The 56,225-nt window shown below is 52.6% G+C and carries 38 protein-coding genes; 16 read left to right on the top strand and 22 right to left on the bottom strand.

Annotated features, from left to right (window positions below; translation table 11 throughout):
• The 4 genes from AC23NW_RS08995 to AC23NW_RS08980 form a co-directional block, all read left to right on the top strand.
• Window positions 1-277: hypothetical protein (locus AC23NW_RS08995; RefSeq protein ID WP_487448994.1), on the top strand; the 277-nt coding region annotated here is incomplete at its 5' end.
• 120 nt (window positions 278-397) lie between these two features.
• Window positions 398-979 (top strand): sigma-70 family RNA polymerase sigma factor, encoded by a 582-nt coding sequence (locus AC23NW_RS08990; protein WP_310587123.1) that lies wholly within the window; start codon window positions 398-400, stop codon window positions 977-979.
• Between the two features lie 75 nt (window positions 980-1,054).
• Window positions 1,055-2,209 carry a putative sensor domain DACNV-containing protein gene (locus tag AC23NW_RS08985; RefSeq protein ID WP_487448993.1) on the top strand — a complete coding sequence of 385 codons (1,155 nt, stop codon included), beginning with the start codon at window positions 1,055-1,057 and terminating at the stop codon, window positions 2,207-2,209.
• Between the two features lie 167 nt (window positions 2,210-2,376).
• Entirely contained in the window at window positions 2,377-3,243 is an 867-nt protein-coding gene (locus AC23NW_RS08980; protein ID WP_487448991.1) for a TolB family protein, read from the top strand.
• A 97-nt stretch (window positions 3,244-3,340) separates the two neighbouring features.
• On the opposite strand, the gene AC23NW_RS08975 is transcribed toward AC23NW_RS08980, so the two are convergent.
• The 7 genes from AC23NW_RS08975 to AC23NW_RS08945 form a co-directional block, all read right to left on the bottom strand.
• Window positions 3,341-5,887: a carboxylesterase family protein gene (locus AC23NW_RS08975; protein WP_487448990.1), complete on the bottom strand. Its 2,547-nt coding sequence runs from the start codon at window positions 5,885-5,887 to the stop codon at window positions 3,341-3,343.
• Between the two features lie 145 nt (window positions 5,888-6,032).
• Window positions 6,033-6,893 (bottom strand): hypothetical protein, encoded by an 861-nt coding sequence (locus AC23NW_RS08970; protein WP_487448989.1) that lies wholly within the window; start codon window positions 6,891-6,893, stop codon window positions 6,033-6,035.
• A 171-nt stretch (window positions 6,894-7,064) separates the two neighbouring features.
• Window positions 7,065-10,262, bottom strand: a complete 3,198-nt coding sequence (locus tag AC23NW_RS08965; protein ID WP_487448988.1) for a TonB-dependent receptor — start codon at window positions 10,260-10,262, stop codon at window positions 7,065-7,067.
• A gap of 191 nt (window positions 10,263-10,453) precedes the next feature.
• Complete coding sequence (locus tag AC23NW_RS08960; protein WP_487448987.1) at window positions 10,454-12,451, bottom strand: glycoside hydrolase family 127 protein; 1,998 nt, start codon at window positions 12,449-12,451, stop codon at window positions 10,454-10,456.
• A gap of 12 nt (window positions 12,452-12,463) precedes the next feature.
• Window positions 12,464-14,485 (bottom strand): beta-L-arabinofuranosidase domain-containing protein, encoded by a 2,022-nt coding sequence (locus AC23NW_RS08955; RefSeq protein ID WP_487448985.1) that lies wholly within the window; start codon window positions 14,483-14,485, stop codon window positions 12,464-12,466.
• Window positions 14,486-14,582: 97 nt separating this feature from the next.
• The gene (locus tag AC23NW_RS08950) at window positions 14,583-15,665 is read right to left on the bottom strand and encodes a glycoside hydrolase family protein (RefSeq protein WP_487448983.1); all 1,083 of its coding nucleotides are present in this window, start codon (window positions 15,663-15,665) and stop codon (window positions 14,583-14,585) included.
• A gap of 136 nt (window positions 15,666-15,801) precedes the next feature.
• Window positions 15,802-17,445, bottom strand: a complete 1,644-nt coding sequence (locus AC23NW_RS08945) for an arylsulfatase (protein WP_487448982.1) — start codon at window positions 17,443-17,445, stop codon at window positions 15,802-15,804.
• Between the two features lie 333 nt (window positions 17,446-17,778).
• Between AC23NW_RS08945 and AC23NW_RS08940 the strand changes: the two genes are divergently transcribed.
• Entirely contained in the window at window positions 17,779-20,136 is a 2,358-nt protein-coding gene (locus AC23NW_RS08940) for a putative Ig domain-containing protein (RefSeq protein ID WP_487448981.1), read from the top strand.
• A 48-nt stretch (window positions 20,137-20,184) separates the two neighbouring features.
• Here AC23NW_RS08940 and AC23NW_RS08935 read toward each other — a convergent pair whose 3' ends face one another.
• The 10 genes from AC23NW_RS08935 to AC23NW_RS08890 form a co-directional block, all read right to left on the bottom strand.
• Window positions 20,185-25,086 carry a glycoside hydrolase family 9 protein gene (locus AC23NW_RS08935; RefSeq protein WP_487448979.1) on the bottom strand — a complete coding sequence of 1,634 codons (4,902 nt, stop codon included), beginning with the start codon at window positions 25,084-25,086 and terminating at the stop codon, window positions 20,185-20,187.
• 384 nt (window positions 25,087-25,470) lie between these two features.
• On the bottom strand, window positions 25,471-25,947 hold the full coding sequence (locus tag AC23NW_RS08930; protein ID WP_487448977.1) for a nitrate reductase associated protein: 477 nt from the start codon (window positions 25,945-25,947) through the stop codon (window positions 25,471-25,473).
• A gap of 72 nt (window positions 25,948-26,019) precedes the next feature.
• A complete protein-coding gene (locus AC23NW_RS08925; protein ID WP_487448975.1) occupies window positions 26,020-27,474 on the bottom strand; it encodes a rubredoxin in 1,455 nt (484 codons plus the stop codon).
• A gap of 61 nt (window positions 27,475-27,535) precedes the next feature.
• A complete protein-coding gene (locus tag AC23NW_RS08920; protein ID WP_487448974.1) occupies window positions 27,536-27,748 on the bottom strand; it encodes a hypothetical protein in 213 nt (70 codons plus the stop codon).
• A gap of 56 nt (window positions 27,749-27,804) precedes the next feature.
• Window positions 27,805-31,398: a molybdopterin-dependent oxidoreductase gene (locus AC23NW_RS08915; RefSeq protein ID WP_487448972.1), complete on the bottom strand. Its 3,594-nt coding sequence runs from the start codon at window positions 31,396-31,398 to the stop codon at window positions 27,805-27,807.
• Between the two features lie 13 nt (window positions 31,399-31,411).
• A complete protein-coding gene (locus AC23NW_RS08910; RefSeq protein ID WP_487448970.1) occupies window positions 31,412-32,713 on the bottom strand; it encodes a NarK family nitrate/nitrite MFS transporter in 1,302 nt (433 codons plus the stop codon).
• 56 nt (window positions 32,714-32,769) lie between these two features.
• Window positions 32,770-33,642: an ABC transporter ATP-binding protein gene (locus AC23NW_RS08905; RefSeq protein WP_487448968.1), complete on the bottom strand. Its 873-nt coding sequence runs from the start codon at window positions 33,640-33,642 to the stop codon at window positions 32,770-32,772.
• A 27-nt stretch (window positions 33,643-33,669) separates the two neighbouring features.
• Window positions 33,670-34,458 (bottom strand): nitrate ABC transporter permease, encoded by a 789-nt coding sequence (gene ntrB / locus AC23NW_RS08900; RefSeq protein WP_487448967.1) that lies wholly within the window; start codon window positions 34,456-34,458, stop codon window positions 33,670-33,672.
• A 7-nt stretch (window positions 34,459-34,465) separates the two neighbouring features.
• Window positions 34,466-35,665 (bottom strand): CmpA/NrtA family ABC transporter substrate-binding protein, encoded by a 1,200-nt coding sequence (locus AC23NW_RS08895; RefSeq protein ID WP_487448965.1) that lies wholly within the window; start codon window positions 35,663-35,665, stop codon window positions 34,466-34,468.
• Window positions 35,666-35,844: 179 nt separating this feature from the next.
• Window positions 35,845-37,395 carry an alginate export family protein gene (locus tag AC23NW_RS08890; protein WP_487448963.1) on the bottom strand — a complete coding sequence of 517 codons (1,551 nt, stop codon included), beginning with the start codon at window positions 37,393-37,395 and terminating at the stop codon, window positions 35,845-35,847.
• Between the two features lie 88 nt (window positions 37,396-37,483).
• On the opposite strand from AC23NW_RS08890, the gene AC23NW_RS08885 reads away from it, so the two are divergent.
• On the top strand, window positions 37,484-37,669 hold the full coding sequence (locus tag AC23NW_RS08885) for a hypothetical protein (RefSeq protein WP_487448961.1): 186 nt from the start codon (window positions 37,484-37,486) through the stop codon (window positions 37,667-37,669).
• On the opposite strand, the gene cobA is transcribed toward AC23NW_RS08885, so the two are convergent.
• Window positions 37,670-38,431, bottom strand: a complete 762-nt coding sequence (gene cobA / locus AC23NW_RS08880) for a uroporphyrinogen-III C-methyltransferase (protein ID WP_487448960.1) — start codon at window positions 38,429-38,431, stop codon at window positions 37,670-37,672.
• Between the two features lie 278 nt (window positions 38,432-38,709).
• On the opposite strand from cobA, the gene nirB reads away from it, so the two are divergent.
• The 4 genes from nirB (at window position 38,710) to AC23NW_RS08860 (ending at window position 44,054) form a co-directional block, all read left to right on the top strand.
• The gene (gene nirB / locus AC23NW_RS08875) at window positions 38,710-41,235 is read left to right on the top strand and encodes a nitrite reductase large subunit NirB (RefSeq protein ID WP_487448959.1); all 2,526 of its coding nucleotides are present in this window, start codon (window positions 38,710-38,712) and stop codon (window positions 41,233-41,235) included.
• Between the two features lie 97 nt (window positions 41,236-41,332).
• Window positions 41,333-41,677 (top strand): nitrite reductase small subunit NirD, encoded by a 345-nt coding sequence (gene nirD, locus AC23NW_RS08870; protein WP_487448958.1) that lies wholly within the window; start codon window positions 41,333-41,335, stop codon window positions 41,675-41,677.
• Window positions 41,678-41,933: 256 nt separating this feature from the next.
• The gene (locus AC23NW_RS08865) at window positions 41,934-43,367 is read left to right on the top strand and encodes a sensor histidine kinase (protein WP_487448956.1); all 1,434 of its coding nucleotides are present in this window, start codon (window positions 41,934-41,936) and stop codon (window positions 43,365-43,367) included.
• 24 nt (window positions 43,368-43,391) lie between these two features.
• Window positions 43,392-44,054, top strand: a complete 663-nt coding sequence (locus AC23NW_RS08860) for a response regulator transcription factor (RefSeq protein ID WP_293844293.1) — start codon at window positions 43,392-43,394, stop codon at window positions 44,052-44,054.
• Between the two features lie 137 nt (window positions 44,055-44,191).
• Here AC23NW_RS08860 and AC23NW_RS08855 read toward each other — a convergent pair whose 3' ends face one another.
• A complete protein-coding gene (locus tag AC23NW_RS08855) occupies window positions 44,192-44,608 on the bottom strand; it encodes a hypothetical protein (RefSeq protein WP_487448954.1) in 417 nt (138 codons plus the stop codon).
• A gap of 280 nt (window positions 44,609-44,888) precedes the next feature.
• On the opposite strand from AC23NW_RS08855, the gene AC23NW_RS08850 reads away from it, so the two are divergent.
• Window positions 44,889-45,209, top strand: a complete 321-nt coding sequence (locus AC23NW_RS08850; RefSeq protein WP_293844287.1) for a hypothetical protein — start codon at window positions 44,889-44,891, stop codon at window positions 45,207-45,209.
• A 169-nt stretch (window positions 45,210-45,378) separates the two neighbouring features.
• On the opposite strand, the gene AC23NW_RS08845 is transcribed toward AC23NW_RS08850, so the two are convergent.
• A complete protein-coding gene (locus AC23NW_RS08845) occupies window positions 45,379-49,431 on the bottom strand; it encodes a glycosyl hydrolase (protein WP_487448953.1) in 4,053 nt (1,350 codons plus the stop codon).
• Between the two features lie 652 nt (window positions 49,432-50,083).
• Here AC23NW_RS08845 and AC23NW_RS08840 point away from each other — a divergent pair.
• Genes AC23NW_RS08840 through AC23NW_RS08820 form a run of 5 tightly spaced genes read left to right on the top strand, consistent with a single transcriptional unit; the run spans window position 50,084 to window position 53,496 of the window.
• Window positions 50,084-50,683 (top strand): hypothetical protein, encoded by a 600-nt coding sequence (locus tag AC23NW_RS08840; RefSeq protein ID WP_487448952.1) that lies wholly within the window; start codon window positions 50,084-50,086, stop codon window positions 50,681-50,683.
• Between the two features lie 11 nt (window positions 50,684-50,694).
• Window positions 50,695-51,423: a hypothetical protein gene (locus AC23NW_RS08835; RefSeq protein ID WP_487448950.1), complete on the top strand. Its 729-nt coding sequence runs from the start codon at window positions 50,695-50,697 to the stop codon at window positions 51,421-51,423.
• 10 nt (window positions 51,424-51,433) lie between these two features.
• On the top strand, window positions 51,434-51,769 hold the full coding sequence (locus AC23NW_RS08830; protein WP_487448948.1) for a LytTR family transcriptional regulator DNA-binding domain-containing protein: 336 nt from the start codon (window positions 51,434-51,436) through the stop codon (window positions 51,767-51,769).
• A 7-nt stretch (window positions 51,770-51,776) separates the two neighbouring features.
• Entirely contained in the window at window positions 51,777-52,787 is a 1,011-nt protein-coding gene (locus AC23NW_RS08825) for a hypothetical protein (protein ID WP_487448946.1), read from the top strand.
• 1 nt (window position 52,788) lies between these two features.
• A complete protein-coding gene (locus AC23NW_RS08820) occupies window positions 52,789-53,496 on the top strand; it encodes a hypothetical protein (RefSeq protein ID WP_487448944.1) in 708 nt (235 codons plus the stop codon).
• 7 nt (window positions 53,497-53,503) lie between these two features.
• On the opposite strand, the gene AC23NW_RS08815 is transcribed toward AC23NW_RS08820, so the two are convergent.
• Both AC23NW_RS08815 and AC23NW_RS08810 read right to left on the bottom strand, forming a co-directional pair.
• Window positions 53,504-54,268 (bottom strand): response regulator transcription factor, encoded by a 765-nt coding sequence (locus AC23NW_RS08815; protein WP_487448942.1) that lies wholly within the window; start codon window positions 54,266-54,268, stop codon window positions 53,504-53,506.
• The gene (locus tag AC23NW_RS08810; protein WP_487448940.1) at window positions 54,255-55,964 is read right to left on the bottom strand and encodes a sensor histidine kinase; all 1,710 of its coding nucleotides are present in this window, start codon (window positions 55,962-55,964) and stop codon (window positions 54,255-54,257) included. Before AC23NW_RS08810 ends, AC23NW_RS08815 begins: the two co-directional genes overlap by 14 nt.
• Between the last annotated feature and the right edge of the window lie 261 nt (window positions 55,965-56,225).

Raw genomic sequence — 56,225 nt, 5'->3', positions numbered from 1 at the left:
AGAGATGCAAGATGTTGCGTCTCGTTTTTATGCCCGTTTCACGGTTTTTCTACTAATCTACCTGACGGATGAAGAGATGCAAGATGTTGCGTCTCGTTTTTATGCCCGTTTCACGGTTTTTCTACTAATCTACCTGACGGATGAAGAGACGCAAGATGTTGCGTCTCGTTTTTATGCCCGTTTCACGGTTTTTCTACTAATCTACCTGACGGATGAAGAGACGCAAGATGTTGCGTCTCTACGATTTTCCAAATTTTATTTTCGCCTTCGCACGTAAACACAACTGTTTATTTGCAATGTTTGCAATTTTAATTCTGCAATATTTGCAAGAAATCGTTTTATGATTCAGGTATTTTAGTAGATTTGTTTGTCTTATCACTACTAAACGGCAAGTAACCTGAATCGGCGTCAGCAAATAATTGCAGATAATCACTACCTTCTGGAGCTCTGGGCACGGGCGCAGAACGGCGATAAATCAGCGTTTTGTCAGCTGGCCGAGTCTCAGTACCGGGTCCTGTATCGCTACGCAGGCAACTTCACCACCGATGCTGAATTTATTAAGGACAGCATTCAGGATCTGTTCATCAATATCTGGGAAAAGCGTCGATCAATCGCTATTCAATACATTGCCATTTATTTGCTGAAAGCCCTCCGCAACCAGCTCTTTCAGGAGTTGCGGCGAAAAAAGCTGGTCCATGCCCCGATTGACGAAGATGATGTCTTTCAGCTGTCAGACGGATATACCGTAGAAAAAGAAATTGTCCTGAACGAGCATGAATCAGAGAGTCAGAAACGCTTGCAGCAGGCCATTTACTACCTCCCGAAACGGCAGCAGGAGGTTGTTTTTCTGAAGTATTACCAGGGATTTGATAACGAGCAAATAGCTGATTTAATGGCTATTAACCGGCAATCGGTTGCCAATCTTCTCTACAAGGCTTTAACTGCCTTAAAATCACAGCTTACCGTTTGTTCTCACTAGTCCGGTCTCATTTATTTACTTTCCTGAGGAACCATCCGGCGGTTTTAGGGGTATTTTTTGTGTAAGTACAGTCGTATGATTTCACAAACTACCCCAACCACAACGTATCAGGCCGCCCAGGCAGTTGCACGGGCGGTCGAAAACCATTTTGCGCAACATTTTGGCAAAGCCGCCGAAAAGGGAATAACCAGCGAACTCGCGCCGGTCCCCCCGACGCCGGTTATCGAAGTCATGATCGATGCAGCATTCTGGGCAAGTCTGCGCCGTGAGGAAGGCAGTTCTCCGAAAATTTCGCTGGTCTACTTACCCGCTGAGCAAGCCAAAAATCCGCTCCTGTTTCAAAACAAGCTGGCCTTGACACCGGCTATACTGACAAAACTGGCCCCTGCCGTTGAACACCCGGGTATTCATCTCGGTATCTTCGCCGAAGGGGATGAACTATGCATCTGGGGTGCTACGTCGGAAGTCCCCGGCAACTCACTGATCCTTGAAGTAGTTGAGCCCGGCCTGCTGGTGGTGAAACACCGCCGGACCGAGGGCTTCGGTAAGTTTGTGAATGTGGCCATTCTGAAAGGCGATCAAATCAAAGTGGTGGACGAACGGACCGCAGGCCTGCCCGACTGCCCCGCTATCCTGACCTCGATGCTGGGCTTTACGGCACCGTCGACCTGGAATAATTCGATGAATGTGCTGGTGCAGCTGGCGGTGGCGATGCGGGCCCATGGCCGTGGCGGCAGCTTACTGGTGGTGCCCTCGCAGCAGGATATCTGGCGGGAGTCTATCCTTCACATCGGCTATCCGGTGCTGCCTTCGTTTTCCGGCCTGTCTGAACTGATGCGTTCCGAAGATGGCGATCGTAAGCAAAACTGGTGGATGGGTGCTCTCAACCTGGCTGTCGACCGGATTGCGGGCCTGACCGCCGTTGACGGTGCGACGATCATCAATGATCAGTATGAGCTGATTGGGTTCGGGGCCAAAACCGGCCGTGCTTTTAACCGTGAACGGGTAAGCCAGATCATTGTTACCGAGCCGATTATTGACAACGTACCGATGGTAGTGCATCCGACCCAGACCGGAGGGACACGGCATCTCTCGGCGGCCCAGTTTGTGTATGATCAGCGGGATTCAATTGCCCTGGTGGCCTCGCAGGACGGCCGGTTCACGATCTTTGCCTGGTCGCCGTGCGAAGAAATGGTGCACGCTCACCGGGTTGACTCGTTATTGATATAATTTTTTTTCGAACCACGAAGGCTGGAAGACGCAAAGCGGCACGAAGATTTTCTTAACCTTTGTGCCGCTTCGTTTCTTTCCGTCTTCGTGGTTTATAACTCTTTTTGTCCCTTCGTTTCTTCCTGCCTTTGTGGTTCAACTTAAAAAAATTGAGCATCTTTAAGGAGATGAAACCTCTACTTGCTCTCCTTGGCTTGCTTCCGGCGCTGGCCAGCGCTCAGAACGGCACCGATGTGTACCTGATGAACCTTACATCAGCGAAAGGCAAACCGGTATTATCAAAACCGGTAAACATCTCAAATAAAACCGGTTACGACAACCAGCCTTTTTTCCATCCTGCGAAACCGCTGCTGTATTACACCTCGATGATGCCCGACAGCCAGACCGACATCATGGTGTATGACCTCAGCACCGGCCGCACCACACAACTGACCCGAACGCCGGATTCGGAGTACTCTCCAACGGTATTGCCCGCTCAGCGCGAGCTGTCGTGTATTGTCCAGCGTAAGGCAACGGGCGATCAGGATCTGGTGGCGTACTCACTGGCAGACCCTGCCAGCACGCGGATGATTTTTGCATCACAGAAAACCGGCAAAATCGGTTATCAGGCGTGGCTCAACGACAATGAAGCCGTTGCCTTTGTGCTGGGAGAGCCGAACTCGATGCATTATTTTGACCTGAAAGCCGGTAAGGATTCGGTCGTAGCCCCGCAAATTGGCCGCTCCCTGCACAAAATTCCGGGCCGGAATACATTCAGTTTTGTGCAGCAGGTTGGCGACCGCTGGGTGGTACGCGCCTTTGACCCGAAAAACAAAGCCGTCACAGACATTACCGACAGCCATCCCGATTCGGAGCATTACAATGCCTGGCTGCCCGACGGAACTCTGCTCGAAAGCCGTGGCACACAGCTCTGGGCTTTTTCACCGAAAATAAAGGCATGGACACAGCTCACGCTGCCGGCTGATCTGCCGGCCAAAAAAATATCCCGCCTTGCGGTGCGGGATGGTTTTCTGGCTATTGTGCTGGACGAATAGGCTTTTTTACCACATAGTCACAGTAGAAAACATAGTTATCAAAAACCTATGTGTCTTATGTGTCTATGTGGTAAACGTTTATTTACAGCCTGATTTACTATTTCCCTTCACTCAGCGAGCTATTTATAACATAATTCTCCGGCGACAGCTTCCAGTCATTGTCGAAGAACCCAGCCATACGAACGCCCTTACTGCCGGTTTTCACCATGTCGAGGCCAAAGATCATGAAGTCAGGAAACCCGCTGGCACCGGCAAAATACTGGTTTGCATACGCTGCCTGCATGCCTTTGAGGCCCGTACCGCCAATAACCGCTACCGACGCTTTCGACGAACCACGGATCGGCCAGACAAAATACGCCGCCAGATCATCGCCCGACCATTGCTGGTTGCCGGCCCGCACCTGCTGCCGTTCGACCTGAATCGGGCAATCGGCGAGCAATTGTTTCCAGGCTGCGTTATTGTTCGCATTCCCGAACAGGACTACACCCCGATCGGCATAGGCGTTCAGGCTATATTCAGTGTCCGGAATCAGGTCAACGGCGCCGTTCCCGCGATAATACCAGGTTTCGGCGTCGAAACGGGCTTTCTGATAGTTCCAGTCGTTTTCTTCTTTGGTTCCTTTGGTACCGTACACATACACCATCCGGTTGTTAAACGCGTCCTTAAACGTACCGTACCGGTGCGGGCCCTTCTGCGCCAGCGACGGCAGTTGTCCGACCGCCCATTTACCGTCTGATTTCCGGAGCGTCAGGGTGTCGTGCGCACTTTTGGTCGCATAGGCAATCGCGGGCTGACCGTCCAGTACCACGTTTACCGCTGCATTGCCGCCAAACTCGTCCAGCGCGAGCCGCAATACGGCCACGTTGGTTGTTGTGCCCGACACCGACTTTTTGTCGCGGGCCAGTTGCAGGCGGCTGTAGTTCAGCGGCTGTTCCTGCTGCATGATGGTCGCCCAGCGGTAAGTCGCCGAAATGCCCGGACTGGCGGTTGTAAAGTCAACCGTCTGGATCAGCGAATCCGGATTGATCTGGTGCCATTTGAAGAAGTCAAAAATAGGCTTCCAGTCAACGCTGTGGTCACCGAACCAGTGACTGCCGCCCGGATACTCGTAATAGGTCAGGTCGGGTTGGGTTTCACCCAGCAGTTTCCGCATCTGGCGCGCATAAGTAACCGGCACGGTCCGGTCGGCATCGCCGTGGAATACGTAGACACCAAGCGGCTTATAGTTGTTTGTCAGCTTCAGCACATCGCTCTGGTTGCCCGCCCGCAGCAGTATCTGCTCCACCGGGTCCTGACTGTTTGCCGGAATCACCCCATCGGCCGAGCCATATTCCTTCAGCGTCGGATAACCTGCGCAGGGAGCAATCGCCGCCCATTTGTCGGGGTACGTAGCCCCGAGAAACCAGGTGCCGTGGCCACCCATCGAGTGACCGGTCAGATAGATGTGCTGTGGATCAGGCTTAAACTGGTCTTTAGCAATCGTAAGCACTTCCAGGGCATCGAGACGGCCCCAGTCTTCCCAGTTGAAGCCACGAGGCCGGCGGTTAGTAGCGGCGACCAGATTGCCCCAGTCTTTGGCTTTGTAGGCACGCGCCTGCCCGATAGCCTCAACCCCTGCGCCGTGTACGGACAGGAACAGCGATGAAGTACCCGTTGTCTTTCCTGACTGCGGCGTCACGGCATAATACTGCACACTCCCGTCGATCTGACTGATAAAGGTCCGGCTGTACGAAGCTTCCGGTGCCACGGCTTCAATCGTCAGCGTATTCTGATCGATCTGTTTGCCCTGCTGCATCAGTGTCAGCGTGCAGGCATGTTTACCGGTGGTGGTCACCCCGGTCGGGTCGAACCCAAAGGCCACTTTCCGGCCCGACATGGCCGGAATGGTTACCAGCGTTGTTTTGACCGGTTTCCCGCCGATAACGGCAATCAATTCGAGGTTGGTCAGTGGTTTCGAAGTAGTATTGAGGACCAGCACCGCTGCATTCAGGGCCGTGGCCGTCTCCCCGATCCGGATCGTCGGAATGGTCGGATCGTCGGTCATCACCAGCGCTTTTTTCGTCGTAAACTGCAGACCGGCCGTAATCATGACGCCACGGGCATACAGCTCGTTCAGTCCTTTTTTGAGGGTAACGGGAATATGCATGTAGCCCATGTTGTAGGCATCGCCCATGTGCAGTTCGCCGTTGACATAGACATTGCTATTGCCTTTGATGTTCAGGATGGCAACCTGCTCCTTCGGTGACGCATACGTCAGGTAGGTATAGCCACCTGACGCACCCAGGCCACCGCGCAGGCTACCGGCCACCACACCCGGACCGGCCGGTGCGCCGCCGTTGCCCCGCATGTTCAGCTGTGGCCGCAGCCGTTTGGTCGAGTCGGCCGTGACGGGCAGCCACTTGATTTCGCGACCCTGCTCATCGGTACCGAACACCACCCCGTCCTGCGGTTGTCTGAGTGATTTTGTGTAGAGCTGATAGGCCAGCGGATCCGTGTAGATGGCCTCCCGCCCGTAGCGGCTGCCGGTCAGGGCAAATAAGCCTTTCGTAAACTGATAACTGTCGGTTGCCGGTGAAGCTTGTTGTGCCACACAAAAGTGGCTCATTCCTGCCAGTATACCCGGCAGAAGTACTCGTTTAAACATATGTAGTGACTGGTTGAGTATTCGTAAAATTGCGTCACGTCAAAGTTCGCAAGTTTTCCGGCATCAAACACATTGTACACACAATGATGTAAAATTTATACCACTGACTCTTCTTTAAACACTAACGCTGTTCGCCGCCACGTTGCTATGGGCAATTTGCCAGTGTGATCGTACTGACTGACTCCGTACAGCCGAGCGTACTTTTCAGGGTATATTGACCGGGTTGGGTGATTCCGGTTGCGGAAACAGGATGGTTCCCGATTGAGCGGTAAACTGTCGAGAACACATAGTTATCCGGCCCTGTAACGACAAAAGAGTTACCGGTACCTGTCGCATTCAGCGAAACCGGCTGACCGGCACACACTGCAGGCATGCTTGCCAGAAGTGGTCCGGCTGCAGCAGCCTGGTTCGGGCTGATGTATTCACCCTGATAAATCCGGAGCTGATTTATACCCAGTAAACCTTGCGCAGTAATGCTTACCTGCCCAATCGTTGTTGAGGGGTCTGCTGTATAAAACCCAAAATACTTTCTCGCCCCGCTTCCGGGTACGGACGCAGGCAACGGCCCGACAGAAGATGTTCCATCCGTTGACGTTACCTCAATCGTGAGGTTGTCTGCATTAAAAAAGTTATAATAATTAAAGGAAAACGCTCGTGTGCCTTCGGGCATCGTCAGAGAAAGCGTACGTGGACTGCTTATGCCTGTCCCCTCAGGAATGTAAATAGTTTTGTCATATATATCGCCCATTGCATCAACATCAGCATATAGAATCAGGTTAACACTTGAACTGATTGTTCCGCTGATCGGACTGACGATATAATTAGTCGTAAGTGACCCCTCAGGAGGCGGTGTAATACCAACCCGCGTCATTGGGAACCCGGTTAAGCACGATACTGATGCCGGGGCCCCGGATTGAGGTACAAAAATAATCTGGCCATGCGCCGATAGTGCAAACAGCAGCATAATGCCCCCCATAAAATGTAACAGACAAGTACGATTTTTCATTAGGTTTCAGGAAAAGGTTTACAAACAGCAGTATTACTGTACCTACCTTAAACCTACCTAAAAGTTAATAATTATTCAAAATAATAGTTAAACTGATAATCAATAAACTAACCTGCTCATGCCGGCAGCATTGAGATTGCCGGCATGAGCAGGTTAAACATGTAATGGCTATCAGAAACTATACCGGGCACCGAGCTGCAGCTGGTACGGGTTGCCCGACGGCGACACAATACCGGCCGTGTTGACACGGTACACAAACTGTTGCTTTGTCTTGTCGAACCCAGGCACGGCCGCCGACGTTGACGTTGCCGGAATACCGAGAGCATACAGTGCCTGCGTACCCAATGATTTGTTTACTCCCCAGTTCCGGTTCAGCAGGTTGGCAAAGTTGAAGGCATCCGCAGAAATTTCCAGGGCATGGCTTTTGAAGAGATTGAACCGCTTGCTAACGCGGACATCCCACACGCCGTAGAACCCGTTGATGCCACCGTTACGCTCGGCCATCTGCCCCGAATACTTCACAATGTAATCCTTGATGCTTTGGCTGGCACTCGCATTTTGCAGGATGGCATTCAGCCCGGTTTTGATATTGGCCGGTGTACTCTCAGCGTTCCGGTCAAAGATATAGGCAAGGTCGTTCGTCCCCGATACGAAGTCGGCGTTGCTGTTGGCACCCGATAACAGTGTATAGCGTGTGCCGCCGATGCCACTGTACCGCACACCTACGCTGATGCCCCAGATGGTTGGCGAGGTACCGTAGAATACCACCTTATTGCGGAAATGGTTATCGGAATACGTCATGTTGCTCAGATTGCGCGGATCGTCTTTTACCGGTAACGACAGGGTGGCAGTGTTTGCTACGTTCCCGTTATACGAAGTATTGTCCTTGGTATCGCTCCAGGTATAGCTCAGCGTCACTTCGCCGTCGCGGAAATACCGGTACGTACCGTCGAGTACCACGGCAAACTGGTTTACCTTTCCTTTACTGTTCAGCTCCAGTACACGGCCCAGTTTCTGGCTGATACGGCCCTGCAACCAGTCCCCTGCGCCGTTGGCAGGCATAGTCGCCGCCGGTACGTATACCCCGCGGTTATCCTCGTTGGCCAGCCGGAAATACGGATCGGCTACCATGTTGCGGTCGACATACATGTAGTTCTGGCGGCCCAGCGTCATGAAACCAGCAATACCTACCTTTAGTTTGTCGGTCAGGAAACGTGAGTACGAAATGTTCGCCTTGTACATGATCGGCACCTTCGCATTGGGACCGTTCAGGTTGATGGTCGGTAGCTGGAAGGCGGGCAGCGACGGAATAGCGTTGTAATTGTTCCGGTATGCGAGGAAATCAGGCGTTGGCAGGTTCGGGCTCCGGACATCAACCGTCGCCAGGTGTTTTCCGTCGAAAGTCAGGTTGTTGATAACCATGTAGTTGTTGATATCTGACGCAAACACACCGGCACCGAAACGCACCACGTCGCGGCCGAGATTATTCACGTCCCACGTCAGCTGCACGCGTGGCTGCACCACAAACGACTTGATTTTGTTGTCCGTCCGCAATCCCAGTTCGCTCAGTACGACTTCGTTCAGGGGCGACGACGGGTAGTGGGCAGCATCCAGACGCAGGCCACCGGTGAAATCCATGCCCGGCGCCAGACGGGTGTGCAGCTGTCCGTACAAACCGGCGTTGATGATCTCACCCTGAACGGTCGGATCAGCCACCAATGGCACTTCACGGTAATACCGGTAAGGCTGAAGACGCTCAAATTTATCCAGTGCCGACAAACTGCCGTCGACGGTGTAGTGGAAACGGCCGTTCACCTCACTGCCATACAGTGACTTCGCATTGGTGTACATGAAGTCAAGGCCAAACGTGTACTGCACCTTGTCCGTGTTATAATACAGGTTATCAACCAGTTGAAGCACGTTATTTGTAAAGCCTTCCTGCGCAAACCGGTGACCGCCCATCTGAATGTTGGTCGAGCGGTTGGCGCCGTCGATCACCGATACCACGTTCTCAACAATGGCCCGTGGAATGTTAGCCGACGGCAGCTGATCGTTCGGGCTGCTTTTCTGGTAGGTATACAGGTGTTGCAGCTTCAGCTCATTGGTAAGTTTCGGGTTCAGCGAGGTGCGCAGGGTTGCCAACAGGCTGTTATCCACGTTGTAGTCATTTCCGTACGACTCGTAGATGTTGATCGACGTGTTATCCTGTAACCCCAGTTTGTTGCGGTCGCTGGTAAAGTTATTGCGGACGGTCAGCAGGTTTTTGCGGTTGATCTGCCAGTCAATCCGGGCGAAACCGGCGTCAGATCCCCGAACCTTATCAAACGTGCCGTACTGCGGGGAGTTCGATACGCCGTACAGATTCCGGGCAATTGACACGAAGCGGTCGAGCGTTGTGCGGGTGACGTTAAAGCGGTTTTCATCGGCGACCGACTGAATATCCGCGATGATGAGCGGGCGTGAATCCTGCTGATGATCCCACACGACAAAGAAATGCAGCTTGTCTTTAATGATCGGTCCACCCAGCGAAAACCCGAACTGGCTGGTGGAGAAGTCGTTTACCCGGCGGTTGCCGCGAATGTCGTACGGACTTGACAACCAGTTGGCCCGCAGGTAGTTAAATGCACTACCGGAAAGTGTATTGGTTCCGGCACGGGTTACGGCACTCACCGTTCCCCCGCCCGCGCGGCCGAAAGTCACGTCATACTGATTCGTTACCACCTTGAATTCGCGGACCGCTTCAATCGAGATTGAATAGGGTGCCCCGCTCCGGCTTGTCGTCGCGCCGGCCGAGGTCGGGTTCTTAGCGTTCATACCGTCGATGGTATAGTTTGTCGACGAACCCAGCTGTCCCGACAGGTTGCCGCCACGGCTCAGTGGCGACAGGTCGGTAAGCGAGGTAAAGTTCCGGCCGTTTACCGGCAGCGACGCAATCGAACGGGCCGAAATAGCCGTAGCCGCCCCGAAATTTTCCACTTTATTCCGCAGACCCGACGCCACCACATCCACTACTTCGAGGGTTTGGTTGTCTTCCTGCATACTCAGGTTGATGCGGATGGCATCGCCCTGGTTGAGCATGTAGCCCGTCCGTTTCTGCTCCCCGAAACCGATGAAGGTAACCTTAATGGTATACGGACCGCCCAACGGCAGTTCCTTGAAAAGGTATTCGCCTTTGACGTTGGTAACAGTTCCGGTGGAGAAGCCCGTTGATTCATTGCGGACCAGTACCGTAGCGCCCGGCAGCGGTCCTTTGTTTGTTTCAGAAATGATGCCGGCAATGGACGCCTGGGTGGTCTGCGCGACAACGCGAAAACCGGCACCACAGAGTAATCCGATTACCAGTAAGAGAAGTGATAGACTTTTTTTCATGCAGCTGAACTATGTGTTTTTTGCAGCTGCAAAGAGACACGCCAAACGTGACCTCAGTATTAACCAGTCTTTACGCTTACGTTAACAATAGAGTAAGCTTTGTTACGAAATTGAAAATACATTTTTTCGGATTTATACCTTCCAGGAAGTTTAAAACTTCCTGGAAGGTTGGGAAGGTCCGAACGATGCATTTACTCCGTCACCTTAATCTCCTTAATTTTAGTAGGTAACCAGACCTGCATCTGGCTTTTGCCACGGTTTGCCCAGGCATAGTATGGTATAGCGGTGATCGTTTTCGGGGTGTTCACGATGCTTTTGCCGTCCGGAGCCGGTTCGAGGACCGCGATATTGGCCTGAACGGCGGTTACCGGTTCGTCGAGTACCTGAAGCGGAGCGGTTGTATAGGTGGCATTCGACGGTACAATCAGGTTCCAGGCGCGGCCTCCGTTATCAACGCCTTCCACACAATATACCAACGGTCCCCGCTGCAGGGCAATGCGGCCGTCATCGGCTTTTACCTCACGGCGGGCCACCACCTGACGAACGTCCATTGGTAGTTTGACCTCCACTACATCGCCCTTCTGCCAGGTCCGGTCCAGCACGATATAGCCTTTTTCTTCCCGATACGGTACCGGCTTGCCATTGAGCAGCACCTCGACGCTGGTTGCCGGTTGAGCCGTAAACTGATACAGATTGCCCGGAGCCGGTGTGTTCTGCGCCCAGCCCGGCAGCCGCACATGCAGTGCATAAGCCACTTTTTTCGCCGGATCAGCCGTCAGCTTTACCGTCCCCGTCCACGGATATCCGGTCTCCATCCGGACCGGCACGGCCACTTTCCCGATGTTCAGCGTAGTATTGCTTGCTACGAAGAGATTCACCCAGATGCCGTTTTCAGACCGGCCGTAGATGTAATCACCGAGCGACGCCACGAGCCGCGCAATGTTCGACGGACAGCAGGCGGTGCCAAACCACTCGCGCCGTTCGTTATTGCCGGCCGATGCCAGCGGATTGCCGTAAAAAAACCGGTCACCGCTCAGGCTCAGGCCGTCGAGCGCTCCGTTGTACAGGCTCCGCTCCAGCACGTCAATGTATTTGCCTTCGCCCGTCAGCAGGTTCATGCGCTGGTTCCAGAACACCATCCCGACCGACGCACAGGTCTCGCAGTAGGCCGACTCATTCGGCAGGTCAAAGTCCTCGGTAAACCCTTCGTTATGGCCCGACGAGCCGATGCCGCCGGTCAGGTACATGTTGCGGTGTACCACATCTTCCCAGACGGTAGTCATCGCCTTCAGATACCCCTGATCGTTGGTAGCCGCCGCCACATCGGCCGCACCGGTGTACTGGTACATTGCCCGCACGGCATGGCCTGTGATTTCTTTCTGGTCCTTCACCGGCACATCGTCCTGGCAGTATTTCGGATTCTTCCAGTCGTCCCAGATTTTTCCTTTGCCGTACCCCCGTCCGCGCTGCGCCAGAAACCAGTCGGCCAGTTTCAGGTAGCGTTCTTCGTTGGTCAGGTGATAGAGCCGCATCAGGGCCAGTTCAATTTCCTGATGCCCGCTCACCCACGGCCGGTTCGGCACCCGGAATGTCTGGTCAATGTGGTCGGCAAACCGGATGGCCACGTCCAGCAGTTTCCGTTTGCCCGTGGTATTATAGTAGGCTACCGCCGCTTCAATCAGGTGACCGGCACAATAATCCTCATGCTTCTCCATATCGGTCCAGCGCTTGTCGAGACCGGTCAGGGTATAATAGGTATTCAGGTAGCCGTCCTTCAGCTGGGCCGCCGCAATTTTGTCGATCCACTCATCAGCTTTCTGCCCGACATACGGGTCGGGACGGTTTTTGAGCGAATAGGCCATGGCCTCAATCGCCTTGTACACATCGCTGTCGTCGTAGTAAATACCCTCGTGTTTTTCGGGCTGCTGCGTCGCCAGATAGCGGGCCACCTTTTCGAAATTGCGGATGCGGCCGGTTTTGTCTTCGGTCTGCACAATGCAGGCTTTCAGCGTAGCTGTGGCCACTTTTCCCATTTTCGGCGTCCAGAATCTGTCGTTAATCGACACCTGAGCAAAGCCGACCGGCTCGAAGCGCTGCGCCAGTGGCAGGGGTTGGGCATTGGCCAGCAGGGTTGTCAGGGACAATGCGGAGAAAGTAGTAGCGAGTTTTTTCCTTGAGAATAGGGTCATGTTCTGGCAGGGTTAACGTTTGCGGACAACGGGAAACTGTGCTATCCGTAAGTTAGTACATCCGTACGGAATCAGCGTCAGTTCTTCTTCATCCGGTGCGGTTTCAATGTTATAAATCTGGCTGTAGGGAATCGGACCGGCCATGTCGTTATACAGCCCCCACCCCGGAATCCGGCGGCCTCTGGTTTTAATCCGCACCGGGGCCGATTCCGGATTCCACGGAAAGCTGGTCACGGGGCCAGTCTTTTCAACGGTGTATTGCTCCGCCAGTTTGTTGTCCAGGGTAGCAATCAGGGCATAGTTCCAGGGGGTTGTCGGGCGCAGTTCCTCAAACGAAGCCCCATATTCAACCGGGTCCTTGTCGTTATTGACCAGCGTACGGGTTTCGCCGATTTTGAGCGCATACGTCACCGGCCCCCGTTCGACCGATATAGAGTTTTCGGCCCATGTATTGTTGACAATGCGCATCGGCAAGGTCAGTTCCAGCACATCGCCGGCTTTCCATTCGCGGGTTACTTTCGCGATCCGGTTGCCCTCCGGCTCCTGTACAACCTTCCCATTCACTGTGATCACCGCTTTTTTGCACCAGCCCGGAATCCGGAGATGCACGGGAAACGTCGCCGCTTTATCGGGCGTAATCGTGAATTTCACGGTCTCCTCAAACGGGTAGCCGGTTTCTTCTTTCACCGACACCATGACGCCGTTGGCCACACGGGTTTTCACCTCACTGGGCGAATAGAGCAACGTCGCAATTCCCTGATCGGGGGTCGTATACCACAGGTTCTGGACAAATTTCGGCCAGCCCTGGTGCATGTTCGAGGTGCAGCACGGGTAACCGGTCAGCAGTCCGAAACAAACATCGGTCCCGCCATGGTTATCGCCGAAGTTACGCATGTGGCGCGTAATCATGACCTGATTGGCCTGCTGGAAGTACTGACGACCCATAAAATCGTCGGTAATCTGGGTGGGCAGGGCATTAAAGGCAATTTTCTCCAGCTGATCCGCCATGCTGACATCGCCGGTAATTTCGATCATGCTTTCCAGCGAAAACATCATCTCGACGGCCGAACAGAGTTCTGAGCCCTGCGTCGGGTTGTTGCCGTGCAATGCCTCATCACCACCGTACAGGCCATGCGCCATTCCATTGAATTTCCGGATGTCGGCCAGGCCTTTTTTCACCGCATCCAGGTATTTCTGTTCCGGATGGTGCTGGTAATAAATCACCGGTGCCTTTACGCCCTGCGCCAGGTTAACGCAGTGAATGCTCCCCTGCCGCGACAGTAAATCTGTATTCAGAAACGCATCGGTATAGTCGAAGGTCTGTTTGTGAATCAGGTCACCGAGGTCGAGCAGAAATTTGTCGCCCGTGATGTTGTAGAGCCAGTAAACGACCTGCAGATTGTCGGCACCCCGGTAGCGCGCCCAGAACGTCCAGTGATCGAGCGGATTAACCGGCAGCTCCTTTAACTGATACTTAAAGTAATTGGTCATCAGGGTAATGACCCGTTTATCGCCCGTGGCCGAGTAGTACTGCTTCAGAATTTTGAGCATCACCATTTTGGGCCACCAGTCGCGGCTGTTGTTCCGCTGTACGCCCCGTTCAGGGCCATAATCTTTTGACGGGCCGAAATAGCCGTCGGGCTGCTGGCTGTTCAGTGCCCACTCGATCCAGGGGGTTGCTTTGGCAATCAGCTCCTTATCGTCGAGAATATACGCCAGCGGCACCAGTCCGTCGATCCAGTACGGCCCCCGCTCCCACTGATCGCCGTCGCCGCCAAGCCAGCCGTTGCGGTGGTTCATGACCAGCGGATAGAGTTTATCCAGCTGACCGGTAGCGCCGTTTTTCTGTCGGACGAGCATTTCACGGAGCCAGCCCTGCGGTTTGATGGCCCCCAGCGGCAGTTCACCGTAGGCGTTGGGGGTCAACGGTGCCCGGCTACTGACGTAGCCGCCCGGTATCTGACAGTTCCCCTGCTCGGAAACCGTCAGGTAAGTTGTCAGCAATAACGCTGAGATGGTAAGGGGTAAGTTCATCGAAAACATATTTTCTGGATAGTCCTGATGAAACCTTCCAGGAAGTTCCGGACTTCCTGGAAGGTTTCATCAGGCGCTATCAAAAGACAACAAAACGTTATTTATCCCTGATGTCGCTTTGTCCTAAATCGTGTGAGGTTGCCAGCGCAATCACCCGGCCGCTGGTACCCACGGCATTATAAAAATGATACACCACCCCGTTCCACTTAATCACCCACGGTTTATGGGCATACGTTTTGTCGAAAGGCGCTGAGGGGGCGATCAGGTCAGGGCCTTGCCAGTCGGTCCAGTGGAGCAGGTCGTAGGAGCAGGCGAACCGCTCAAACGCCCCCGGCTTCCAGAAGGCCCCAAAGTAAAACATCACATACACATCGCCGATTTTAGCGATCTGGGCATCGCCGCAAATGCCGGTTTTCCGCGTAATCAATGCTCCCTCGCCGTGGCGTTTCCAGTTGACCATGTCGGTCGAAACCGCCATGGCAATGCTTTCGAACCCGTTGCCCTTCGCATCTTTTTCATTGCCTTTGGCATTGTAGTACATCACAAACGGATAACCTGTCGTTTGCGCCTTATCGCGGATAATGAGGCTTTTGTAAATCGTATTGTTGTCATACGGCCGGGCATCCGGATCAATAGCTGACAAAACAGGGCCAGGCTGCCGGTCCACCTCAACGGCCTTTGTCAGGTCGGCGGTGGTGGCGATACCAACCCCCAGCCGCCCCGCTTCGTATCCTTTTTCGGAGCCACCCAGGTACGAAAGCCAATACCTGTCGTTGTACCGTTCGGGCGCGTACGATCCGCCCCAATCAGTGTCGATCAGGGACACATACCCTGCTTTTTGGGTAGCGTCCCAACCGGTGTCGGTGAAAGACATCAGTTTACCTGCCGTTTTCCAGTGAAGCAGGTCATCACTTTGGGCCAGCCAGGTTTCGTATCCCTTGCCGTCGAAAATGATGTACGACATAAACCAGGTGCTGTCCTTCCGGTAGATCGTCGGGCTGTCGACCATCCGCCCCTGATCGGGCTGTGGCAGCACGATACCGTATTTGTAGGGCGTTCTGACCTCGTTATAAATGCGCTCCATAACGGCCTGCGGCACAACCCCTCCCTTTTTCTGCCCGAAACTGACGAGGTTCGTTATGACCAGCAGCAGGCTCAGCCCGGTTTTTAGTTTCTTCATATGGTTAACCAAAACGTCAATAAGAACCAAAGGGGCACAAAAGTAAAAAATACCTTTGTGCCCCTTCCTGACCAGGCGGTTTAATCAATACGTTGAACTACTTCCTGTCTACTCGGCTTGGTGGGTCAACCCGGTACTAAAACATATTCCATTCGCCGGAAAAGTCCTTTTTCATGGAGCCTTTCGGGAACACCTTGTGGGAGTTGGCCCAGGTAGTCCACTGCTGGTCCAGCTTATTTACCAGATCAGCGTGCTGGCCGGCTACATTATGCTGTTCTGTACGGTCGGTTTCGAGGTTATACAGCTCCCACGGGCTACCGATCACCCCGACGGCCTTCCAGTTCCCGTGCCGGATCGCCCGCATGTTTTCGTGCTCCCAGTACATGTACTCGTGTGGCTGGCGGGTGCCCGCAGTCAGCAGCGGCATCAGGCTTTTGCCCTCAATCGGCAAAATTTCCTGATCCTTTGCCCGTTTCGGGTAGGTCGCCCCGCTGACCTCAATGAAGGTCGGCATGATGTCGATCAGATAGCCCGGTGAAGCCGACAGTTTCCCTTTCATTTTTTTGGTCATGGCCGGATAATGCATGATCAGCGGGGTGGCAATACCGCCTTCGTACGACACATGCTTAAAACCTTTGAACGGCGTATTGGACGCGTTGGCCCACACCCCGCCATACGATATAGCCCCGTACTTATCCGGCACGTTAATAGCAGCAGTCTGGCCCCCGCCCAGAATCCCTCCCTCCTGACACGCACCGTTGTCCGACAGGAACACGATCAGGGTGTTGTCGAGCTTACCCGCTTTTTCAAGGTAATCAACCACCTTACCGATGTTCTGGTCCATGCGCGAGACCTGAGCGGCGTAGACGGCCATGCGGTAATCCATCTCCCGCTGTTTGGCGGTATCCTGCTTTGCCCACGCCGGATAGGTCGACGGTCGCGGCGACAAACCCCATTTCGCATCGGCAACCCCAAGCTTAACCTGACGACTGCTGCGTGTCTCCCGGAGCTGTTCCCACCCCTGCCGGTATTTGCCCACAAACTGGTCGATATCCTGTTGTAGAGCATGCAGCGGCCAGTGCGGGGCCGTGTAGGCCAGATACAGGAAAAACGGATCTTTATCCTGTTGTCCTTTCATGAAGCTAATGGCCTGATCGGTAAAGGCATCGGTGGTATAAAACGGCTGTTCTACCTTTTCGACCGGCTTATTATCCAGCCAGATGCCGCGCGGCTGTACCGGATTGAAGTAACTACTCGCCCCCGCCAGCAGTCCGTAGAACCGGTCAAATCCGCGCTGAAGCGGCCACAGGTCCTGATTGCCGGAACCCAGGTGCCATTTGCCGGTCATGTAGGTATGGTATCCCGCCGACTTTAAGACTTCGGCCAGCGTCACACAGTTCCGGTTAATTTCGCCGCGGTAGCCGTCTACCCCGTAATCATAACTGATCTGGTTATTCGGTTCTTTGGTCATGTGACCGATACCGGCCTGGTGCTGAAACAGGCCCGTCATCAGCGACGCCCGTGTCGGGCAGCAGCGGGCGGCATTATAGAAATTAGTGAGCCGCACCCCACGGGCTGCCAGCTTGTCGAGGTTGGGCGTCGGGATTTCGGAGCCGTAACAACCAATGTCCGAATAGCCCATGTCGTCGGCCATGATCAGGACGATATTCGGGCGCGGGGCCGTTTTATTAACCGGTGCCGGCGGAACGGGCGACAACCAGGACAGCTTCGGAAACCAGCCGGCCAGAACACTAATTAAGAGCAGAACAACGATGCGCATATATAGAAGAGTTTAATAACCCGTATTTTGTATAAAGAGATCATGCCGTAATAAATCCTCACGGCGTTTTCCCTTACTGTAAACTTTCCGGCTACGTTCTGGTAACACGGGGGCATTTACCGACTGATACTGCGGTCTCCGGCCTGTCAGCGCCTGCCCGCCAGCATCCGGACCAATCCACGATCTGATGACCGGATATGATCACCATCAGGTTGTTCCGTAATAAATGTCACCGGAATTTTGCGAAACACACCACAACTTTGTGTTTACATAAACCATTCATTTACCGCCGTTTACAGGCGAACAAAACCACCCTTTACTCCTCAATTTACCATGAACCTGTTGACGCATTTCTTTTCGTTCCTCCTGCTATGGAGTAGTGCGGTTTTCGTTGCGGATGCGCAGACGATCAACTGGCAGAAGTCTTTCGGCGGCAGCGCCAATGACTCAGCCACCGCTGTACTCGCCGTGGCCGATGGCTACATCATTGCCGGTAACACGCTGTCGGCAGACGGTGATATCGGCAGCAACAACGGTACTAGTTTAGACTGCTGGATTGCGAAGCTAAGCCCGGCCGGAAACCTGATCTGGAAAAAATCCATCAGTGGCTCCAGAGACGATCAGCTAAACGCCATTACGGCCGGCCCCGACGGCACCTTTGTGGTTACCGGTATTACTCACTCGGGGGATGGCGACATGAGTGATTTTCATACCATGTACAGCGGTTATTACGGGTTTATCTGGCTCATGAAACTGAGCGCTGCCGGAGACATTATCTGGAAACAATACGTAGACACCGGCCGGTGGAGTTATGCCTATGCCGTCGCTCCGTACGAAAACGGTGGCTATACGGTATCGGGTGCCTATAACTGCGGAGGCTGCCAGAGCGGCAATGATTTTTACAACCTGACCGTCGACGAGAACGGTAACCGGATCGGTACGGGTACCTGGCCCGGCGGCCACGGTGATGACCGGTCCTACTCGATCAGCATGGCACCGGCCGGTGGCTGGCTGGAAGCGGGTGCCGGCAACTCAGCATCGCTGAGCTGGAGTTCATCTACCCCTGCCAACAACCGGGGCGGGTTTGATGTCTGGGTGAAGCGTTCGTCTGCCAATAACTATTGGGTTAAGACGTTTGGCGGAACCGGGAACGACTACGCCCTTGCTTCGGCAGCCAACTCCGACGGCACATTTATCGTTGCCGGATTGACCACGTCCGGCGACGGGGACTTTTCGGGTAATCACGGTGGGCAGGATGCGTGGGTGATGAAACTGTCGGCCACTGGTACGCTGATCTGGGTAAAACTGCTTGGCGGCTCCGGCAATGATGCGGCCAAGGCCCTGACGTTAACCCCCAACGGAGACATCCTCATTGCCGGCACAACAACCTCAACCAACGGCGACGTGCAGGGCAATCACGGCGGAACCGACGGTTGGGTCGTTAAACTGTCGGCAAATGGCGACATCATGTGGCAAAAGGCGCTGGGTGGTTCCGGTGATGAAGGCTTTCTGGCCATCGCTCAGGCTCCGAATGGGCAGTATGTGCTGACCGGTTACGCCGGCCCGGCTGACGGCGACGTACAGGGCAATCACGGCCAAAGCGATATGTGGGTCGTAACTCTCAGTGATATACCACTCCGGCTCCTGCCACCAGGCTACGATTGCGCTACCGGCAAGCTGACGTTTAACACAACGGGCGGCAATGGCTTTCCGGTACAGTTTATGGCCATCGGCGTAACGGCGTGGACCACCAGCACCACCGCCACCATTGAAACCGGCGTCCGCCTCGACCCCAATAGCCAGCCGATTACGGTGTTTGCCCGGCAAAATGACCGCATCATCTCGCGGGTGTTCGACTATAAAACCATCTGTAACGGCGGCAATCAGGCCCCTGTCTTTACCGGTGTCATCCCTGAACTGGCCACCCAGGTTGGCCAGCCGTTTGCATACACCCTGAATCCAAGTCTGGTAACCGACCCCGAAGGCGGGACACTCACCCTGACAGCTACCGGCTTACCGCAAGGCCTGACTCTCTCGGGCGGGGTGATTTCCGGTACGGCGATACGCTCGGGCCGGTTTAGTGTAACCCTCACGGCAACTGACCCGCAGGGCGCGTCGGCATCGCTGCCGGTTACGATCCAGGTACTGCCGGAAGCCGGTGCTGCACCGCTCCTGCTGCTTGACCCGCTCTACAATTGCGCCACCGGTCAGCTGACGTTCCGGACAAGCGGCGGCAACGGCAGTCCGGTGCAGTTCATGGCTGTCGGCGTTACGCCGTGGACCGATAATCCGGTGCAGGCCCTCGACGATGCTGTCCGACTTGACCCCAACAGCCAGCCGGTTACCTTATTTGCCCGGCAAAACGATGTGTTTGTGTCCCGCCGGTTCGATTTCCGGAACTATTGCTCCGGCGCCGCCCGGATACCGTCATCTACGGACCAACGGCTTACCGTAACGGTACTGGAAAACCCCGTCCGTGATAAACAAACGGTTTTCGACATCAGCGGGGCGGCGGGCCAGCCGGTTATGGTGCGGATTGTGACAATGGAAGGGCAGGTAGTCAGTCAGCAGCAGATTGAGCGGGCTTCTGTACGACAGCGGGTTACCCTGCCGGTTGGTAACGCACCGGGCGTTTATCTGCTCCAGGTGCAGGCACCGGACAGACAGCTCAGTGTCCGGGTATTGAAGTAGTATGAAAAAACAGCGCCGGTCCTGTATCAGAACCGGCGCTGTTTTTTTCTACCGTATCACCATCACCCGCCCTGTGAGGCGCTGAGTGGCCGATTGCCACTGCACAATGTATAGTCCAGGGGCCAGTTTGCTGACATCCGGTGTCCACTCGTGTCCGGCGGCCGCCACCGGCCGGTTTTCAGTCATCACCGGCGTACCGTTCTGCGAAACCAGCGTAAAGGCGCCCGACTCAACGGCCGTTGTCGTTACCTCCACCCGCACCGGACCATCCGCCGGATTCGGCGAAACCGTCAGACGACCAACCGGGCCGGTTTCCGGCGAGGCGGCCTCCCGTGCGGAGCCGTTCGGGGTCTCGATCCGGACATTATCCAGAAACACCGGATTCGGGCCGGACGTCGGCAGGTTAATTACCAGCCGCTTAATGCGCGTCGGGTTACCGAGCTGCGGCATTGTTACGACAACTTCCTGCCAGGTGTTCGGCGTTGGTGTCAGGTTCAGCGTACTGCTGGCCTGGCTGTCGTTTTCGGCGTAGGTAGTCAGGGCCAGCGTTTTGTTGGTGGTCGCGTAGATCCAGAACCGGATCGTAGTCTGCGCGGTCACCGGCAGGGCCGTTTTGCGGAAAATCGACCAGGCACCCCACCCGTCAAAGGTCAGCGCGGCCGATTTCTGGCCTGCTTTCACGGTCGTTGTGCTGGCGTAGTTTTTGGTCAGTCCCCACGAATAATCGTCCCAACCGGCGGTATTAAAGGCCTCGTCGTAAATCATCTCAACCGACGACGAACCGGCGCAGAACGCGGTGGTGGCACTCACCGGCACACTCGTTGCCAGCACGGTACCGGCGGCATTTTTCGCCACGACCGAGTAGGTATAGCCCGTTCCGCAGGTCAGGCCCGTCACGTCGAGCTGCGTACCCGACACGTTCGCGTTCACCGGCACCTCGTTCTGATACACGGCATACGTCGCTGCCTGTTCGACCGCGCCCCAGTTCAGGCGAAGACCACCGGCCGTCACGTTGCTCACCGACGCGTTGAATGAGCCTTCAAAGCGGACATTGTCCACGTAAATCAGGTTCGCTCCCGACTCCTGTGTCTGAATCACCAGCCGCTTGATACGGGCCGGATTAACCAGTTGCGGCATCGTTACGACCACTTCCTGCCAGGTGTTCGGTGTTGGCTTAAACGACACATACGGGCTGAATCCGCTTTCGTTTTCGGAGGCCGTACAGACGCCCAGCGTTTTGTTTGTTGTGGCATACACCCAGAACCGGATGGTGGTATTCGGCGTTGGCACATACGGCGTTGCGCGGGTAATAGCCCAGCCGCCCCAACCCTCGGCGTACTGAATAGCCAGCGATTTCTGCGCTACCTTCACCGGACTGGCATTGGCATAGTTGGTCGTTACCGACCAGCCCCACTCCTGCCAGCTGCTGTTCAGCGCTTCGTCGTAGATCACTTCACTGCCCGTCGGTGGCAGTGGCGGACAAACCGGCGTTGTCGCCAGAGCTACCGCGCTTTGGGCCGACTTATTGCCCGCCGCATCCTTCGCCAGTACCGTAAACGGATAGGTTGTTCCGCAGGTCAGGTTATTGACCGCCAGCGAAGTGCCCGTTACATTGCCGTTCAGCAGGACGCCGTTCTGGTACACCTCATAGGCTACCACCCCAACGTTATCAGCCGAGGCGTTCCAGGTCAGCGTCAGACCGGTTGTCGTGATGTTGGCAGCGACCAGATTCGTTGGCACGGTCGGTGCCTGGGTGTCCGCCTGCGCACAGGCTGTTGTGGTGGCGCTCACCGGATTGCTCAGCGCCGAACGGTTACCCGCTCCGTCTTTGGCCCGTACCGTAAAGGCATAGGCCGTGTTGCAGGTCAGGCCATTGACGCCCATGGTGGTCCCCGACACATTATCAGCAATGAGCGTACCGTTCCGGTACACTTCATAACCCGTCACCGCCACGTTATCCGTCGCGGCCGTCCAGGTCAGCGTCAGACCGGTGGTCGTGATGTTGCTGACCGCCAGATTGGTTGGCACAGTCGGTGCCTGGCCGTCGTAGCAGCTTGCCGACATGATCCAGATGGTGTTGCTCTTCGGCGACAGGTTACCCGACGGGTCTTTGGCCTGAATCGCCAGTTCGTGCAGGCTGTTGCAGGTCAGACCGGTCAGGTCAACAGACGTACTGGTCAGGCCGCTCAGAATGACCGCCCCGCTCCGGAGTACGTTATACGTCACGGCACCGGTATTGTCGGTGGCGGCATCCCAGGTCAGCCGCATGCTGGTCTGGGTAATGTTGGTGGCTGTCAGATTGGCCGGGGCGGTGGGTGCCTGAGTATCCGGCGTATCCGGACCGGCTACCAGCCGGATATCATCAAGGTAGAACGTTTGGGCACCACCCGATGCATCGCCGATGGAAATCCGCTGAATCTGCGACGGGTTACCGAACTCGGTCCACGGAATCCGGATCAGCGTCCACATCTCCGGTTCGGCCGGAATACGGTACGTGTCTGAGGCCGGTGCGGTTTCGGTGGTATGAATGGATACCCGAACGCCCTTTTCCGACCCATAGAACCAGAACTGGAGACCACCTGGATAGTAGGCCGTGTTGATGATCTCACTGTTCCGGAGACTCAGGGCACCCCATGCCTGGGTCACGTCGGCACGGATCGATTTCTGCCCCGATTTAACCGGACTGGTGTTATTCGGGTTATCGGTCGTATTCCACGACCACGGAGCGATGGTGCTCTTGTATGCATCGCCATACACCACAAAATCGTTCGGACTCGGCGACGGCGTATTGACCACCACCACGTTACTGGCCTCCGAGCGGTTTGCCGAGAAATCGACCGCCTTTACCACAAACGTATAGCTGTTGCCCGGCGACAGCGAATTCAGATTCAGGAACAGGTCCGGCGTCTCTTCAATGCGGACCCCGTTCTGATACACCTCATAGGCCGTTACGCCGCGGTTGTCGGTGGAACCATTCCAGGTCAGTTTCACCGAATACGGCGACAAGCCAGATGCCACCAGATTAGTCGGTGTGGTTGGCGGTTCGGTATCATTCGGATCGGAGGTCGGAATCATCATCCGGCTCAGCAGGCTGACATACGGCGCCTGGTTGTAAATCGCGACTTCGGTCAGAAACCACGAATTTTCCGGAAATCCGCCGTTCCAGTCCTTGTACCGTTTCTGCAAGGGTTCGGTGCGCAGGTAGCCTTCCGTGCCGTTATACTCGTCGAGTTTGTTCGGGCCGCCCGGCACATACCCGGGAGCCGGTCCTTTCGGCGACGTTTTTGCATTGTCCCAGTCGGTGCCGTCCTGAAACCACGTATGGTAAATCTCGTCCATCGAGTCTTCGGCACCATAGGCACCCATGTTCGACAGCATCACTTTCCCCTGCGCATTCACGCCGTGGAACCAGTGCAGGTATTCCCCGGCAACTTCCCGGTACAGCGCTTTCTGGCGCGGGTTGATCCCGAAGTTTACAAAGTCGAGGTTGGCCACACCGACGTTGCCACGCACCTGGTTACTACCCCAGTGGTACTGATCGTCTTTCATGTAGGCGCGGTACAGATCGGCCTTTGCGTTATAATCATTAATCGACAGCACCCCGTTCTGCTGGCTCTTCATCGCGCGGATGGCATTGGCCACGCCCGGCGTTGCCTGCGGATTGGCAGCGTACCGTAACAACGCTGTATGAACGTGCATCAGATACGGTCCCCACCATTCATTCGCCATCGGCTGAATCTGGTTGTACGTATTGTCGATGAACGATTTATACTCTGCCTTGCCCGTTACCTCAAACAGATAAACGGCCGCTACCACCGCCGATTGTTTCTGAATAGCGATGGGCTTATCGGCATCTCCGGCCCGAATATCCAGATCGTCACAGTTCGTCTCGAAGGTCGAGAAGTAGTTTGTCGTGGCACGTGCCCGGGCAAACGCCCGTTCTGCGCGGGCCAGCAGGTCCTGCGCGTAGGCTACCTGCGATGGAATCTGACGGTACACCGCCGCACCGACCGCAAACATGGCCGCCCCCGACAACGTCGATGACGTACATTCCGGCAGGTAGTACCGAGGCCGCTTATCGGCACTCGGCGGTAAGCCTCCGATACGATCAAATTCATCCCAGGTATCAACCCCGACTTTGAGCAACAGGCCGTCCGTACCGGTGGCATCCTGCATCCGTTTGATGAACTCCAGTTCGTACTTCACCTCGTCGAGAATATCCGGCACCCCGTTTCCGGATTCAGGAATGTTAAAATCATCCCCGAATACCGCCGGGTTAAGGCGGTAGGCTTCCAGCAGCAGGGCCACCGGTTCTTCGGCAAATGTCACGTACTTGTTCATGTCGCCGGCATCCATCCAGCCGCCGTGCAGATCTTTGGCCGTACGGGCATTGGTTTTATCCTTGGCGCTTCTGGCTTCCCGATCCTGCTTCGGCCATTCGTGGGTAGCCGCATCGGCCCATTTCGGATCCGTGTAGGGGGCTACTTTCGCGAAGTTGATCCGTTGGTAGTAATACGTCCGGACGGCCGCCTTCAGCACGTCTTTGTAGACCTGATCCCCGATATCAAACCGGTAGGAACCCACGTTATTGCCCGTGTCGAAGATGTAATAGGCCCCCGGGGTGTTGACCATCGAAAAGTCGAACCACCAGCCTTTATCGCCCGACGACGCCTGGGTAGCGCCGTTGTTCCAGGCTTGCAGCGTACCGCTGAAAACGACCGCATCGTCGCTCCACCGCCGGACCTGATACTGATTGGTGCCGGTGCTGGCATTAAAGGTTTGTCCCGCGTTGGCACCCGTCTGCGGGTTGATAATGACCGCCACCTTGCGGGCATTTTGCAGATACCCGAACTGGTCCACCCGAATGTTGGCATTCGTCACCGGCGGAGCGGCCCAGGCGTTGTACAGCGTCGTTAACCAGACCAGTACCCATAGAATTTGTTGTTTCATAAAAACTGCTTCCCGTGCCCCGGACGGGGTTACATCCGTAGCAACGCAAGCTCTTGCGTCACCAGCTTACGGGGCCTAAGCCCCGCAAACTTATGATGCAAGGTTCGTCCGTCCCGGTCTGCTCAGGACGAAGTGCGATAAACAATGAATGAGCCGGAATAAATGCAGGTTAAGCAGTTCACAGGAAACTCCGGAGGCTGGTGGTTATGAACTCTGCATCGGTTCCAAAAAATTTCAGTCCCGGTGAATCATGCTGGTAACGTGGCAGAAAATCAGTTAATGACAGCGAACGGAATATGTAAAGAGATACACCACATAGGCACATAGATCACAAAAGAGATTAAAAAATCTTTGTTTTCCTCTGTGGCTATGTGGTATAATACCTTACACCCTTTCCGGCAAAAACTCGCGGATGGCTTTCGGGAAATTTGCCCCTTCATGCCCCGAACGGCTTAACTTAACGAGGGCAAACCGCTGCAACACGTCGAGTTGCAGCCACTCTGCAAGCGTCAGCGGATGGCATTCCCATTCGAGCGCTTTGTCGTGTACCTCGCCGGGGACGGCATCCAGACGTTCCCATGCCGCATCGACCGGCCCCAGCTCGCTGACCGGATGGTGGCACCGGCGCGCTACCAGATCAATCAGCTCCCGTCGGTAGGCAGCGATTTCTGCCGGTGTATAGCAGGGCTGTTCGGCCAGCCGCGCCTTATCGTCAACGGTCAGCTTCACCCATTCCGGCAGTTTCAGTTTGATGCCGCAGGTATCCAGTTTGTAGCGGACCACCATCGGAATACACCGCAGGGTATCGACAAAATCGTTTTCAAAGGCAAAAAATACGGGCGCAATGGCAGTCGGCGTCATGGTTCTAATGGACAATGTAACATGGATAATGACTAATGAACTCCGGATGTTCACATATGTTTTGCACGTTGTTTACACATTCGTCAGTGCTACTGCTTCCATCGCTGCTTTCGGCGTGTCGCAGGTCGGGCAGGCATACGTATCAGGCAGGTCAGCAAAGGCGATACCGGGCGCAATGCCACGGAGTACATCCCCGAACTGCGGATCATAAACGGTAAAACAGGCCGGACACTGATGTACGTTGACTACCGGCACCTCAGCCACAACCGGCTCCTCGGTCGTCAGCCGGAGGGGTTCTGCCGTTTGCTGCATCCGGCGGGCATTGTACTTACGGCATAAGCGGTCGATCTGCCCGGGCAGGTGAATGCGCAGCAAGCCCTTTTCGAAGCGGATGTACTTGCGGTTATTGGGGTTAAAATTGTCGGTATGATACAGGTCGTAGACGCTGAACAGGGCAAGCTGACCAATCCGGATCAGGGGACGCCGCCGGATCAGAACCGACCCGAAGACCTCCGATTTCGGGCGGGTCTGAATACCGAAGCAAAGACCGAACGTACGGGTGTCGTCGCGGGCAAACTGCCGGATAATGTACTGCTTGATGGCTGCCCCTGCCTCGTCGTGATCTTCAGTTTGCCAGGCCAGTTCATTCGCTGCGTGGCGGACGTTGATGTTGTGTTTGCCAAGCACGTAGCTCCATGCGGCCCGGTCTTTCCCTTCAATACCTTTGATGATCAGCGATTTCCAGGGCGTTATGCACAGCTCACCAATCCGTGTCTGCAGGCAGAGCGCACAGACATCCAGCAGGAATGAAACCGGGAACTGTTCGTCGCGGCGATACAGTCCGAGCCACGACCGCTGCCCGTAGCGGTTAAATCCTTCGTAGTACGGCAGTGAAAAGTCAGGGAGTTCGACTTCGTGCAGGGCCGGTTGAGTAATAAACCGCCGACCCTGCATCACATCCCGGTACAGTTGTTCTTCCGTTATACCCGTATCGCGTAGCATAACCTCCTCTACGACGTTCGACAGGCGACCAATGTCCTGAGTATACACCAGATCCGGCCACCGGAAAAGGGTATTCTGCTGCTTCGGACGAATGTAGAGGTACCAGAAATGCGGTTCAGGGGAGGCAATAAAATTGAGGTTTCCGGTAAAAAACGGCGTAAAGCTCTGGTTCGAATCCGAGAGGTTGACTTTCAGCCGTGGCTGGTGATCGAAGCCGTCGAGCACGGTATGGTATTCGCTTTCCTGAAGCCATGCCCCCGTCCGGAACACCTCTTCGCCGCAGTAGGAGCTGATGATGTTCGGAAACTGATCCGTATTCACTTCGTAACGGATAGCATGCCGTTTCAGGTTTTTTTCCAGCTCGCGCATGTCTTCGTAATGCACCGTCATCAGCAGTTGCTGCCGGGCGCCGAAGCGCACCGTACGCACGTGAGCGGCATAGGCCAGCGTCAGGACCTGCTGCAACGCCCCCGGCGAAATGATCCCCGCCGGTGCATTCAGTTTTATGGTGTAATAATCACGCATCGTATAGACATATAGACGTTAGAGACGTTTGACCCCGATGGGGTCTTGTTTTTGCCCTTTGCTATGGACGTTTGACCCCGATGGGGTCTTGTTGTGTTCCTGACGGGACCATGCCCAGATGACCAACATCTTCCCGCAGGCCGGCCCTGTAGGGGTCACACAGCACAGCGTCGGTAGCCACCAGACATCCATGCGATGACCAACCAACATCTTCCCGCAGGCCGGCCCTGTAGGGGCCAGACAGCGTAGCGTCGGTAGCAATCCGGATTTTCATAAAACCACACCCGCCCTGTAGGGGCGGTACAAGCGTAACAGATTTTCGCTGTTCGTTTAATTAACCGATGTTGCCTTGTCGGGTACCTGCCCCCCTGTCACTGCCTCCGTCTCTTTTTGCAGGATGCTCCGGACTTCAGGGCGGCAGGAGCCACAACCAGTACCAGCACCGGTCGTCTGACACAGTTGCTGAAAATCGGTACAACCGCCCCGGATGGCCCGTTCGAGATTCCCTTTACCAACGTTATTGCACGAACAAACCAGCTTACCCTCTACCGGATCGACCTGCTTACTCGCCCGCAGGAGCTGAAGTCGTTTTTCGGATAATTCAACACCGTTGGCAATCAGGTCGCGGAATTCGGCGAACTCGTTCTTGTCGCCTACCAGAATGGCCCCTACGAGCTTGTCCCGATGAACAATGCACTTTTTGTAATACCGTTTCGCCTTGTCGATAAAGACAATTTCTTCGTAAGCAGGGTCGTTGGCGGGGGCTTCGGGGAGACCGATACTGCACAGGTGCAGCCCTTCCATTTTCAGAATATTCATCGACACACTGCCTGTATACGGCTGCGAAATATCGCCGGCAATAAACTGTGCGGCAATACCCGCCTGTTGCTCGGCTGCCAGCGTAATGCCCCACATCTGCCCACGCCACTGGGCCATCTCACCGGCGGCAAAAATGTCCGGATCAGACGTTTGCAGGTAATCATTAACCACTACACCCCGGTTGCATTCGAGTCCTGCCTGACGGGCCAGTTCTATGTTCGGGACGGTACCGATGGCCATCACGGCGACCTGGCAATCAATTTTCTTGCCCGATTTCAGCTGAACACCCTCCAGGTAGTCGGTCCCCCTGAACGTCTGCACCTCTTCGTTGAAGTAAATCTCAATCCCGCGGTCAACCAGATCCTGGTACAGCAATTCGCTGGCCAGCGGGTCGAGCTGCCGCTCCATAAACCGGCTGATCCGCTGGATTACCGTCACCCGGACGTTGATCTGCCGCAGGGAGGCCGCCAGTTCAAGCCCCAGCAACCCGCCGCCGACAATTACGGCATGGGCGCCGCCAGCCTGTCCCGGACGCGGTTGCAGGAATGGCATCAGTGAATCAGCGTCCAGCCGTGACCGCATGTTGAAAATCCCCGGCAGTTGCGGCACGCCTTTGGGCATAAACGCACTGCTGCCGGTGCCTAACAGCAGTTTATCGTATGTATGCTCTGTGCCGTTGCTGTCCACCAGCACCTTGTTTTTCCGGTCCAGATGGACAATACTAACCCCTTTATGCACATGGATGTTCGCTTCGGCAAACTGGTCTTCCCGCAGTTTGACCAGTTGCTCCCACGATTGTGCCCCGCTGATGTAATCGGGCAACAGCACGCGGTTGTAGAACGGATAAATTTCTTTGGAAAACACATGGATATCATCGTCGGTGTTGAGCGTGCGGTAGGTATTGATAAACCCAAGCCCCGCCGAACCAGCCCCGATAATGACAATTTTCTCCCGTTTTTTCCGGTAAGGCGTGACCTGAATAGCCGCAAACTTAAAGTCCGGTTCTTTGGAACGCGGATCAATGAGTGCACTCGTCAGGTTATTGGCCCGGTTCAGGTTTTCGAGCAAGGCCGTGGCCCCGTTGCCCTGCACTAATTTGCCCCAGTGCATGGGCAGGAAACAAAGGCCCGGCCGCACATCGTCGGTCAGCTGCGCTTTCACCCGCACCTCGCCCCGCCGCCCCGATACCGTTACCAGCTGCCCTTCCCGGATGCTGCGCGACCGCGCATCGTCGGGATGGAGTTGCAGTATCGGCTGCGGAATGTGCTGCGTCAGTTTGGTGACACGACCGGTTTTGGTCATTGTATGCCACTGGTCCCTGATACGGCCGGTGGTCAGAATCAACGGAAAATCCTCATCCGTTGGCTCCGACGCATTACCATCCGGAACAGCATGGATGGTTGCCCGTTGCGTGGGCGTATAAAAGCGGTTATCGGTAAACAAACGGGCCGTGCCACGCTCCGGTACGGACGATGCAGCCGGATAGGGCCACTGAATGCTCCGTTCCCGTTGCAACACCTCGTAGTTTACGCCGGTAATGTCGATGTTGGTACCCTTCGTCAGCTGCGTGTATTCGTCATACACCTGCCCTGCCGTTGTGTACGGGAAAGCGTCTCCGAAGCCCATTTTGCGGGCAAACCGCCAGATGATTTCCACATCGGGCAGCGCCTCCCCCGGTGCTTCGAGCGCCTTGGGCAGGTAGGTAATGCGACGTTCGGCATTGGTCATGGTACCTTCCTTTTCGAGCCAGCCCGCCGCCGGCAGCACCACGTCGGCAAACCGCACGGTATCGGCCCGGTTCGATATATCCTGCACCACCACAAACCGTCCTTTGCGCAACGCTTCCTCCGCCGCATTCACGTCCGGCAGACTCACCATCGGGTTGGTATTTACAATCCAGATCGCCTTTAAGGTGTCGGCGGCCAGGGCATCAAACATTTCGGTAGCGGTCAGTCCAGGGGTTGCGGCCAGCTTTACCGGTCCCTGCCAGAAGGCTTCAACCTCGGCCCGGTGCTGCGGATTAATGACCTCGCGGTGGCCCGGCAGCATGTTGGCCAGCCCCCCGACCTCACGGCCACCCATGGCGTTGGGCTGACCCGTGAGCGAGAATGGTCCGTTGCCCGGTTTCCCGATCCGGCCCGTTATGAGGTGCAGGTTAATGAGCGACAGGTTTTTGTTCACCCCGATCACCGACTGATTCAGGCCCATCGTCCACAACGACAGAAACCCTTTCGACTGACCGATCCAGTGCACGGCGGTTTCGATATCGGCAGCGGGTACGCCGCACAGCGCAGCGGCCTCCGCCACGGTCCGCTGCATGACCTGCTCACGGAAGGCCGCAAAACCGGCCGTATGAGCCGTAATGAACGATTCGTCGAGATAATTAAACTCAGTCAGCAGCCGCCCGATGGCGTTGTTCAGCACCACATCGGTACCCGGCCGGATGGGCAGGTGCAGATCCGACGAGCGGGCCGTATCGGTGCGGCGCGGGTCCACACAGATGATTCTGACCGCCGGATTCGCCTGTTTGCGGGCCTCAATCCGGCGCCAGATAATCGGATGGCACCACGCCGGATTGGCGCCTTCGACCAGAAATACGTCGGCCGATTCAATATCGTCGTAACAGACCGGTACGGTATCTTCGCCGAGGGTCAGTTTATACCCGACCACGGCCGAACTCATGCAGAGGCGCGAATTCGTATCAATGTTATTTGACCCGATAAACCCTTTGATGAGCTTATTGATCAGGTAATATTCTTCGGTCAGACACTGCCCCGACACGTAGAACCCGACCGCTTCCGGCCCATGCTTCTGAATAATTGACCGGAATACGGCCGCCGTCCGGTCAAGGGCCTGGTCCCAGCTTACCCGTTGCAGGGGCATCGACCGGTTCAGCCGCATTTGCGGATACAACAGCCGGTCTGACCCATCCATGACCGTGTAGTGCAGGTTCATGCCCTTGGAGCACAACAGTCCGCGATTCGACGGATGGTCTTTGTCGCCTTCGACCGTGAGCCGCCCGCCAGGGTGTTTGCTGACCACCACCCCGCAGCCGACGCCGCAGTAACAGCAGGTAGTCTTTATCTGATTTCCGCGTTCTTGCATACGCTTCAGGCGTTTAAACCGCTACTAATTCGTTTTCGGCCACCGGCACCGGTTCAAAGCGGGTAACCGCTACCACTGCCCCGACGACAGCCACCGCTACGCCAATCATCAGAAAGGCTTCGGTATAGGAAATCGTTTCGGACTTGAACAGGAAACCGGCCAGCACCGCTCCCACATTACCACCCGCCCCGACGATACCGCTCACGGCACCCATGGCCTTGCGGTTCACGAACGGCACAATGGCATAGGTTGCGCCATTAGCCATTTTAAGGAACATCGCAAAACCAAGCATGGCGATGACGGCCATAGCCAGGCTGCCGGTCTGCGCAAACAGGACAATGCCGATACCCTCCAGCAGGAGCAGCCCGGCCAGCAGCAATCCCTTGCCGCGCAGGCCGTTCCGCGCCCCGACCTTGTCGGCAACAATGCCGCCAACAGCCCGCGCAAACAGGTTCATGAAGCCGAATGTTCCGGCCAGCAACCCGGCGGTAGTCAGGGTTGCGCCAAACCGTTCGGAAAAGTACAGGGCTGCCACGTTGTCAAACGTCACCTCGATGCCAAAGCAGGCACCGTAGGCCAGAAACAACACCCACGTCCGGGGGTCTTTTGCCGCCTTTGCCAACGTACCCTTTGCTTTCGGTGACTGTACGACCTGGCTTTCGGTAAGTTCGTCGAAATTACCGGCGGGGGTATCTTTCGTGAAAACGTAATAGACCACCGATAGCAACAGCAGTACAACGCCAGGAACTACCATGGCCAGACGCCAGGCCATACCCGGCACATAGCCCAGGCCGACAATACCAGCAAACAGCAGCGGCATCACCATGTTGGTTACCCCGCCACCCAGGTTGCCCCAGCCACCGGCTACCGCATTGGCCGTCCCGACAATCTTTTTGTCGAACATCACCGACGTATGGTATTGCGTAATGACAAACGACGCCCCGATGACACCAATAGCCAGCCGGAACAACAGAAACCCTTCGTAGGAGTTTGCCAGACCTACGCCCATAATCGGGATAGATGCCAGGGCCAGCAATAACGAATACGTTTTGCGTGGTCCCCAGCTGTCACACAAACGACCGATCAGCATGCGGGCAACGACTGTTGCTGCCACGGAGGCAATCATGGCGTTGCCGATCTGCGCTTTGGTTAGCCCCAAATCTTCCTTGATAACTTTCATTAACGGAGCTAACCCGAACCACCCGAAAAAGCAGAAAAAGAAGGCCAGCCAGGTCAGGTGGAAGGTGCGCATCTGCACACTGTTAACACTAAAAATGGTTAGTTTTTCTAACGGTTTGTTTGTGCTGTTTTTCATATCCCAAAATCCTAAATGAGCGTAAAATCTATTTTTATCCTCCACGAATCAGCCGCTTACACCTGGTATTCGACCCCTTCGTCTTCAATAGAGAAGGATTTGGTCAGTAAGCTGAGCAGCCGGTCGTGAACGGCCATATACTCCGGTAAGTGAATGATATCTTTCTTGTTACGGGGTCGCGCCAGGGGGATGTCCACAATCTCCCGGATGGTGGCGGCTGGTCCGTCGTTCATCACCACTACGCGGTCAGAGAGGAAAATGGCCTCCTCAATGTCGTGGGTGACCATGATGATTGTTTTTTCGCGGTGGTCGAGATTCCACAGTTTCAGCAGTTCGATGTGCATGCTGCCTTTGGTCAGGGCATCGAGTGCGCCGAACGGCTCATCGAGCAGCAACACCGACGGATTAATGGCAAATGCCCGGGCAATGGCCGTCCGTTGCTTCATGCCGCCCGAGAGCTGCGAAGGCAGTTTATCGCGGTGCTGATAGAGATTCACCATCGTCAGGTTCCGCTCCACAAGTTCCCGTTTTTCGGCGGCTGTCTTTGCCGGCATAACGGCATCAACCGCCTGATAGACATTCTGGTATACGGTGAGCCACGGCAATAGCGAATAGTTCTGAAAAACAATGCCACGGTCGGGGCCGGGGCCCGTAACCCGCTTTCCGTTGACAATCACTTCGCCCGATGTGGGTTTAACCATGCCGCTGACGGCGTTCATGAGTGTCGATTTTCCACAGCCTGAATGGCCGATGATGCTCACGATCTCGCCTTTGCCAATCGACAGGTCAATGTTTTTTACGGCGGTGAAAACGCCTTTTCCCCGTGCCGGAAACGCAATCGTTACATCCTTTACCTCGATGCTGACGGGGCGTTCATTTTTTCCCAATACCGGTGCGCCCGGCATATCTACAAACTGCTTTGGTTGCATAATGACTCAGGTTTTTATCCGTGACCGCTACTTTTTGTCGTACGCCACCAGTTGTTGTAATCCGTTGAACAGCTTGTCGAGCAGCAGGCCGACAAACCCGATAATGAGAATGGCCGAAAGGATTTTTTCGAGGCTCAGGCCGTTCCAGCTATCCCAGACAAAGAATCCGATACCGATACCGCCCGACAGCATTTCGCCCGCTACGATCACCATCCAGGCCACCCCGATGGACAGGCGCAAGCCCGTGATCATGTGGGGCAGCGCATAGGGAATCAGGATTTTGCTGATGTATTTCCAGCGCGAAAAACCGAATGCTTTGCCTACGTTTTTGAAATCCTGCGGGATACTCGACACGCCAAAGGCTGTGTTAATCAGGGTTGGCCACAACGAGGTGATGGCAATGATGAATACCGTAGCGCCTTCGGCAGCTTTGAAGGCCAGCAATCCCAGCGGAAACCAGGCAAGGGGCGACACCGGTCGCAGAATCTGAACCAGCGGATTCAGGAGACGCATGCCTACCGTCGAAGCACCCATCAGCAACCCCATCGGAATGGCGACCAGGCTCCCCAGCAAAAAACCTGCACCGACCCGCTTAATCGACCCCCAGAGCTGAATGCCGATGCCCTTATCGTTGGGTCCGTAATCGTAGAAAGGGTCCTGAAGCATCTCCGAGAAGACTGTCCAGGTAGCAGCAGGGTCCGGAATTTCGTGCGCCGTGACCAGCGAAACCACCCACCAGATGGCTATGAGCAGCGCCAGACTACCGGCAAACCAGGCCAAAGCCAGTAAATTGGATAATGAGAATAACGTCTTCATCGTCAGATCAGTGTTTTGTGCCAGCCAGGTAAGCGGCAGGGTTAGCAGGGTTAAACTCAATATCCAGCGCCGTTTTGAAGGGCTTCATGTCGGCCTGTACCGGCACGTTCATTTCTTTGGCGACTTCAGCAAACAGATCGTCCAGAATCAGCTTTTCGGGGATTCCTTTGTAATCCGGGGCCGATTTAACGAGCCCGAAGCGTACATACTGGGCTAAAAACCAGGCAGCGTGTGCTTTCAGCGGGGTGCTAACGACGCCGTTGTTGTAGAACATCATTTTGTCGCTGGTGTATTTCTGTACGCCCAGATCACAGCCCAGATCGTTCGAACCCAGCAGCCGGGCTTCCAGCACACTGACTGGGGCATTAACGTAATAGGGCTTCGACAGCCAGGCAGCGGCCTTTTTCCGGTTGCCCATATCGTCGAGCCAGCGGCAGGCTTCAATGATCGCTTTCATGACTTTTTTGAGGTCTTCCTTACGCGTGCCGGCAAATTCCTTGTTAACGACCAGCGCCTTTTCCGGGTGATTTTTCCAGATGTCCTGCGAGGCAATGTGCGTAAAACCCACATTCTGCGTGGCGGCAACCCCGTTCCATGGCTCTCCGACGCAATAGCCTTCCATGTTATCAACCCGCATGTTGGCTACCATCTGCGGCGGCGGGATGGTGATAATGCCTACCGACTTCTGGTTGATACCCGCAGCAGCCATCCAGTTCCGCAGCCAGATATCGTGGGTGCCGCCCGGAAATGTCATGGCAAACGTTACTTCTTTCCGCTGTTTAAGCTGGTCAATGGCTCCGTTTACGTGCTTCAGGTCCTTAAAGCCGACCAGTCCGCAGAAGTCTTTCGACAGTGTAATGCCCTGGCCGTTGTTGTTGAGCACCATGGCGATTTTCATCTCAGAGCCCGCTTTGCCCCCCACACCCGTGTAAACTGACAGCGGCATCGAAAACAGGCAATGCGCTCCCTCCAGCTCACCATTCAGGATTTTATCCCGGACATTGGCCCACGACGCTTCTTTGCTCAGCTGCACGTCAACGCCGTATTTCTGAAACAAACCCAGTTCTTTAGCGGCCACCAGCGGCGCGCAGTCGGTCAGCGGAATAAAGCCCAGTTTAATCGGTTCAGCAGCGGGTTTAAAGGCCGTAATGGCAACAGAAACCAGGGTCAGCAGACAGGCTGACAGCAGGATGTATGTCTTTTTCATGATTGTATTCGTACTGGAGTAACTGGTTAGACAAATGCGCCCGACCGGCCGGGGGAAACCGGTCAGGCAACTACGATGGTCTTAAGTTATTGAGCGATTGAGTGAATGTGCGATTGAGTGAATAAACCATTGACATACAACCCTTTGCTCTCCAGATAAATCTAATTTTGCTTGTTTACTTATTGTTTAATGGCTACTGGTTTGGTGTAGAAAAAGTCGGGACGGATATTGATCATCAGATAAGCCCATTTGCCCAGATGATCGCGCTGATTCATGGTACCTTGTTTCACATACTCAAGGCTGTTGGTACCCTGCATAAGCGAATAACCGAATTCCAGGGTCGTGAATTTATTCAGCAGGTAGGTGGCCGTAAAATCGTATTCCATACCCAGTTTCGGATCGACCTTAGCTCCGGAAGATGCATCCGGCAGTTTGTTATAGGTTGGGGCGGCCAGAGCAAAGTAATGCGCATCCAGCGTGGTGGTCAGGCGGTTACCGGCATATTTAAACTTGAGGAAGGCATCTTTCAGGCCACCTGCCGGCGAACCGGTGCCCACGTAAAAATAGTCCATGTAGCCCCAGTGCTTGTGCGGCGTGCCATACAGCGGATCAAACCGGCCCGTTTCGCCGGCCTTAACTGTTTCGGCGTTAGTACCCGACAACACTTCATAGCCCGGCCCTACGCTGAATAAACCCTTCTGAACCATGAAATTAGCGCCGTAGTGATACGCCTTTTTCAGTTTCAGACCATCCCGGTCCTTACCGCCCTGCCCGTAGGCAAACGCCTGCCACTGCACCTTACCGGTTTTCGATGACGCATTACCGAACTGCCCCGTCAGCATAGCCCCGTAGGTCACCCGTGAATTGGCGCCTGTCACATCATAACGGCGGCCATATACGTAGCCTGCTGCCGCGCTACCGATGGAGTCTATACGATACTTCTGGAAGTCGTCTTTAAAGAACAGCGCCGAGAATTTTGTCTGGTTAAACTTCCGCGTCAGATAGGCCATCTGAAAAGCCTTAAACTGCTGGTTCTGTCCGTTGGTGCTCAGCGGCGTTGCCAGCACCGGCGCGCCGCCTTTACCGCTTGTCGGCAGAAAACCGGCCGGAACCGCGAGGGTGACATTTTTGGTCGACAGGGCTGAGGCCGGTGCATTGCCGGCCGTATAGTATGTACCTACCGTGCCGAACGCATCCGTATTCTGGTTCATGCCCGCTCCCAGATCCAGGGCCCAGCCCAGATGCTGGGCTTTCAGCAGGGCAGCATCAAACCGGCGGCCCTGTTGCAGCCAGTCCAGGTTACCCAGCAACCGCACATCATCGTAAACGAGCTCCTGCCGGCCGATTTTGAGCGATAAATTCTGGATTGGCTTAAACTTAATCGTTGTGTCGGCACTGTTCGCCAGTGTAATCTCGGCCCATGCTTCGTGAACCATCAGGCGGTTACCGTCTGCATTGTTGATCGTTGCCGCATCCTGCCCCCAGACCCGTACGTCCTGCACGGCGGTCTGAAACTGTACGCGGTCCCATTTATAGCCAAATGTCAGGCGTGTGCGTTGTGACGTAAAAACGGCCGCTTTGCTGTCTTTTGGTGCCAGATTTCCCAGTCCGTCCCTTACTTCAGTCCGCGTCCGGACCTGACCGGTTAACGAAAACTGGGCATGGGCTGTGGTTGCCAGTAACGAACAGCCTGTGAGCGTAACGCCTATAGCGAATAAAGATAATTTCATGGTAATTCGTGAGAATAGTTCAGGTAGAAGTAGTCGTAACGGAAATATGCGGCCATACCCCGGACGGGCAAACGTCAGACGTAACGTCTTGAATCAGAAGACAAAGGAGATGCCTTTTTCAGGCGACAGGAAGAGACGAACCATTTCTGCCGGTGCGGCAGATTTGGTTCAGGAAGTTTTTTTCATTTTCTTTGAAACGTTTGTGTTTAACATAGACAACCCGAACATAGCCGATCCACAAGGTGCCCCTACACCGGATCGGCTTTTTTATTGATCAGATGCAAGCGAGTTGCAGGCTTTGCAGATAGGCCGGTAAATACGCCTTGTGTAATGCAACTACCTCACCGAGCACGATCACTGCGGGCGCCCCCACGCCTTGTGCAGCAACCAGTGACGGCATTTCCCAAACTTGCCCTACCACACACTGCTCGCCAGTGCGTGTACCGTTCTGTATGACCGCCATCGGCAGATTTGCCTTTCCGTTGCGGACATATAACGCGCAGATATCCTGTAGTTTACTTAATCCCATCAATACGACAACCGTGGCGTCTGACTGTACGGCCAGCTCTATGTCTTTCGACATAGCTCCGCTGCGGGTAGTTCCGGTAATAACCCAGAAACTCTCGCTGACACCACGGCAGGTTACCGGAATTCCCTGGGCAGCCGGCACGGCAATGCTGCTTGATACGCCCGGTATTACTTCACACGAAATACCGTGCTCCAGTGCATAGGTACGTTCTTCAAAACCACGGCCGAACACATAGGCATCACCCCCTTTCAGCCGGACCACGTGCCCGTGCTGTGTCGCCAGCCGCACAATCAGCGTGTTGATTTCATCCTGCGCAATTGATGGTTTACCGGCCCGCTTCCCAACATACATTTTCAGACAATGCACCGGCGCAAAGTCCAGCAGCGTTACGTTTGCCAGGTCATCATACAGTACCACATCGGCTTTCTGCAGCGCCCTGATCCCTTTCAGGGTAATCAGTTCGCCATCACCCGGACCGGCGCCTACTAATGTCAGTTTAGGTTGCATGATCGTTTGCGTCAAGTTGTGAATATTAATAATGTACTATCAATAGTTATTATTAACTACATCATTAACTGCTTCAAATCTATACCTTAAATTTCGAAAAACAATACTTTTTCAAAAAAATAAGTTTAAAAATTAAGCATTTAACAAATAATAAGCTAGGATTTACCAAAAACACCATTTAATTTTGACCTATACAATTTCAGGTACTCGTGGGGGCGATTCTTGAAATAACACAATAAAAATTACGGGTTGTCATAAAATTATAGTTACTACTAACTATGAAAACACAAACACAAACACGGATTGTGGTCGTTGGAAACGGCATGGTCGGCTACAAATTCTGTGAAAAGCTTCTGGCTAAAGCCCAAAACAAAGCGGATTTCCGGATAACCGTTTTCGGAGAAGAGCCGCGCGCTGCCTATGACCGCGTACATTTAAGCGCTTTTTTTGCCGGCAAATCAGCAGACGACCTGCTGCTGGCTGATGCTGACTGGTATGTGGCTGAAGGCATTGAACTCTACCTGGGCGATCCGGTTGTGAACATCGACCGGGAGACCAAAACCGTTTATTCACATCATGGCATTGCCGTTCCTTACGACTATCTGATACTGGCCACCGGCTCGGCCGCTTTTGTGCCGCCTATTCCGGGTGTTGAAAAAGACGGCGTGTTTGTCTACCGCACCATCGAAGATCTCGAACTCATTCAATCGTACGCGCGTACCGCACGTAAAGGAGCCGTGCTCGGTGGTGGTCTGCTTGGGCTGGAAGCCGCAAAGGCGCTGCTCGATCTGGGCCTCGACGAAGCCCATGTCGTTGAATTTGCTCCACGGCTGATGCCCCGGCAGATTGATGATGCCGGGTCGGCCATCCTGCAACAGCAACTCGGTTCGCTCGGCCTCTCGATCCACCTCTCAAAAAGCACCCGACAAATTTCAGGCGATGCTACGATGGACGGTATCGACTTTACAGACGGCTCACGGCTGGATGTCGATATGCTGATTATTTCGGCTGGTATCCGCCCGCGCGACGAACTGGCCAAACGGGCCGGCCTTGATACCCATCCGCGCGGCGGTATTCTGGTCAACGATCAGCTCCGGACCACCGACGCTGCCATTTTTGCCATCGGCGAATGCGCGCTGGTACATAATATGATCTACGGGCTTGTCGCGCCGGGTTACGACATGGCTGATGTGGTTGCGGCGCAGCTTACCGGTGAGCTGAAACAGTTCAGGCCGTTTGATATGTCGACCAAGCTGAAACTGATCGGGGTTGATGTGGCCAGCTTCGGGGATCCGTTTGTCGCCGAACCCGCCTGCCGGACCATTATTTACGACAACAAGGCTAAGGGCATCTACAAGCGGGTTAACCTGTCGCCCGACGGCAAGGAGCTGCTCGGTGGTATTCTGGTGGGCGATGCGGAGCAGTATAACATGCTCCTCCAGACCTGTAAAAACAAGACGGTATTGCCGCCCGACCCCGAAGACCTGATTCTGGGCTCACGCGGCGGTGAAGAGGCGGCCGGCGCGGGGGTCCTGAGTCTGCCCGACGATGCCCTGATCTGTTCCTGCGAAGCGGTAACGAAGGGAATGATCTGCCAGCAGGTTAAGGAACATGGCTGCACAACGGTCGACGGCATGAAAAAAGCGAACAAGGCCTGCACGGGCTGCGGCGGCTGTACCCCCATGGTGAAGGACCTGATCCAGGGCGTAATGAAAGAACAAGGACTGTATGTCCGGAATACGATTTGTGAACACTTCGATTTTTCGCGCCAGGAGTTGTTTGACCTGGTGAAAATCAACAAACTGCGCACCTATGGCGATGTACTGAACCAGTTCGGGCACGGGGATGGCTGCGAAGTCTGTAAGCCGCTTGTAGCATCGGTACTGGCCAGTTTATGGAACGAAAATATTCTGGAGCAGGATCGGGCACCGGTGCAGGACTCCAATGACCGCTATCTGGCCAATATCCAGAAAGGGGGCACCTATTCGGTAGTTCCGCGGATTCCGGGCGGCGAAATTACGCCCGAAAAGCTGATCGTGATCGGGCAGGTGGCGCAAAAATACGGGTTGTATACCAAAATTACGGGCGGCCAGCGGATTGACCTGTTCGGCGCCCACGTCGGTGATTTACCGGCAATCTGGGAAGAACTGATTCGGGCCGGTTTTGAAAGCGGTCATGCTTACGGCAAAGCCCTGCGGACGGTAAAAAGCTGTGTGGGATCGACCTGGTGCCGGTTTGGGGTGCAGGATTCGGTGACGTTTGCCATTGAGGTCGAAGAGCGTTACAAGGGCCTCCGCGCGCCGCACAAGCTGAAATCGGCGGTTTCGGGCTGTATCCGCGAATGTGCTGAAGCGCAGAGCAAGGATTTCGGCATCATCGCCACCGACAAGGGCTGGAACCTGTATGTCTGCGGCAACGGTGGCTCCAAACCGCAACACGCCCGGCTGCTGGCCACCGATGTAGACAAGGAGACCTGTCTCCGGCTGATCGACCGGTTCCTGATGTTTTACATCAAAACCGCCGATCCGCTGACCCGTACGGCTACCTGGCTCAACAAACTGGAAGGCGGCATGACCTACCTCAAGGCCGTGATCGTCGACGATGTGCTGGGAATTGCGGCTGATCTGGAAGCCGGTATGCAGGAACTGGTCAACAACTACCGCTGTGAGTGGAAGGATGTGGTAGAAACGCCTGAACTCCGGAAGCGCTTTACCCATTTTGTAAACCAGCCCGACGTTAAAGACCCGTCAATTGCCTTTACCCCGCTCCGCTCTCAGAAACGGGCGCAGGAATGGACAATTTAGGGTCGGTAGCGCGGAATGACATTCCGCGCAATAAATGTAATTCATCCGGTAAGTAGCGGAATATCATTCTGCCATACACGTTTACGATCAAAACAACATGTTAACCTTGTCAATTACGTGGCACATGGCCTGCCACACCAACGATATTCCGGCCGACGGCGGGGCGTGTGCCCTGATCGATGGCCGCCAGATTGCCATTTTCCATTTTGCCCGCCGCGGCGAGTGGTATGCCACCGATAATCAATGCCCGCACCGCCAGCAGATGGCCTTGTCGAGGGGCATGACCGGCAGCCATCAGGGAGAGCCGAAAGTGGCTTGTCCGTTCCACAAAAAAACATTTTCGCTCCGGACCGGTCAATGCCTCACCGACGACGAATACCAGATCCGGACCTACCCCGTCCGGGTTGAAAACGACCAGGTATTTGTGGGCATTGCGGAGTGAGCAACCCGACCGGAAATAGTTTACCTGCTTTTCCTGTACTTCTGAGGACTAACCTTGCAGGGATTTTCGATCCGTTATAAATCGACGTTAACCACATAGCCACATAGAAATAAAAAGATTTTTTATCTCATATGTGCCCTATGTGTCTATGTGGTTAATTTAGTTGAATGACCTGTTAATACTGAACCCTTTATATGTTCAGCTCCGGAGTGCAGCAGATCACTCAATCACAATTCACTCAATCACCCAATATCCCGTGCAGGAACTTGACCAACTGGTAGCCCGGCGACTGACCCGCTTTTATGTAATGGCCCTGACCGTCATCGCGGTCCTGACCATCAGCGGACTGTTTTTTATAAAACAGACGATCAACGACCATAACGATGACGGGCGGGTGCTGAACGTAGCCGGCCGCCAGCGGATGCTGAGCCAGCGCCTGACCAAGCTGGTGTTGCTGGATCTACAGCAGATTCCGGCCAGCGATACTGTGTCGTTCGACTCTCTGCTGCATGTCTGGACACGGGTACATACTGAACTGCAAACGGGCACACTGCTGATGGAACAGCCGTATACCGTCCGGAAAAGTGCGGCTATCGACAGCATGTTCCGGGAAATAAAACCGGTATTTCAGGCGATTCAGGCGGGGTTTATCGTCTTTACGAAACAAAGCACAGAAGCGGAAAAACAACTTGCTCTCAGCGCAATTCTGAAGTCTGAACCGGCTTATCTACAGCAGATGAACGAAATCGTATTCCGGTTCGATACCGAAACATTTGAACGGGTCCGCTATCTCGAACAGGTTGAATGGTGTCTGGGTATTGCTACGTTGCTGATTGTGCTCATCGAAGGCTTTTTTATTTTCAGGCCGGTAGTCAATCATACGCAGGCTGTGATCCGGAAACTGACCGAATCGGAAGACGCCCTGCGTCTGAGCAATCACCAGCTGGCAATTGCCAACGATGATCTGGCCGACACAAACCAGCAACTTCTTGATACACAAGCCGTACTTATCCGGACGACGGAAGAAAAATATGAGCTGCAACGGACAGAAGATCGTGTTCGTTCGGCGGCGCTGCTCGAAGGCCAGGAGGAAGAACGGCGGCGGTTTGCGCGCGAACTCCACGACGGCATCGGGCAGATGCTTACCGGCCTGAAGCTCCACGCCGAAAGCCTGAAACGCGTTCAGATCGAGGACGAAAAACTCCGGAAACGGTTCGACGAACTCTGTGAACTGATCCAGGAAACCATCCGGACTACCCGTCAGGTGTCCTACAACCTGATGCCGTCTGTGCTCGGTGATTTCGGGTTGTCTGCCGCGCTGCAACTGCTGGCCGAACAGACAGCACATATTACCGGGCAGACTATTGTCTTTAGCGGGAGTACTGTTAACCGGTTACCCCCCGCCATTGAGATCGGGCTGTACCGGATTGCGCAGGAAGCCTTAAACAATGCCGTAAAATATGCTGATGCAGAACATATTTTCATTCAGATAGTGCAGGAAAAAACGTATCTTACACTGTCCGTTGAAGATGACGGAAAAGGATTCGTCGTGAAGAATGTCCGGAAAGCGAATCCGATTATCAGTGGTTTAGAAAATATGAAAACAAGGGCCCGATTACTGAATGGTGAATTTGTACTGACTTCCCGACTTAAAAAAGGAACGAAAGTCTATGTAAAAATTACCCGGTAGCCGTCCCTGCAAAAGTTAATGGTTATGCCAATCCGCGTATTAATTGCCGATGATCATTCGGTCGTAAGAAGGGGAATACTCAATCTGCTGGAAGACGAAAAAGACATTGAAATTGTAGGAGAAGCATCGGATGGCGACGATGCCATTGAGCTGATTCCGGAATTGAAACCGGATGTACTCCTGCTGGACATTACGATGCCACGCATGTCGGGCATCGACGTTACTAAAGTCGTAACACGTCAGTACCCCCGCGTAAAATCGCTGATTTTCAGTATGCACAATAATCCCGATTACATTCTGAATGCAGTGCAGAACGGTGCTGCGGGATATTTACTCAAAGACACAGACCGGGAAGAAATCCTGCGGGCCATCCGAACCGTCGTTACCGGCGAACTTTACTATCCACCCAATGCCTCCTCAGTAATCATCCGGCACCTGATCATTCCTAAGGTAAAGAACGATGATGACCTTGCCCTTCCCCGCAGCAAAACGGTCTGGAATAAAATAACCACCCGCGAGGCACAGATTCTGACTTGCCTGACGCAAGGCATGAGCAGCCGCGAAATTGCCGAACAATTTGACATCAGCCCCAATACCGTCGCTAATCAGCGCGCCAGCCTAATCAAAAAAGCCGGTGTCAAAAATACTGCCGAACTCATCCGCATGGCCCTGACCGAACGGCCCTAGTTATTAGATGCTGGATGCTGGATAACTCTTGATGCTGGATGCTGGATAACTCTTGATGCTGGATGCTGGATACTAAATATACCCTATTAGTATCCCAGAACCATCCAGTATCCAGCAGCCAGTAACTACATCAAAAATTACTTCCTGACCAGCGTCGGTTGGCTATCTACGGTAACCGGTGAAAGCTCAGGACGAAACACAATGATTTGGGCCGGTTCTGCAATAGGTGCCTCTTCTGTTACAGCTACCGGATCGGTTTGCGTGATGCTGACGACAGGTTCCGTTTCCGGATCGAGACAAGCGAAGCCAATCAGACTGACGACGGATAAAGCGAGGAAAAATAAAACTGAACCGCGGAGTATGGGAGCTAAGGAAGCAAATGAAACGGTGTTGACCAGCCCGCTGGCGGGAGCCGGATGTATTAATGTATAGACGATCAGCAAGTTGGTAATAAACGAACTTACCAGAATAATGCGGAGGATGGATTGCCGTGTCAGCTTACGCTGTCGTTCATGCCCGGTAAGCGTTTTGTTTTCTCGTTCGATGGTTTTCATACGTTGCGCTTTTACTTGTTATACTTTACCAATTGTTTTAAGTTAACCGTACCGGCTTACAAGCTGTTTTCAGTTTTAGCAAACGGGACACTTATTTGAAACGCTGCCAATGAACATAATTTTGGGATTGATTACAGCAATATTCTGTTAATACGGCCCTAAAGTTACCGAACGGTAACGCTCATTAATTTTTTCAAACAAAGTCAGAACAGGTCTGTTATGTACTCCTAAGAAAGCCGGCCAAAGCGGCCGGATTGTTACTTAACAATGCTCAACGACAATGAAAAAGGTAATTATGGGTGCAGCGTTCGCGTTGCTGATGATGACACAAGCCGCTATGGCACAGGCCGTTCAGGAAGGAAAACAGGCAAAAAAAGAAATGAAGGCTGAAAAGAAGCTGGAAAAAGCAGCCGAAAAGCGGAAAGATGCCCGCGATCAGAACCGGATTGAAATTCCGGCCATAAACGACGATAAAACAAAACTGGCCGAAGCGAAAAAGAAAGAAGAGAAAGCTGTGAAGAAGGCTATGAAGAGCGACGCCAAACACATGAAAGCACATGCCAAGGATCAGACTAAAAAGGCTGATCAGAGCGTTGATTAAACGCAGAGAGCGCAACGGGTGAACGCATGGCGCTCACCCGTTTTTATACCTTCACTACACGTTTTCTAATGAGTGAATGAGCGATAGAGAGAAAGAGCGAAGCCTCCTGCTACTCAATCACTCTATTGCTCATTCACTCTTTCACTCATTCACTCTTTCACTCTTTGTCTCAAATCGTTACCTGCATGACCGGCAGGAGCCGCACGGGGCCGATCAGACCGGCTTCGAGCAGGGGTGATTCGCTGGTATAATGTTTCCAGGTGGCAAAAGTAACCTTACCATCATCAGGTTTAGGCGCACCGTTCTTGTACCAGTCCGGCAGCTGCTGAATGCCCCCGCCGCTCAGACTGGCAAAACCGCTGCTGCCCGCCCCGGGCACATAAGCATCTACGTCGGGCGTCTGCGCGTCGCCGATGAGCCGGTTCGGCCATTGATTAGTCACCAGTATTTCCAGCTGATTGGTGCCCGGCTTGACGGCATCGGTAATATCGAGCCGGAAAGGCCGTTTCCAGAGTGTTGTCAGTGGCTTACCGTTCAGCCGCACCTCCGCAATCACTTCTACCCGGCCAAGATCCAGGAAAATCCGGCGGTTATTTCCCGTCAGTGCGGGGTTGACGTCAACAGCTTTTGAATAGGTTGCGGTACCGGAGAAATAGCGCACTCCCGCCTCCGCATGCCGGTGCAGCGACATAAGTTCATTGAGGACAAGCGGCTCCGGAGCGCCCCTTCCCGGCTGAAACGCCACCTGCCAGCTTCCCGAAAGGACCTGCGGTTCCGGCAGACTGCCAACCGGAATTGTCCGCTCTTTGCCGGCCGCGTCCCGGAAGGTATATTTCCCGTTTTCCCAGAACTGAAACGACGCCCGCTCTTCGCCGGTCGTCGAAAGAACCGGTGTAGGCTGGGCCGGCGTGTAGGCCTCACGGGCCAGCTGGCGAATCCGGTCATCGGGCAACGCTTCGGCCACCAGCTGCGGCACAGACAGGTCGCCGTTGTAGTACGAGGCCCCGTCCCGCAGGAAGGCCTGATTCAGGGTCGGATGTACCTGATCGCCCGAAGCCTTTCCCCGTTTAATGAGCTTCCCGTTGACATAAACCGAGGGCACCCCGTCGCGGTAGACCATCGTGATCAGACTCCAGCCCGACACCGGCACGGGCGCGGCCAGTACAAGCACCGGTTTTCCGGCCGCCCGCTCCCAGACCGCTACCCCGTTCCGGCCAATGGCCAGGCCGGTAGCCGCATGGCTGGCCCCGTACAACTCCTTCCCCGACGCAGGGTATATTGCATAAAAATCCGTCCACGGATCAGCGATGCCATCCATGAAGTTCTGCGTGGACAGCATGATATTCCGCTCCGGTTTGGCACGGACATTTATCGTAAAATTATTGACTATTTCCGGAAAACGCTTCGGCGGCACCGCCGGAAACAGGCGCGCCGATTGCAGCGGCTGCTGATTACGACTTATCGAAACATAATGATTTTCAGCGGCTCCCTGCCGGAACACCACAAAAACCGACCCGGCCGGTTCCAGCCGGAGGGGTACCCTGGTCAGGCCCGCTTCTTTTTCATACAGGTTTAGTTTCGTGACCACACCCGTATCCGGATCCCAGCATTCGGGCTGCTTCTCCGACACACGAAAAGCGCAGACGACTTCTTCCACCGTCCGGCGCTGGTTTGCCAGAAAATACACATCGTCGCCGCCAATCCGCCGGTGAATCCAGGTAACGGGGGCATCCCCGGATTGAGCCGTTATATCCACATCCGGAAGCAGTTTAAGAGCCGTGAATACCTCCTGCAGCGATTTACCGGCATACACCATGCCTTTACCCACTACATTTCCGGCTGTCGGTGCCGTACCTTTCAGCCCCCATAACTGATCCAGGATACGGTTAAACTGGAGGTCTTTACCGGCGTCGCGCAGCCCCGGCATCCCGACCGGCCGCCGGGCAACAAGGATCAGCCCCTGCATCACCAGCCCGCGGATTTTCTCCAGTAAGGCCAAAGACATATTCCGGGTCTGCACCACCAACACACGGTAGCTCATACCATCCGGCAACGTCAGCTGGTTGTCAGCCATCTGCGCGTGCCGGAGCAGCGTTTCGGCACTGATTACGTCGTAATCATATCCTTCGGGCGGGGCCGGATTCAGCTCTTCCGGACGAACAGTTGCATACGCATTTCCCTCTTCACCAGTCAGATACGCCAGATCGGCCACGAACAGGCCTTGCTGCAGCAGGCTCTGGCAGCGCGCCAGATACGCCATCCAGGGCCGTGCCTGCTCCCACCAGGTATTGGTCCGGTCGAAATGAATACCCCACGGCCCCATTGTCATGCCGGGCTGGGCGGTCGGGTGTGGCTGATGGGCATACCGGTGAAAAATGACGCGGCTCAGCCCCTGACTGAACATTTTATCGCCCAGGGCTTTCATCCCGAACGGGTATTCCTGCCAGCGGGCCGATTCGGGTTCGCCGGTAAAGGCTTCCGCCCCGACTACCTGCGGTTTACCGCCGCCTTTACCGTTGGTATGAGCAATGGAGGCCGCGAGTTTGACCGTCCGGTGCATGGTCAGGTTATTCTGGAAAATAGTTGACAGGCCATTCCAGAACTCCCCCATATTGACATCCACGCGCGAGCCAATCTGTAATTCATCCATCGGCCCCCGGTCATAAGGTTCGGCGTAGGCAATAAATCCGTGCTGGTGACAAAGGGTCGTAAACTGACCGTAATAGGCATCAGCCATCAGGTCAGCCTGTGTGCGGCGGAGGTCCCACAGGAAGCGTTCGGTCGTGTCGGCCGAATCCAGAATCCGGCCGGTCATTGCGGGTAAGTACGTCCGCAGGTCGTAGCCGTTCTGTGCGTTAAAATACTGATCGAAACCCTCCGTCCAGTTCTGCATACCCACTTCGTAGCTGTCGATCAGCAGCCCGACCTTACCCTGTTTAGCCAGCGGCTCAAGGGTTGGCAGCAACTGCTCCATCATTTTTGTAAAGTGAGCCGTAACGGCAGCTTTGCTGAATTTATCACATTCCAGCCCGACGCCCGTATCGGGTGCTGACCGGTTCATGGTTGCCGTCGACGTGTAGCCGAAGCGAAGAATGGTCCAGTCACCGGCCGGGGCATCCCATTGCAGGCGCCCCGTGGCATCGAGCTTATCGGTCAGATCAACAAGGGTGTTCCGGTTGACAATGGCTGATTTTTCGGGAGGAGTCGTTTGGGGTGCGGCGCCCGCTACCCCGCTGAATGCGTAGTTGGCTTTTTTGCGCCAGTCGGTCAGGCGCAGGGCGTTTGAGAATTGAATACCGGTATACTGAACGGTTTTCGCCGACACGAAGCGGAAGGCTTTCAGCATGACAGACGGAAACTCAGCCCTGGTCATTACGTCTGTGACAGGCACCGTGGCGAGCTTCCGGAACGTTACACCATCTTCTGAAACCTCAATGGTTACCGACGGCCCGCCAAACCCGCCGCCACCTGTATCAACCACCTGTCCGGCGAACCCCAGTGCCTGCACCTCAATGGTCGCTTTCAGGTTGATCTGTAGGTAAGATGGTTGACCAGTGGTTGCTCCCTGCACCGTAACCCCCTCATTGTCTTCTCCGTTTAACCCACTGATATCCACCGCTCCTACGGGCGTCTCTACACTACCGATGATGTTGTCAAACGCCATTTCGCCGAACAGCGACGGATAGGCCAGTACCGCCACATCGCGGTAATGTTGCAGTTTTGTGTAGGGCTGCGGCAGTTTCCGGTTTATGGGCCGCCCCCCTTCGACGCACAACTCACTCCAGGTCAGCTGCTTCATTGACTGCTCCGGCGTAATCCACGGCCCGCCGCTCGACGACCAGCCCGGGCAGTTGTGCATCGTAAATTCGAGGCCGAGCCGCTGCGCCTCCCGGATCGCGTGTTTTTTAAGCTCCAGCCATTCGGGGCTCAGGTACTCAACCGGCCCTTTGGGAATACCGGTCCCCGCGTCGAAATTCTGTACCCCGCCGATGCCGATGCGCTGCATGGCTTCGAGGTCAAGCGTGATGCCTTCTTTCGTTACGTTGCCATTCATCCAGTGCCACCAGGTCTGGGGTTTTGCCGCATCAGCCGGATTACGAAATGACTCAAGTAAGGGGGAAGGAGCTGCCTTTTTTGGACCGGAATAGAATACAGAAGAGGGAGTAACCAATGCCACTAAGCCGGTGGCACCGCTATGCTTAATAAACGAACGTCTTTTCATGGGTAAGGTCAGGTGGGCAACTACTCGCCATTGCCGGTTCAATATTGGCTAAAGTTTTCCAGCCCGGCAAATCGGAAAGCGATTTTGCCCGCAGGAGCATACATCTCCGCTTTCTTACCGTTCAGCCTTTCTATTTTCTGCCTACAACACGTCTTCCCTTGTCAATCTTATCTACGGAACCCTCAACTTAAGAAAATTCTTTTCCATAGTTCGGAAACATTTATCTGGTCTTTGTTTACAATAATCTGGTTTTGGGAAGTTTAACAATCAGTTATGTATAAACCCATAATAAATTAGCTGATAAGAATCAACTCAATTAATAACCCAGCTTAAATATAAACCTCCATAAAGAGATCCGCTGGTCCTTATACATATAAACACTATGAAACTACCTTTAATCGCTTTCCTTCTTCTGACAGGTTTAATCCGGCAACCCCTGCAGGCACAGACACAACCGACTTCGGCAAAAGCCCCGGCCCGCCGTTCTTCAAGCAGACCAACCCCTAAGGCATCGTCAACACCAACCCCTTCAGCCACCCGTACCAGCTTATCAAGGCAAAAAACGGGCACGCCAACGAGTTCCGCATTACCATCGGGGAGTGCCTCAGAAAACCGGGTAGTACCGGGCCCACCACCACCGCCCGTGCGAACAGTGAACACACCATCAGCCACCAGACAGCATTCTACCGTCTTACCCGGTGAGGCAGTCACAGAAACGCCAAAACCAGTCGCGACAAGCTCACGCAGGGAAGTTATCTCCCATACACCTGTTCGTTATTCAGGCAGAACCGGATATCAAAAAGGTGATCAGTTAGTCAATCTGGGAATTGGTCTGTCCTCTTATTATTACGGCAATCCTGTCGGTATATCATTCGAGAGCGGATTGGATAAAGACATTAGTGCGGGCGTGCAACTAGACTATAATTCAGGGAATTATGGTGATTATTACTATAGCAGTTCAAGATGGCGGTATACCGCCACATATATTGGTATCCGTGGATCGTATCACGTTAACCGTGTGTTCAGGTTAAATACCGAAAAAGTTGATTTATACGCCGGACTAGGTTTAGGGTATCGCTCGTTCCGCTGGCATGACGCCAACTATGGGTATGGGTATGACTACCGGAGCGGAGCATTCTTTAATTATTTCATCGGCGGGAAATACTACTTCACGCCTAAGATCGGTGCTTTTGCGGAATTCGGCTACACAGGTCTCTCTTCGGCACGGGTCGGTCTAACTGCCAGGTTTTAACATCTCAAATTATGATTACATCTTCTGCTATAAAAAAAGGGAGCATCCTGTTTATCGGGCTCATCGTGGTATGGCACGGAATAAATTTAGTAAAAAGTGATATGAGGCTATCCGGATTTTTACAAGCAAGGCCCAAAAGCGCAGGGTATGCATGGGTATCAACTGGTGATACGGAACCAAGATTTTTCTGGAATCTAGATGCTGTATCATGGCAAAAAGGTCAGATTCATCCGGAATTTAATCTTGAGTCGGCAGCGAATGAGGGTCAATGGACTCTGCTTCCCGGGTATGATTATGTAGACAGATCAAGAAGCCTGCAAACGACCTGGAAAGCAAACTTAAAACATCCTGACTTTATGGCTTTGTCAGAAGCTGCCGAAGGACAATGGATTCCTGTGACAGGCTATAGGTTTATTTATGAGGGTGATACGTTCATTGATACCGTTTGGGATCCCAATAAACGATATGACGATATAAAGGTTATATCACTCGCCAAGAAAGACCATTATAAGCCTTTCCCAGGATACATTTTTGTTGATCCCGGAAATTCGCTGAAGGTAATATGGGCACCAGGTACCGTTAACTATGAAAACCCGAAACTGGTGGCCGGCACTACTGAAGGTTCATGGAAAGTATCCGGTAACCCAACCACAACACGCCGTTACTATACGCGACGGGGAAATGAAGCCGCATGGTTTGTCGGCGGCGTAGCTACAGGCATTTTACTTCGCAGCCTGTAATAAATCTGCCATGACAGCTATTCGATGTGACGGAAAAGAAATCGTTCTGAGCGATATAATCTGGTTAAAAGGCGACTGGAATTACACAAGGATTAACTACAGTAATAACAGGCCGGTATTATCATCAAGGACGTTAAAATGGTATGAAGAAAACCTCACAGATTTTATACGAATCAGGAAAGATGTAATTGTCAATCCAGGTTATGTAAAAAATATTGAAGTAGTATCGGCTCATCCCAGAAAACTAGTCGTAATCCTTCATAATGGATGCCTATTTGAAGTTACACGCAGGCGACAGAGTTATGTCTATAAAAAATTCATTGACTTACTGATCAAAAATACATAGACCACCTATGAACAATAACACACGTATATATTGGCAAAGAATCCTGATCATACTAACGTGCTTCTATGGTTATTTTTCACTTACAGCACATGGAGCAATTTTCAGGGTAAACAATAATCTGCCGGAAAATATAACCAACCGGTTGTTTAATCAGATCCAAACAGCATTAAATCATTTTAGTGTAGTAAACGGAGATACTATAATGGTTGAAGGCTCATCATTGCCTTATAATGGCTTTAATTGCAGCAAACGAGTTATTATTATTGGGCCTGGCTATTTTTTAAATGAAAACCTTGGAATAAATGCACTGACAACTAATGCTAGAATTAATGACTATTGTTTTTTCAACAACGGGTCTCAAGGATCTTTTTTAATCGGCATGGAGATAAATAATTATCGAATGAGGATACAAACAAGTAATATATATATCATACGCTGTAAAGTTGAAGTTTCATTTTATGGTGATGCAGGTAATATTGTCAATAATTGCAAAATAATAGGCTCATATATAAACTATATTCAAGGTTATAGTTCCCTATACAACAATAATATTTCAGTAATTAACAGCATTATTGTACAGGATGAATCTGGGTTAAATTATCTGAATTATGATAATAATAATTTAATTGGAAATTTTCTATGGAAAATAACAGCATCTACTTTTCGGAATAATATTCTGGTACATAGGGATGCAACGGTTAACATTATTGCCCAAACCAATCAGAATAACCTGGCACCCAATCAGCAGTTCGGAACAGCAAACGGAAATATTGCCTATGAGCCAGGTAATACGTTTGTTGGCGGAACAAGTACTGATGGAAAATATGTAATAAAAGCCGGTTCGCCCTATTTAACAGCCGGTACGAATGCAAGTCAACCGGGTATTTTCGGAGGTTCAGAACCGTATAAGCTATCGGGTTTACCACCAATACCTATCATTTATGAGCTCACTGTTCCGGAAACCGGATCAACAACGCAAGGGCTAAATATTAGTTTAAAGATCAGGAACGCCAATTGATATGAGATCAATAATAATGCTTTTCGTTTTCAGTTTATTTCATTTATGGGTTTTAGGCCAGAATAATATTCAGCTTATTGAATATGGCTGGGATACTGATCAGGGATTTGGCAGAAATACGTTGGTCAGCGTTACACCAAACGGTAATCAAATTGATTTCACGGCAAATACGAATAGCCTTTCGAATGGTTTTCATCTATTCTTTGTGCGTGGCAGAAACAGCAACGGAATCTGGAGCCAAACACAATTCAATATCGTATACATTCAGAGCGGAATACTGTCCGCGAAGATAGTCAGACTTGAATATAGTTACTCACAAGGATCTGTATTAGTGGGGCAATATTCATACACACTCCCTGATCCATCAAACACCATTAATCTCCAATTTAAAGGTAATGCTGCTCAATTGGTTAATGGGCAGACATATTTGTTATCTATTCAGGCAATAGATGAAAAAGGTAATAGAAGTCAGGTATATACGAAATTATTTACCAGGATAATATCTACATGCTCAACAATCAAATCAGGTCTGTGGCATGAAGCCGGCACATGGAGCTGCGGGCGCAGACCGTCACTTTCAGATGAAGTAATAATCAACGCAGGCCATATTGTCACGCTCAATAGTGAGACAAATGAAGCACAAAGTCTAAGATATAATGGAGGTAAACTGGTATTTACCAATGGATCGAAACTTATAGTAAATCCCTGATAAAAGCTTACTTTGACCGAATTACATTTAATCGGCTTAACAAGTTATTCTTTATACCATCAGGCACTTCTATTCGCTGATCGGCAACGACCAGAAACTCTGATTCAACTTTATCCAGAAAAGTCAGGTTAATAACAACAGATCGGCTTAACTGAAAAAAATCAGCAGGTAGTTGCCTCATGATACGACCTAAATTAGCAGATATATGTATAAAACCATAGCTCCTTTTAGGAAATAATCGTTCATGTTCCTCTTTTGTCAAAAAGACTTTTGAGTAAATCCGGTCTGCATAAATATATAATATCTCACTAAATTTAATTCGGATATATCCTTTTTCTGAAAAAACAAAAAAGTAATCAGCATTCAAGATAAGCTTGCCTGCATTTTCATTATTCTTATTTATAGCAAGGTCAATCTGAACTAGTAATTCCTGTATATTAACCGGTTTAACCATAAATGAGAAAGGGAATGTTTCCTTGCTTCTCTCTAATTGTTCTTCTCTGGATAGACCTGTTACATAAATAATCGAAATGTTTTTTAGCTTTAATAACGCTTTAGCTATATCTATCCCATTTTGTGAGCCTTCAAGCCAAATATCTATAATCGCTAAATCAACATCATTCCGGCTCATTAATTGAACCGCACTTTCCAATGATCTGGCAATACCTGCCACAATATATCCATTCTTTTTCAGATCAGATCTCAGGCGTTCAGCAAACAGAGGATCATCTTCAATGATGAGTATAGTAGCATTTATATTATAAATTCCCATTTTTGATGATACGCTTATCAATATTCTTAAACTCCAGCTCGAAACGCAGCCCTTCCTGATTAAGGAATGAAAACTTACCGTTTAATCGTTCTATCATCAGCTTAATTACAGTCATTCCATAACCTTCTTGCTGATGTTTAATCATGCCTCCACCATTATCCTGAAAAACTAATTTAATGTATTCTCCATCCTCAAACAGATTTATGCTAACAGAAGGATGTTTAATATATTTTACTACATGCTTACAAACATTTGTAGTTAATTCATTTATTATAAGTGCAATAGTAACAGCTTTATCCATTTGAATATATATATTTTCAATTTTGTACAACAAATTTACGTGTTGGTAGCTATATATCCTCAATGTATTTTCCATGAGATCGGGAATTAGTATATTCATATTTACTTTATTATCAGGAGAATCAAATCTATTCCCTTTATATACATATTTATGCACCATTGACATTGCTTCGATACGTAAGAAGCTTTCCTCCACTGCTTCAATAGCCGCCGGATCGGATAATTTATCAAATTGCAACGCCAGTAGATCCGATAGAGATTGAAGATAATTATTAATCCGATGACTCTGCTCTTTTAGCATTGAAGTCGCCTGTTTTCCTATTTTTTTATATTTATCATACCGTCTATATAATAAAACACAGACACAAGAAACAATAAATATACTCAAAATGTATAATATATTAACCAGAAACTGAATTTTCTTATTTCTGTCAATTATTGACTTTTCTAGTTCATTCTTTTGAAGTAATAGTTCGGCCTCTCTTTTTTTTATCAAATACAAACTATTTACACCGGAAACAGCACTTTGCTTAAACTCTTCTAAATGTTTTAACTTTATAAAATAATACTTATCTTTTGCAAGCAAGGCATGTTCCCAGTCCTTTATTCTAACATAGTAATTCATCTCCATATTATAAACACTCATTAAAACCTCTTTATCTTTTACCATATTACTATAATATAGCACTGTATCTATCCAGCTTTTCGCTTTATTAAATTTTTTGGCATTCATTAACTTATCAGTAATAGATAAAGCAGCTATTACCTGAAAATATCTTTCATTGTGTTTTTTGTAAATATCATAAGCTTTATATAAAACAGATAAACTTTCGTGAGGCTTGTTTAATTCCAATAAATAATTACCTAAATCGAGTAGCACATGTGCCCTGTCAACCGGACGGTCTAATATCTCGGCAATTTTTGCAGCCTTCTTATAGTAGTACTCAACACTATCTGAGTCATATACACGTTTGTAATCTGCCTTATTATTATTGTTAAGCTTTTCCTTATGGATTGATCCTAACACCCTGTACGCTTCGATTAGTTGATATTTCTCGGGAATCTGCAAAAAATAAAATATAGCTTGATGCACGTACTTATAAGCTAAATTTAAATCATCTCTATATAGCATCCACTCAGCCTGCCGTTGATATATTTTTCCAATTTCGTGCGGTCTCTTTTGATTTATCCTTATCTGTAGTGCTTTATTGAAATACATTTGTCCTTTAGGAAAATCATTTAGGTCCATGTATCTTTTGCCTACAACATAATATTTATCAGCAATATCGTCCTGATTTCCGTCATTTAATGCTTCTTTAAGTTCTTTTTCTGCTTTTATCAGTCGATCGTACGTTTGGGTTTTGCCTGACCTTAATGAAGGTGGATCCTGAGCCATACAGTCATTGTCTGTGGTTATCACTATAGATATAAAACAATAAATAGTATAATAATACCACTTTTTCATAGTAGGTATATTAGTAAATCGTTAACGTCAAGTTATTGTAATTTTAGTAATATTTTTTTTCATATAAATATATTAATTTACACTACATAGATAAGCATATCTATTTTCTTTTTTATGCAGGGCTTTCTCATAAAACCCTATGCATGGTCATAAATTCGATTAGTGAGTTAAAATCATCCGCAAACTGATCGA

The organism is Arsenicibacter sp. R0_47, assembly GCF_057652235.1.
Note: the sequence above shows the minus strand (reverse complement) of the source record. Positions and strands in the feature narration are given on the sequence as shown.

Coding starts and splice junctions, on each gene's coding strand:
- AC23NW_RS08985 (WP_487448993.1), top strand. CDS start 1,055: ATGATTTCACAAACTACCCCAACCACAACGTATCAGGCCGCCCAGGCA.
- AC23NW_RS08980 (WP_487448991.1), top strand. CDS start 2,377: ATGAAACCTCTACTTGCTCTCCTTGGCTTGCTTCCGGCGCTGGCCAGC.
- AC23NW_RS08975 (WP_487448990.1), bottom strand. CDS start 5,887: ATGTTTAAACGAGTACTTCTGCCGGGTATACTGGCAGGAATGAGCCAC.
- AC23NW_RS08970 (WP_487448989.1), bottom strand. CDS start 6,893: ATGAAAAATCGTACTTGTCTGTTACATTTTATGGGGGGCATTATGCTG.
- AC23NW_RS08965 (WP_487448988.1), bottom strand. CDS start 10,262: ATGAAAAAAAGTCTATCACTTCTCTTACTGGTAATCGGATTACTCTGT.
- AC23NW_RS08960 (WP_487448987.1), bottom strand. CDS start 12,451: ATGACCCTATTCTCAAGGAAAAAACTCGCTACTACTTTCTCCGCATTG.
- AC23NW_RS08955 (WP_487448985.1), bottom strand. CDS start 14,485: ATGAACTTACCCCTTACCATCTCAGCGTTATTGCTGACAACTTACCTG.
- AC23NW_RS08950 (WP_487448983.1), bottom strand. CDS start 15,665: ATGAAGAAACTAAAAACCGGGCTGAGCCTGCTGCTGGTCATAACGAAC.
- AC23NW_RS08945 (WP_487448982.1), bottom strand. CDS start 17,445: ATGCGCATCGTTGTTCTGCTCTTAATTAGTGTTCTGGCCGGCTGGTTT.
- AC23NW_RS08940 (WP_487448981.1), top strand. CDS start 17,779: ATGAACCTGTTGACGCATTTCTTTTCGTTCCTCCTGCTATGGAGTAGT.
- AC23NW_RS08935 (WP_487448979.1), bottom strand. CDS start 25,086: ATGAAACAACAAATTCTATGGGTACTGGTCTGGTTAACGACGCTGTAC.
- AC23NW_RS08930 (WP_487448977.1), bottom strand. CDS start 25,947: ATGACGCCGACTGCCATTGCGCCCGTATTTTTTGCCTTTGAAAACGAT.
- AC23NW_RS08925 (WP_487448975.1), bottom strand. CDS start 27,474: ATGCGTGATTATTACACCATAAAACTGAATGCACCGGCGGGGATCATT.
- AC23NW_RS08920 (WP_487448974.1), bottom strand. CDS start 27,748: ATGAAAATCCGGATTGCTACCGACGCTACGCTGTCTGGCCCCTACAGG.
- AC23NW_RS08915 (WP_487448972.1), bottom strand. CDS start 31,398: ATGCAAGAACGCGGAAATCAGATAAAGACTACCTGCTGTTACTGCGGC.
- AC23NW_RS08910 (WP_487448970.1), bottom strand. CDS start 32,713: ATGAAAAACAGCACAAACAAACCGTTAGAAAAACTAACCATTTTTAGT.
- AC23NW_RS08905 (WP_487448968.1), bottom strand. CDS start 33,642: ATGCAACCAAAGCAGTTTGTAGATATGCCGGGCGCACCGGTATTGGGA.
- ntrB (WP_487448967.1), bottom strand. CDS start 34,458: ATGAAGACGTTATTCTCATTATCCAATTTACTGGCTTTGGCCTGGTTT.
- AC23NW_RS08895 (WP_487448965.1), bottom strand. CDS start 35,665: ATGAAAAAGACATACATCCTGCTGTCAGCCTGTCTGCTGACCCTGGTT.
- AC23NW_RS08890 (WP_487448963.1), bottom strand. CDS start 37,395: ATGAAATTATCTTTATTCGCTATAGGCGTTACGCTCACAGGCTGTTCG.
- cobA (WP_487448960.1), bottom strand. CDS start 38,431: ATGCAACCTAAACTGACATTAGTAGGCGCCGGTCCGGGTGATGGCGAA.
- nirB (WP_487448959.1), top strand. CDS start 38,710: ATGAAAACACAAACACAAACACGGATTGTGGTCGTTGGAAACGGCATG.
- nirD (WP_487448958.1), top strand. CDS start 41,333: ATGTTAACCTTGTCAATTACGTGGCACATGGCCTGCCACACCAACGAT.
- AC23NW_RS08860 (WP_293844293.1), top strand. CDS start 43,392: ATGCCAATCCGCGTATTAATTGCCGATGATCATTCGGTCGTAAGAAGG.
- AC23NW_RS08855 (WP_487448954.1), bottom strand. CDS start 44,608: ATGAAAACCATCGAACGAGAAAACAAAACGCTTACCGGGCATGAACGA.
- AC23NW_RS08850 (WP_293844287.1), top strand. CDS start 44,889: ATGAAAAAGGTAATTATGGGTGCAGCGTTCGCGTTGCTGATGATGACA.
- AC23NW_RS08845 (WP_487448953.1), bottom strand. CDS start 49,431: ATGAAAAGACGTTCGTTTATTAAGCATAGCGGTGCCACCGGCTTAGTG.
- AC23NW_RS08835 (WP_487448950.1), top strand. CDS start 50,695: ATGATTACATCTTCTGCTATAAAAAAAGGGAGCATCCTGTTTATCGGG.
- AC23NW_RS08830 (WP_487448948.1), top strand. CDS start 51,434: ATGACAGCTATTCGATGTGACGGAAAAGAAATCGTTCTGAGCGATATA.
- AC23NW_RS08825 (WP_487448946.1), top strand. CDS start 51,777: ATGAACAATAACACACGTATATATTGGCAAAGAATCCTGATCATACTA.
- AC23NW_RS08820 (WP_487448944.1), top strand. CDS start 52,789: ATGAGATCAATAATAATGCTTTTCGTTTTCAGTTTATTTCATTTATGG.
- AC23NW_RS08815 (WP_487448942.1), bottom strand. CDS start 54,268: ATGGGAATTTATAATATAAATGCTACTATACTCATCATTGAAGATGAT.
- AC23NW_RS08810 (WP_487448940.1), bottom strand. CDS start 55,964: ATGGCTCAGGATCCACCTTCATTAAGGTCAGGCAAAACCCAAACGTAC.